Source organism: Luteimonas mephitis DSM 12574 (assembly GCF_000422305.1).
In the GTDB taxonomy this organism is placed as follows: Bacteria; Pseudomonadota; Gammaproteobacteria; order Xanthomonadales; family Xanthomonadaceae; genus Luteimonas; species Luteimonas mephitis.
This window is the reverse complement of sequence record NZ_KE383816.1, coordinates 626053-683723: the sequence shown is the minus strand read 5'-3', so window position 1 is coordinate 683723 and position 57671 is coordinate 626053. Positions and strand designations below refer to the sequence as shown.

The window sequence follows — 57671 nt, the reverse complement described above, 5'->3', positions numbered from 1 at the left end:
TTGTGCGCGCGCCTGCTCACCGCCGGTGCCAACGTGCAGGCTGCCGACGCGCAGGGCCTGACGCCGCTGCATTGCGCCGCGCTCTACGGCTTCACCAGCCGCGACCGCGCGCGCCTGCTGGCCCTGTTCGACACCCTGCTGCTGGCCGGCGCCGACGCCGACACCCAGGCGGCCAGCGGCGTGACCCCGCTGCTGCTGCTGCTCGGTGCGCGCGCCGAGCCGGGCACCGCCTGCGACGAGGACGTGGTGATGGCCGGGCTCGACCACCTGCTCGACGAAGACGTCGGCCTCGACGCCCAGGACCCGCGCGGCTTCGGTCCGCTGCACCTGACCGCACTGCACGGCCAGCTGCGCATGACCCAGCGCCTGCTGCGCGCCGGCTGCGACCCGGACCTGCGCGACGCCCTCAACCGCACCCCGCGCGAGATCGCGGTGATGCGCGGCTTCGTCGACGTCGCCGCCGAATTCGCGCCGCTGCAGTCGGGCGTGTCGATGGCAAGGTTCCTGCGCGACCGCGGCTAGCACATGTCCTTGTAGGAGCGGCGGAAGCCGCGGGCCCCTGATCTTGCGGGTGCTCGCGGGGTAAGCTCGCGGCTGAAACCGCTCCTGCAGGTACGACATGCCGTCGGCGTGTCAGCCGACCGGCTTCGGCGGCTCCGGCAGCGGCACCTGCGCCGGGTCGTCCGAGCCGCTGGAATCGGCCGCGAACAGCTGCATCAACTCCGCGCGCGATTCGCGCGAGGTCTGTCGCAGTGCCACGTCGTCGTCGTACACCAGGTGCTGCGCGGCCAGCAGCTTGTTGTCGTGCTCGCGGAAGCGCCTGGCGTGGTCGGCGGCCATGTCCGGGGACATCCCCAGCGCCACCAGCACCTCCTCGCCCATCGTCAGGCTGGAGCCGAACAACTCCCGGAACACCTTCGCGCCCATGTCCATCAGCCGCCAGGCGTGCTGGCGGTCGCGTGCGCGCACGAACACCTTGGCATCCGGGTACATGCGCCGTACCAGCCGCACCGCCCTGGTGTTGGTGTCGGGGTTGTCCATCGCCATCACGAACACCTTGATCCGCTCGCCGCCGGCGGCGCGCAACAGGTCGGGGCGGGTCGGATCTCCGTAGTACAGCTCGTTGCCGAGCCGGCGCAGGCCTTCGACGGTATCGAGGTTGCTCTCCAGCGCGACGAAGGGGATGCGCTGCGCCACCAGCAGGCGCGCGACGATCTGGCCGAAGCGGCCCATGCCCGCGACCAGCACCTTGGGACGATGGTCCTCGATGTCGTCGAAGTCGGGACCGGGCCCGGCGCCGGGGGCGACCGGGATCTGCCGCAGCAGCCGGCTGATGCCGATCAGCAGCAGCGGCGTCAGCGCCATCGAGATGCCGACCATCGCCACCAGCCGGTCGTGCACCACGGAGTCGATCAGGCGCACGCGCGTGGCTTCGTTGAACACCACGAAGGCGAACTCGCCGCCCAGCCACAGCACGCCGCCCAGCGCCAGCGCCTCGCGCGGCGGCAGCCGCCCGGGCCACATCCGCCCGACCGCGAACAGGATCGAGAACTTCACCAGCAGCAGCGCCAGCACCCCGCCGGCGATCAGCAGCGGCTCGGCGGCCACGCGGTCCAGGTCGATGCCCATGCCCACGGCGATGAAGAACAGGCCCAGCAGCAGGCCCTCGAACGGCTGGATCTGCGATTCGAGCTCGTGGCGGAATTCCGAATCGGCCAGCAGCACGCCGGCGATGAATGCGCCAAGGCCCGCGCTCAGGCCCGCCTCCTGCATGAACCACGCCGACCCCAGCACCGCGAACAGCGCGGTGGCGGTGAACACCTCCGGCATCTTGGTGCGCGCCACCACCCGGAACACGTAGCGCAGCAGGTAGCGACCGCCAATCACGACCAGCGCCACCGCGCCCACCGCCTGCATCGCGACCGTCCAGGTCAGGGTCTGCTCCTTGGCGCCCCCGAGCAGCGGGATCGCGGCCAGCAGCGGGATCGCGACCAGGTCCTGGAACAGCAGGATCGCGAACGCCATGCGGCCGTAGTCGGTGTTGAGTTCCTTGCGCTCGCCCAGCAGCTGCAGGCCGACCGCGGTGGAGGACAGCGCCAGGCCCAGGCCGACCACGATCGCGCTCTTCCAGTGCAGGTGCGCGGCGTACGCGATCGCGCCCAGCGCCAGCGCGCTGAGCAGCACCTGCAGCCCGCCGGACACGAACACCGGCCGGCGCATCACCCGCAGCCGCGCCGGCGACAGTTCCAGCCCGATCACGAACAGCAGCATCACCACGCCGATCTCGGCGGCGTTGAGGATCCGGTCGGTGTCGCGGACCAGCCCGAACCCGTCCGGCCCCAGCACCACGCCCGCCGCCAGGTACGCCAGCACCGCGCCGAGGCCGAGCTTCTTGAACACCGGCACCGCGATCACCGCGGCCAGCAGGAACACCAGCGCCAGTTCGAGACCACTTCCGTGCATGCGCACCTCCCCGCCGATTATGCCCGCTCACGTTGTCGCGACGCGTGAGATGGCGCCATGTCGATTTACCCGGTTGGTGAAGAGACATGGATCTCAAGAGCGGCTATCCGTGGTGGGCGATCCGCAACGGGCTGCTGCGCGCGTTCCCGCCGCTGCAGCGTGACCTGCGCTGCGACGTCGCGATCCTTGGCGGCGGCATCACCGGCGCGCTGGTCGCCGACGAGTTCGCGCGCCACGGCCACGATGTGGCAGTGCTCGAACAGCGCGACATCGCCTGGGGCAGCACCGCGGCGAGCACGGCGCTGCTGCAATACGAGATCGACACGCCGATGGTCGAGCTGGCGAAACGTCATGGCGAGGCGGCGGCCGTGCTGGCCTATCGTGCGTGCGCCGAGGCGATCCCGATGCTCGGGCAATTGGCAGGCCAGCTGCGCGGCACGGGATTCGCACGGATGGGCAGCCTGTACTTCGCCAGTCGACGCCGCGATGTCGGTGACCTGCAGGAGGAGTTCGCGCTGCGCCTGCGCCACGGGCTGGACGTCGAATGGCTGCCGGCCGACGCGGTGCAGGCGCGCTACGGCTTCGAAGCGCCTGCGGCCATCCTCAGCCGCCTGGCGGCCACCGTCGATCCCTACCGGATGGCCCATGGCCTGTTCGCGCGATTGGTGAAGCAGGGCGCGGGCGTGTTCGACCGCACCCGCGTCGAAGCCATCGAAGCCGCGCCGCGCGGCGTGCGGCTGCGGACCACCGAAGGCCATGTCCTGCGCGCGAAGCACCTGGTGCTCGCTGCCGGCTATGCCAACCAGCAATGGCTGCGCAAGCCGGTGGCGCGCAACCGCAGCAGCTACGCGTTCGTCACCGATCCGATCGACGCGGGCGTGCTCGGGCCGCTGCGCGAGACGATGCTCTGGGAAACCGCGCGTCCCTATCTCTACATGCGCGCCACCGATGACGGCCGTCTGCTGGTCGGCGGCGAGGACGACGCGATCGACATCCCGGCGCGCCGTGATGCGCGGGTGGACCGCAAGGCCCACGCGCTGATGAAGAAAGTGCAGAAGATGTTTCCGGAGCTGCCGCTGCAGCCGACGTTCGCCTGGGCCGGCACCTTCGCCGAAACCGCGGACGGCCTGCCGTTCTTTGGCCCGCACCCGCAGCACGGCCCGCGGGTGCAGTTCGCGATGGCCTACGGTGGTAACGGCATCACCTACAGCATGCTCGGTGCGGGGCTGCTGCGGGCGCTGGTCGAGCGCCGCCGGCATCCGCTGGCGGAACTGTTCTCGTTCGACCGGATCGCGTGACGCCCGCGGCGATTGCCCCACGCGCTTTGCTAGAGTGCGGGCCGGCGGCGTCGCGCCCGCGAGATGGCGCGGGATGCCGCCGCGAATGACCAGGAACATTGTGCCGGGCAAGCCGGCAGGGAGAGGGGACCGATGAACCGACATTGTTTCCGCGCTTCGACCCGCGCAGCGTTGGCCGGCCTCGGCCTGGCGCTGCTGGTGGCCGGGCTCGCCGTCGCCGCCACGCCCAAGCAGGTGCGCCAGCAGACCGAGGCCAGCATGCTGCTGACCGGCTCGATCGAGATCGAGGCCGACGGCACGGTCAGTGGCTACGGCATCGACCACAAGGACAAGGTCCCGGACTACGTGCTGGCGAACATCGACAAATGGGTGCCGACGTGGCGCTTCAGCCCGGTGCTGGTGGACGGCAAGGCGACGCCTGCGCGGGCGAAGATGAGCCTGCGCATGGCGGCCGAGCCCACCGGCGACGACAAGTTCGCGATCTACATCGCCGGCGCGAACTTCGGCGATGACAGCGAGTCGGGATCGACCGATTCGGTCGCCAGCCGGAAACTGAAGCCGCCGGTGTTTCCGCGCGACGTCATCAACATGGGCGGCAAGGGCACGGTCTACCTGGTGCTGAAAGTCGGCCGGCAGGGGACGGTCGAGGACGTGGCCGTCGAACAGGTCAACCTCACCGTCTATTCAAGCGAGCAGGAAATGAAGCGCATCCGTCGCCGCCTGGCCGCGGCCTCGGTCCAGCGGGCCTGGGAATGGACGTTCAGCGCCCCGAGTACGGGCGTGCTGGCCGGCGAGGAGTTCTGGTCGGTCCGGGTGCCGGTCGATTTCGCGTATGTCGGCGACAGGTCCGTCGCCTACGGCCAGTGGGAGGGTTATCTGCCGGGGCCGCACACGCGCGCCCCGTGGCTGGCCGATGAGGCCGCCGACAAGAACAGCGACGCACTCGTGAGCGGCGCCGTGCACATGGTCGGGACCGGCCCGAGGCTGCTGACGCCGCTGCAGGAGGGTTGAGCCGGCGCGAAAAAAAAGCCCCGCGATCGCGGGGCTCTTTCTGGCGGATCGTTGCGGCGGACGCGGCGTCAGCGTTTCATCGAAGCGAAGAATTCGTCGTTGGATTTCGTGCTCTTCATCTTGTCGAGCAGGAACTCCATCGCCGCGATCTCGTCCATCGGGTGCAGCAGCTTGCGCAGGATCCAGATCTTCTGCAGCAGCTCCGGCTCGATCAGCAAATCCTCGCGGCGGGTGCCGGACTGGTTGACGTTGATCGCCGGGTAGACGCGCTTCTCGGTGATCCGGCGGTCGAGGTGGATTTCCGAGTTGCCGGTGCCCTTGAACTCCTCGTAGATCACCTTGTCCATCGCACTGCCGGTGTCGACCAGCGCAGTGGCGATGATGGTCAGCGAGCCGCCTTCCTCGACGTTGCGCGCCGCGCCGAAGAAGCGCTTCGGGCGGTGCATCGCGTTGGCGTCGACGCCGCCGGTCAGTACCTTGCCGGAGCTGGGGACGACGTTGTTGTAGGCGCGGGCGAGGCGGGTGATCGAGTCGAGCAGGATGACCACGTCGCGCTTGTGCTCGACCAGGCGCTTGGCGCGCTCGATCACCATTTCGGCGACCTGCACGTGGCGCGCGGCCGGCTCGTCGAACGTGGACGAGATCACCTCGCCGCGCACGGTGCGCTGCATCTCGGTGACTTCCTCGGGCCGCTCGTCGATGAGCAGCACGATCATGTGCACGTCGGGATGGTTGGTGGTGATGGCGGTCGCGATCTGCTGCATCATGATCGTCTTGCCGGCCTTGGGCGGCGACACGATCAGCGCGCGCTGGCCCTTGCCCTGCGGCGCCATCAAATCAAGGATGCGGCCGGCGATGTCCTCGGACGAGCCGTCGCCGCGCTCGAGCTTGAAGCGCTTGCGCGGGAACAGCGGCGTCAGGTTCTCGAACAGTACCTTGTTCTTCGACGCTTCCAGCGGCTCGCCGTTGATGGTGTCGACCACGTTCAGCGCGAAGTAGCGCTCGCCGTCCTTGGGCCAGCGGATGCGGCCACTGAGATGGTCGCCGGTGCGCAGGTTGAAGCGACGGATCTGGCTGGGCGAGATGTAGGTGTCGTCCGGGCCGGCGAGGTAGCTGGCTTCGGCCGCGCGCAGGAAGCCGAAGCCGTCGGGCAGGATTTCCAGCACGCCGTCGGCCTGCACGCCTTCGCCGGTGCGGGTAAGCACCTTGAGCAGGGCGAAGATCACGTCCTGCTTGCGGGCGCGGGCGACGCCGTCGGAAATGTTGAGCTGTTCGGCGATGTCGAGCAGCTTCTGCGCCGGCATCCGCTTCAGGTCGCCGAGCGAGTACTGCGGGAAGCCCTCGGGGATGTTGGGCGGCGGCAGGCGCTGGCCCTGGTCGCCGTTGTCGTCGCGCGGCAGGCCGTCGTCGCGGTGGCGGCCACCGCCGCCGCCGCGCTCGCGGTCGCGGCGGTTGCGGAAGCGGTCGCGGCGGTTGTTGTTCTGGCCGCCGCCCTGGTTGTGCGGCTGGCCCTGCTGCTGGCGCGGCTCGCCGCCGTCGTGCGACTGGTGGCCGCCGGTTTCGGCGGATGCGGAAGGCGACGCAGCTGCGGCAGGCGTGGATGCCGGCGGCGGCGTGCGTTCGGCGGCGGGCGCAGGCGCGGGAGGCGGTGGCGGGCTGGAAGGCGGCGGAGTCGGCGCGGCAGGCGCAGCCGGTGCATCGGCGGCCTTGGCGGCCTTGGTGGCGCGCGGCTTGCGCACGCGCTTCTCGGCGACGTCGCCGGAATCGGGGGTGTTGTCGGACAAGTGCGAATTCCTCGCTAGCTGCGAGCGCCCACGGACTGCGGGCGGGATGGGTAAGAGGGAGTCTTCAGAAGGGTGCGGCGGGCCTGAAGCAGGCAAACAAACACGCCGGGTGGAGGGAAAGCTAGCACTGTGGAGCCGGTCACGGCAAGCGGGGCGTTCGTGCCGTGGCTTGCCGGTCAGCTTCGGCGGAGCGCCGGGGAGTCGGGAGCGGTGCCGGGGCATGGCGCCCGGTTCCGGGCCGCGAGCCTCGAGGCCTCCCCGCGGGGAGGCAGGGAAATCAGAGTGCCTTGTCGATCATCTGGGCCAGCTGCGCCTTGCCCACGGCGCCGATCTGGGTCGCCTGGACCTGGCCGTCCTTGAACAGCAGCAGCATCGGGATCGAGCGCACGTGGTACTTCATCGCCGTGCTGCGGTTGTGGTCGACGTTCACCTTCGCGATCTTGACCTTGCCGTCGTAGGTCTCGGCCAACTCGTCCAGCGCAGGGGCGATCATCTTGCAGGGGCCGCACCATTCGGCCCAGAAATCGACCAGCACGGGTTCGGACGACTGCAGGACGGTGCTGTCGAAATCGGCGTCGGTGGCATGGATGACCTTTTCGCTCACGGGAATCTCCTGATGGACCTGATATGCGGGCCTGAATGCCCGGCGGCGCCGTGATGGCGCCGGTTAGCTGATAAACTGGGGCGATTCGCGGTCGATTCAAGGACACGCCCATGGCCCGCACGGGGACCGTTCGGGGCCGCGACCGCACTCCCTTCCGGTGCCGGCAGTCTGCTCGGCCACCGCATCCCACGCAAGCGCGCATTGCCGCGCGGACCCTATCTGACGCATGAGCGACAAGCCCCTTACCGACATCACCTTCTCCTCGTTCGAGCTGCATCCGGCGCTGCAGGCCGGCCTCGAATCCGCAGGATTCACCCGCTGCACGCCGATCCAGGCGCTGACCCTGCCGATCACCCTGGCCGGGCGCGACGTCGCCGGCCAGGCGCAGACCGGCACCGGCAAGACGCTGGCGTTCCTGGTCACGGTGGTCAACCGGCTGCTGACCAGCCCGGCGCTGGCCGACCGCAAGCCCGAGGACCCGCGCGCGCTGATCCTGGCGCCGACCCGGGAGCTCGCGATCCAGATCCACAAGGACGCGGTGAAGCTCGGCTCCGAGCTGGGCCTGAAGTTCGCCCTGGTCTACGGCGGCGTCGACTACGACAAACAGCGCCAGATCCTGCAGGAAGGCGCCGACGTCATCATCGCAACGCCCGGTCGCCTGATCGACTACGTCAAGCAGCACAAGGTCGTGTCGCTGCACGCCTGCGAGGTGTGCGTTCTGGACGAGGCCGACCGCATGTTCGACCTGGGCTTCATCAAGGACATCCGCTTCCTGCTGCGGCGCATGCCCGCGCGCACCGCGCGCCAGACGATGCTGTTCTCGGCCACCCTCAGCCACCGCGTGCTGGAACTGGCCTACGAGCACATGAACGAACCGGAGAAGATCGTCGTCGAGTCCGAGACGATCACCGCCGCGCGCGTGCGACAGAAGCTCTACTACCCGTCCGACGAGGAGAAGCTGCCGCTGCTGCTCGGCCTGCTGTCGCGCAGCGAAGGCGCGCGGACGATGATCTTCGTCAACACCAAGGTCTTCGTCGAGCGCGTTGCGCGCGCGCTGGAGCGGGCCGGCTACCGCGTCGGCGTGCTCAGCGGTGACGTGCCGCAGAAGAAGCGCGAGTCGCTGCTGAAGAAGTTCCAGGCCGGGCAGCTCGAGATCCTGGTCGCCACCGACGTGGCCGCGCGCGGCCTGCACATCGACGGCGTGGCGTACGTCTACAACTATGACCTGCCGTTCGACGCCGAGGACTACGTGCACCGCATCGGCCGCACCGCGCGGCTGGGCGCCGAGGGCGACGCGATCAGCTTCGCCTGCGAGCGCTACGCGATGGGGCTGCCGGACATCGAGGCCTACATCGAGCAGAAGATCCCGTCCGAGCCGGTCACCGAAGACCTGCTGGTCGCGCTGCCGCGCAAGCCGCGCGAAGGCGTCGAGGCCCAGGCCGCCGAGGGCGAGAGCGTCGGCGAGATCTTCCGCGAGGCGCGCGAGCAGCGCGCGGCCGAGGACGCGCGCCGCGGGATCAAGCCGCGCGGCCGCAGCAGTGGCCGCAGCGGCGCCGGCGAAGGCCAGCGCGAACGCGGTCCGCGGCCGCCGCGCCGCGCCGAGGCCGGCCAGGGTGCCGCGAGCGAACCGGCAGCCGACGCGCCAGCGGTTGTGCGGAGCGGCAGCGCGCCGGCTGCGTCCAATAGCGCTGCCGATCCCGCGCAGGCGCCGCGCAAGCGTCGTCGCCGTCGCGGCGGCCGCCGTGTCGAGGGTGGCGAGGCGACCCAGCCTGCGAGCAACGGCAACCAGGCCTCCACGCCCGCAGCGCCGGCCGGCCCGCGCCAGGTCAAGGCCACGCCTGCGCGTACGCCGGGCAAACCCGCGCAGCCGTCGCCCGACGCAAGGGATGCGCAACCGTCGTCGCTGATCTCGCGCATTGGCCGCGGCCTGCGCAAGCTGGTCACGCGGACGCCGCACACGCAGCAGTGAAGCGCCGGGATCCGGGGATTCGAGAGCACGGGGCGCGCATGCCGGCGTTCCTTGCCGGATAGGGTGATAGTGCATGTTGGCCGGGTCATAATCGGCCGGGGAGTCACTGCACTTCCGAATCCCCGTTCCCCGACCCCCATTCCCGGCTTCCCATGAGCGTCCTGCGCTTCGACAACGTCAGCAAGCAGTATCCGGGCGGCCACGCCGCGCTTTCGGACGTGAGTTTCGAGGTTGCCGACGGCGAGATGCTGTTCGTCACCGGCCATTCGGGCGCCGGCAAGAGCACGCTGCTCAAGCTGATCCACCTGTCCGAGCGGCCCAGCCGCGGCGCGGTGCTGCTCGCCGAGCGCAACCTGGCGAAGGTGCGCGGCCGTCGTGTCGCGCTGCACCGGCGCGATGTCGGCGTGGTGTTCCAGGACCATCGCCTGCTCACCGACCGCAGCGTGTTCGACAACATCGCGCTGCCGCTGATCCTGCGCGGGATGAAGCGCGGCGAGATCGGCCGGCGCGTGCGCTCGATGCTCGAGCGGCTCGGCCTGGGCGAACGCGAGCGCGCGCTGCCCACGCAGCTGTCCGCCGGCGAACAGCAGCGCGTCGGCATCGCCCGCGCGGTGGTGTCGGAGCCGCGCCTGCTGGTGGCCGACGAGCCGACCGGCAACCTCGACCCGACGCTGTCGGCGGAGATCATGGCGCTGTTCGCCTCGCTGCCCGAGCGCGGCACCAGCGTGCTGGTCGCCAGCCACGACCTTGGCCTGGTCAAGCGCATGAAGAAGCGCGTGTTGGTGCTCGACCACGGCGTGCTCGCCGACGACATCCCGCCGGAGGACCTGGCCGATGAATGAGCGCGCCGAAATCGCCAGCGCGCGGCCGCAGCCGCAGTCGCGTCGGTCCGGGCTGGGCACGTGGTTCGACCACCACGTCTACAGCTTCGTCGCCAGCCTCGGCCGGGTGCTGCGCAAGCCGTGGGCGACCGCGCTCACCGTCGGGGTGATGGCGGTGGCGCTGGCGCTGCCGCTGGGCCTGTGGCTGGTGCTGGGCAACGTCGAGCGCTTCTCCGGCAGCGTGCAGCAGTCGCGCGAGATCAGCGTATTCCTGGAGCAGGATGTCGACGCCGCGCGCGCCAATGCGCTGGTCGAATTGCTGCGCGCGCGTCGCAATGTCGGCAAGGTGGAACTGCGCACGCCGGAGCAGGGCCTGCAGTCGCTGCGCGACAAGGGCGTGCCGGCAGCCGCGCTCGACGCCGCCGGCGGCAATCCGCTGCCCTACGTGCTGGTGGTGACTCCCGCGGGCGACGAAGCCCTGCTCGTCGCGGGCCTGGAGCAGTTGCCGGAGGCCGAACTGGTGCAGCACGACAACCAGTGGCGCGAGCGCCTCGACGGCTGGCTGCGCTTCGGCGGCCGCGTGGCCTGGGTGCTCGCGTTCCTGCTCGGCCTCGGCGCACTGCTGGTGGTGGGCAACACGGTGCGGCTCGACATCCAGTCGCGGCGCGAGGAGATCGGCGTGCTGCAGCTGCTCGGTGCCACCGACGGCTTCATCCGCCGGCCATTCCTGTATCTCGGCGCGTGGTACGGCATCGCCGCCGGTGCGATCGCGCTGGGGCTGCTGGCCGCCGCAGCACATGCGCTGCGCGCACCGCTCGCGGAACTGGCCGCCAGCTACGGCAGCCACTTCGAACTCAGCGGTTTCACGCCGCCGCTCGCGCTGGCGGTCCTGGCCGGCGCCACGGTGCTCGGCTGGCTCGGCGCCGGCGTCGTCACCGGCCACTACCTGCGGCAGACGCGGCCGACCGAGACATGAGCGGACCCGGCGACAACGTGCCGCGGGAGAAAAAGAGCCACGACCTGCGCCATGTCGCCAGCGCCGCGCCGCGGGTGATGGTGGTCGACGGTTCGAAGCTGGTGCGCAGGCTGATCGGCGACGTGCTGCACAAGGAACTGGCCGACGTCGAGGTCGTCGGCTGCAGCGGGCTCGAAGAGGCGCGCGCCGCGCTGGATGCCGCGCCGGTGGACCTGGTGACCACTGCACTGGTGCTGCCAGACGGCGATGGCCTGCAGCTGGCGCAATCGGTGCGCCAGGCCACCGGCCAGCGCTACGTGCCGGTGATCGTGGTGTCGGGCGACGCGCAGGCGCACCTGGAAGCGCGCCGCTTCACCGAGGACGTCACCGATTATTTCGACAAGGCACACGGCCACCAGGCGCTGGCCGCGTTCATCCGTGGATACGTGCAGCCCGAATCCATTCCCGGAGCGCACGTCCTGTACGTCGAGGACAGCCGCACCGTGGCGATCGCCACCACGCGCATGCTGCAGGCCCAGCAGCTGCGGGTGACGCACGTGCCCAGCGTGGAGGACGCGCTGGAGTTCCTGCATGCGCACGCCGCCACGGACGATGCGCCGGGTGCCGACCTGGTGCTGACCGACGTCTACCTGAAGGGCGAGCTGAGCGGGCATGACCTGCTGGCCGCGATCCGCAATGAATTCGGGTACGGCAAGCGCCGTTTGCCGGTGCTGGTGATGACCGGCGACTTCAACCGCGTCAACCAGTCCACCCTGCTGCGCGAGGGCGCCAACGACCTGGTGCTCAAGCCGATCGAAGAGCGGCTGCTGGTGACCAAGACGCTGTTCCAGCTGCGGTTGGCGGGACTGCATGACGGAAATCGGGAAGCGGGAAGCGGGAGCCGCTAGGGCGCCGCGACTTCGTTGCCGCCACGCGGCCGGCCGCTTCCACCGGGCCTTCGACCACGCGAAGCGGAGGCGGGAGCCAACGGGTCGCCGCAGTCGCCGTGCAAAAGGTGGCAGGCGCATTGCCGTGGGCCTGCCTCCCCACAGTCGGGAGAAGAACCGCAAGCGTTCCGCGCCGCGCCGGGGATGACATGAAAGAGCAGGGGCCGCATGCTCTTCCCGATTCCCGATTCCCGATTCCCGATTCCCGATTCCCGATTCCCATGCCCGACGACCACATCAAGCTCGAAGCCTCCTGGAAGGCGCGCGTCGGCGAGTACCTGCAGCGCGACGACATGCAGGCGCTGTCGCGGTTCCTGCGCGAGCGGCATGCCGCCGGCGCGCGGATCTTCCCGCCGGCGCGGCAGATCTTCGCCGCGTTCGATGCCACGCCGTTCGACGCAGTGGATGTCGTGATCCTCGGCCAGGACCCTTACCACGGCGCCGGCCAGGCGCACGGGCTGTGCTTCTCGGTGCTGCCCGGCGTGCCGGTGCCGCCGTCGCTGGACAACATGTTCAAGGAAATCCAGCGCGACCTTGGCATTGCCCGCCCCGACCACGGCTACCTGGTGCCCTGGGCGCGGCGCGGCGTGCTGCTGCTCAACTCGGTGCTCACGGTCGAGGAAGGCCGCGCCGGTTCGCACCAGGGCAAGGGCTGGGAAGGATTCACCGACCACGTCGTCGACAGCCTCAACCGCGAACGCGAAGGCCTGGTGTTCCTGCTCTGGGGCGCCTACGCTCAGGCCAAGGGCAAGGTGATCGACACGCGTCGCCATCGTGTGCTCAGGACCACGCATCCCTCGCCGCTGTCGGCGCATCGCGGCTTCCTCGGCAGCGGGCATTTTTCCGCCGCCAACGACTACCTGTCGCGCAACGGCAAGACGCCGATCGACTGGTCGCTGCCGCCGCGCGCGCAGCTGGATGCCGCATGAGGACGGTCGCTGCCACCCGCTACGTCACCCCGCTGCGCGAGGGCGGCTCGCTGCCGGCGGTGGTGGAGGCCGACGACGACGGCATGTACGTGATGAAGTTCCGTGGTGCCGGGCAGGGCGCGAAGGCGCTGGTCGCGGAAGTGATCGCCGGGGAACTCGCGCGCCTGCTCGGCCTGCCGATCCCGGAAATCGTGCTGCTCGATCTCGACCCCGACCTCGCCCGCACCGAGCCCGACCCCGAGATCCAGGACCTGATCCGCGCCAGCGGCGGGCTCAACGTCGGCCTCGACTACCTGCCCGGTGCGATCAACTTCGATCCGCTGGTCGAGCAGCCCGATGCGCTGCTCGCCTCGTCGATCGTGTGGTTCGACGCCTTCACCAGCAACGTCGACCGCACCGCGCGCAACACCAACCTGCTGATGTGGCACCGCAAGCTGCACCTGATCGACCACGGCGCCGCGCTGTACTTCCACCACGACTGGGCCAGCGCCGCGCAGGCGGCCGCGTCGCCGTTCACCCACATCGCCCAGCACGTGCTGCTGCCGCTGGCCAGCCGCCTGCGCGAGGCCGATGCCGCGCTGTCGACGCGCATCGGCGACGACGACATCGAACGCATCGTCGCGCTGGTGCCCGACGCATGGCTGGCCGGCGAGCCCGCGTTCGCCGACGCCGGTGCGCATCGCCGCGCCTACGTCGAACACTTCTGCGCGCGGCTGCGGCAGCGCGAGGCATTCCTCGGGGAGGCGCTGCGTGCCCACGGCCATCTATGACTATGCGGTGATCCGCGTGGTGCCGCGGGTCGAGCGCGAGGAGTTCGTCAACGTCGGCGTGGTGGTGTCGTGCCAGACGACCGGCCTGCTCGAAGCCGGGATCGAACTGGACGCCGCACGGGTGCGCGCACTCGACCCGCGCATCGACCTCGACACCCTGCGCGCCCACCTCGAAGCGATCGCCATCATCTGCCGCGGCGGCCCCGGCAGCGGCCCGATCGGCGCGCTGCCGCCGCGCGCGCGCTTCCACTGGCTCACTGCACGGCGCAGTTCGATCATCCAGATGTCGCCCGTGCACACCGGGCGCAGCGCCGATCCGGCGGCGGTCCTCGACGGGCTGCTCGATCGAATGGTGCGGGTGGCCGGAAACGGAACAGGAAACCCCTGAGCAACGCCGGCCCGTGAGGCCGGACACCGCGGCGCACGCCGGCATGGCCGGCTGCATGGAACAGTCAGTTCCGCCGTCGGGAAGAGCGCATCGCCGTGCTCGAAACGAGCGCTGTCCCGGCTGTTCCCGGCCGGTGTGCGCGAACACCGGCGAATCCCGCCGCCCGCGCGACGGACGGAACCCCGGGCAGGCCGATTCCACGCCCGGCGCCGGCTCCTGCATGATGTCCGGCCCATGCGCGCGCTGGCCAGATCCCGCATCCTGATCCCATGACGAACGTGCGTTATCGCTTCGGCCGCCACGTGCTGGACCTGGCCAAGCGCGAGTTGCTGCACGACGATGCCGCGGTGGCGCTGCCGGCGCGGGTGTTCGAGTGCCTGGTGCACCTGATCGAGCACCGCGAGCGCGCCGTCGATCGCGACGAGCTCGCCGGCGCGGTGTTCTCGCGCAGCGATGTGTCCGATGCGCAGCTCGCCCAGATCATCCTGCGCAGCCGGCGCGCGATCGGCGACGACGGCCACGAACAGCGGATGATCCGCACGGTGCCGCGCTTCGGCTTCCGCTGGGTCGCGCAGACCACGGTCGAGCACGCGCCGGCAGTGCCCGCCGCGCCGGAGGCGGATTCCCCGTCGGTCCCCACGATGCCGGTCGTCGATGCCGCCGCGATCCAGGGGCAACCCGCGGCGCCGGCAACGCCGATGCCGTCGTCCACGTCGCCGCTGGCCGCTGCGCCGCAGGGCGCGCACGTCGCGCCGGCCGCTTCCTTCGCCGCGCCCGCGCCGCGCCTGGCCCGCCACCGGTCGTTCGCGATGCTGGCCGTCGCGGCGCTGGTGCTAACGGCCGTGGTCGCGACGTTCGCCTGGCAGCGGCGCACGCTGCCCGCGCCCGCCCCGGCGGTGGCCGGCGCGACGGCGCAGCGCGCGATCATGGTGTTGCCCACGCGCGTCGAAGGGCCGGGCAACGTGGCCTGGGCGCGGCTCGGGCTGATGGACTACCTCGCCGACCGGATCCGCCGTGGCGGCCTGCCGGCGCTGTCGAGCGACACCACGCTCAGCCTCCTGCGCGACGCCGGTGACGCCGCGCAGGCGCCCGACGTGCAGCAGCTGCGCCGCGCCGCGCGCGTGGACTGGATCGTCGAAAGCCGGGCCAGCGGCGACGACGGCCGCTGGACCGTGCGCCTGCTCGCGACCGATCGCCACGGCCTGGTGCAGCGCGGCCAGGCGCAGGCCGGCGACCTGCTCGAAGCCACCCGCGTTGCCGGTGACCGGCTGCTGGCGGCGCTCGGCGGCGATGCGGTCGTCGCCGCGGGTGAGCCCGAACCCGGCCTGGACGAACGCCTGCAGCGCGCCCAGTCGGCGATGCTGGCCAACGAACTCGACACCGCGCGCAGGATCCTCAACGACGCGCCGGAACTGCAGCGCGCGCGCCCGCAGCTGCGTTACCGGCTGGCGCAGGTGGACTTCCGCGCTGGCGAGTACCAGCGCGGGCTGGCCACTTTGGACGAACTGCTCGGCAGCCAGGCCGCGCGTGCCGACCCGATGTTCCGCGCGCGCCTGCTCAGTTCGCACGGCGCGATGCTGATCCGCCTCGACCGCTACGCCGAGGCCGAGCGCAGCTACGACCAAGCGATCGCCCTGCTCGAACGCGCCGCCGCGCCGGCCGAACTGGGCCGCGCGCTCAACGGCCGCGGAGTGACGCGTTCCTCGCAGGGGCGCTTCGAGCAGGCGCTGGCCGACCTCGGCCGCGCGCGGGTGCAACTGCTGCGCGCGGGTGATGCGCTCGCGGTGGCGCGGGTGGACGCCAATCTCGGCAACCTGGAAATGGACCGCGAGCGCCCGGTGCAGGCGGTGGGCTACTTCGAGAAGGCCGCGCGCGATTTCGAATCGATGGGCGCGGTCAACGAGCTGGCCGGGATCAGCGGCATGCTGCTCACCGCGCGGCTGCAGCTGCTCAAGCCCGAGGCCGCGCTGGCCGAAAGCGACCGCGCCTGGGCGCTGCTGCCGCGGGTCCGCGACCCGGCCCAGCGCGCCAACATCCTGCTCGGCCGCGCCGAGGCGCTGCTGGCCGTCGGCCGGCTGGCCGAGGCCGGCAAGCTGCTGGCGATGCCCGAGGCCGCGCGCGTGGTCCCCGGCGACTACAAGCGCCGCGACTACCTGCGCATGGAGCTGGCGCGCCAGGCCGGCGACCCGCGCGCGGTGGTGCGGATCGCCGATGCCGCGCTCGCCGACTGGCCGCCGGCCCGCCGCCCGCACCTGCGCGCCTGGATGCAACTGCGGCGCGCGCAGTCCGCGCAGGCGCTCGACCTGCGACTCGTCGACGCGATGCCCGCCGACGCGCTGCCGGCCGATGCCGCGCGGGCCGGCGCCGTCGTTCCGCTGCGGCTGCTGCGCGCGCTGCAGGCCGGCGCTGCCGGCGAACCGGACTATCGGGCCGCGCTCGCACTGGCCGAGCAGCGCGCAATCCCGGTGGAGATCGCCGCGGCCGTCGAGGCGTACGCCCGCTGGCGGCTGGCACGCGGCCAGATCGCGGAGGCCGGCGGCCTCGCCGGACGCGCCACGCCCTGGGCCGAGCAGGACTTCGGGCTGGCGCTGCTGCAGGTGGCGCTGTACGCCCAACTCGGCCAGCACGGGCAGTGGGAGGCGGCCGTGGCGCGTGCACGGACGCTGGCCGGCGAGCGGCCGATCCCGCCCGAACTGCTCGCGCCGCTGCCGCCCGACCCGGCCGCTGCCCTGTAAGCAGCTGATCGAGCTGAGGAAATCTCCCGGAAACAGGATCGTCAAACAACTGGAATGACAGCGCGCCAGGCGCCGCCCAGCCTCCGCTGGCTGTCATGCATTTCCAGCCCGCCTGCCCCCGCAGGCCCCTGACGTTCCACTTCGAGGGAAGACACGATGATCCGTACGCCGCTGTACGCCGCACTGCTGTTGGTCCTGTCGCAGCCTGTCCTGGCCCAATCCCCCGCGTCGCAGGCAACCCGCGCGACACCGCCTTCGCTGCCCGCTGCGCCCGCGCCCGCCGAAGACGCCTGCCGCGCGGCGCAAGCCGACAACCGCCAGGAGATTCGCCGGGACGCCAGCCAGCCGGCCCGCGACGACTGCGCCACGGCGACGATCGAACCGCTCCCGGATCGCGGCAGCAAGCTGCCGCCGCGCCGTGCCGCCGGCGATGCCGACCATTTCTTCGCAGCCAACGTCGATGACGTCATCGGCGAGGACGCGCAGGCGACCGCCGGCGGCGCCGTGGCGATCGGCTCGGACAGCGTCGCCGCCGGTTCGCGCGCGCTCGCCGCCGGCGTGCAGGCCGCCGCGAGCGGCGAGTGGGGCGTCGCGATCGGCCAGCAGAGCATCGCCTCGGACTTCGCCGCGGTCGCGGTGGGCGGCATGGCCGAAGCCACCGGCAGCAGCAGCGTTGCCATCGGCGGCGCCTACAACGGGTTCGCGCGGTTCGAAAAGACCGTCGCCTCCGGGACCCAGGCCGTTGCGGTCGGCGCCGGCGCCAAGGGCAGCGGCGAGTTCGCCACCGCGGTCGGCCCCACCGCACGCGCCACCGCCTCCGATGCCACCGCGATCGGCAATCTGTCGCTGGCCTCCGGCAGCGGCGGCACCGCGCTCGGAACCAGCGCCGCTGCCGTCGGCACCAACACACTGGCCGGCGGGATCGGCGCCACCGCCAGCGGCGAATTGGCGGTCGCGCTGGGCTTCATCAGCGAAGCGGCCGGCATCGAGAGCGTCGCCATCGGCGACCAGTCGGCGGCACTTGCCGATTACGCCATCGCGATCGGCACCAATGCCGGCGCGGCCGCGCGGGGAGCCACTGCGCTGGGTGCGGGCAGCCAGGTCAACGGTGCCAACGGCACCGCGCTCGGCGGCGCCTACTTCCTAGACCCGGCGACAAACGAACTGGTCAGGACCGTGGCGGACGGCGAGGGCGCCACCGCCGTGGGTGCCGGCACGCAGGCCAACGGCGAGCACGCCACCGCCAGCGGCGCGCTGAGCGTCGCCGACGGCGCGGGCAGCACCGCCAGCGGCTTCCAGAGCGCGGCCCTGGGCGAGGACAGCACGTCGCTGGGCTCGGACGCGCTCGCCGAAGGCGACTACACCACCGCCATCGGCGCCAGCAGCAGCGCGCTGGGCATGGGCGCCTCGGCGCTGGGCAGCGGCGCGGTCGCGGTTGGCGAATTCGCCACCGCCAGCGGCTACGGCGCCGTGGCCAGTGGCGTCGATGCGTCCGCCTACGGCAGCAGTGCCGAGGCCAGCGGCGAATCGAGCGTGGCCCTGGGGGGCACGCGCAGCGCCGACGACGGGAACGGCAACGTCGTCGAAAGCCGCACGCTCGCTTCCGGCGAGGACGCCACCGCCGTGGGCGCCGGCGCCAGCGCGACCGGCACCTGGACCATCGCCGCCGGCGCAGGCGCGTCGGCGAGCGGCGAGTACGCCAGCGCGTTCGGCGTCGAATCCGCCGCTACCGGCGTGCAAGCCACGGCGGCGGGCTACCGCAGCAGCGCCGGCGACCTGGGCACCGCCAGCGGCGGCTATGCGCAGGCCGCGGGCGTGGGTTCATCCGCCTACGGCTACGGCAGCAACACCAGCGGCGACTATTCGGTCGCAGTCGGCAGTCCCGGCGACATCGTGCTGTTCCAGAGCGGCGGCGCATTCCCGAGCGGTTATCTCACCGGCACCACGGCGGCGGGCCTGGGCGCGAGCGCCTTCGGCCCGGCTGCCTACGCCAACGGCGCGCTGACCACCGCGCTGGGCGCGGGCGCGGCCGTGGAAGGCCACATGGCGATGGCGCTGGGGGCGATCAGCGTGGTTGGCGCGGACTACGCAACCGCGATCGGCAGCCGCAGCGTGGTCGACGGCGACTACGGCGTTGCGCTCGGCTACGCGACCAGCGTGACCGCCACTCACGGCGTCGCCATCGGCACCGGTTCGGCCGTCGTCGGCAACAGCGGAGTCGCGCTCGGCGTGGGCAGCCGGGTGGAAGCCGAAGACAGCATCGCCCTCGGCGCGGGCTCCCTGGCTGATCGCGCCAATAGCGTCTCGATTGGCGGTGCAGGCCGCGAACGCCAGATCACCCACGTCGCGGCGGGCACCGAGGACACCGACGCGGTGAACCTCGCGCAGCTGCAGGAGGTCGCGAAGACGGCGGACAACACCGATCACTTCTTCAAGGCCAGCGACGACCCGGACAGCGACGGCGCGGGCGCCTATGTCGAAGGAATCAACGCCACCGCGGCCGGCGAGGCGGCCAGCGCGATCGGCAGCGGCGCCTCGGCGCTGGGCAGCAGCGCCATGGCACTTGCCGACATGGCGACCGCCGGCGGCTACGGCAGCCTCGCCAGCGCGCAGTGGGCCACGGCCTACGGCGTCGGCAGCCAGGCCACCGGCCAGAGTGCGACCGCGATCGGCGGGCAGATGATCGTGTACGACGGCCAGACCGGTGAAGAGCAGGTCTGGTCGACCGAAGCCTCGGGGCAGGAGTCGACTGCGATCGGCGTGGCCGCGCGCGCGACCAGCTATGGCTCGGTCGCGGTGGGCGCGGTGTCCGAGGCCAGCGGCGAAAGCTCGGTGGCGATCGGTGCGGCCAGCACCGCGCGCGGCGACTGGAGCGTGGCGATCGGCCAGCAGGCGCGGGCACGCGGTGTGTTCAGCACCGTGATCGGCACCTGGGCCGAGGCCGACGGCGCGCGCAGCGTCTCGGTGGGTGGCATCGCCTACGGCGACGAGAACACCGCGGTCGGGCAGATGTCCGGCACCGCCGGCTGGGGCGCGAGCGCGTTCGGCCGCCAGGCGCGCGCCCGCGTCGACTACGCCACCGGCCTTGGCTACGAGAGCGACGCGCTCGCCGAGAACAGCGTCGCGCTCGGCGCCTGGTCGGTGGCCGACCGCGCCAACACGGTCTCGGTCGGCAGCTCGGTCGTCGACCCGACCAGCGGCGTGGCGCCGTTCGACCGCCAGATCACCAACGTCGCCGCCGGCACCGAGGACACCGACGCGGTGAACCTCGCGCAGCTGCAGGAGGTGGCCAAGACCGCGGACAATACCGACTACTTCTTCAAGGCCAGCGACGACCCGGACGCCGACAGCGTCGGAGCGTATGTCGAAGGCGCCAACGCCACGGCGGCCGGCGAAGCGGCCAGCGCGATCGGCTACGGCGCGTCGGCCTTCGGCAGCGGTGCCAACGCACTCGCCGAGTACACCACGGCGACCGGCCTGGACAGCCTCGCGAGCGCCGCCGACGCAACCGCGTACGGTGCCGGCAGCCAGGCGACGGGCGCGGGCTCGACCGCGCTGGGCGGCTACGCCTACGTGTGGAACGGCAATACCGGCGAGCTGGAGCGGTTCGCCACCATCGCCGCCGGGCAGGAGAGCACTGCGATCGGCAACGGCGCCAACGCGCTCGAATACGCCTCGGTGGCGGTGGGCAGCAGCGCCTACGCCGGTGGCGAGATGGCGGTGTCGGTGGGCGGCAATGCCCTTGGCGACAGCGCCACCGCGGTCGGCCGCAACACCTTCGCCGGCAGTTACGGCACCGCGATCGGCAAGGGCGCGGAGGCGTCCGGGCAGACCGCGACCGCGATCGGCGCCGGCGCCAAGGCGCAGGGTGCCTACGCGATCGCGGTCGGCGGTGGCTTCGCGATCGGCGACCACGCGGTCGCGCTCGGCACGCTGAGCTTCGCCACCGGCGCATCGAGCCTGGCGCTCGGGCCGGAAGCGTCCGCGGCGGCGGACAATTCGGTCGCGCTGGGCGCGCTGTCCGACGCCACCCGCGCCAACGCGGTGTCGGTGGGATCGGCGCAACGCGGCCTCACGCGCCAGATCACCAACGTCGCCGCGGGCACCGAGGGCACGGATGCCGTGAACCTGGACCAGCTCAACGCGGTGGCCGAAGCGGCCGGCGCGACCGCGCAGTCGTTCAAGGCCAGCGGTTCGGGCGCGGCCACGGTCGGTGATCTCCGGGCGGTGGCGGCCGGCGCGGGCGCAACGGCCAGCGGGGCCAATGCGGTCGCGCTCGGCGCGGGCAGTCTGGCCAGCGGCGTATCGGGGACGGCGACCGGCTACAGCGCCCAAGCCACCGGCACCCGTGGCACGGCAACCGGCGCCAAGAGCGTGGCCAGCGGTGACTACGCAACTGCGGCCGGCTTCAGCAGCCGGGCCTCCGGCGCGGCATCCACCGCGATCGGCTACGGCGCCTACGCCTCGGCCGGGAACAGCATCGCCATCGGTGCACAGTCGTTGGCCGACCGGGACAACAGCGTCTCGGTGGGCGCGGCGGGGGCCGAGCGCCAGATCGTCAACGTGGCGGCTGGCACGCAGGCGACCGATGTGGCGAACATGGGCCAGCTCGGCGCCGCGGCCTCCGCGCTCGGCGGCGGGGCCGGTTTCTCTGGTGGCGTGTTCACCGCACCGACCTACGTCATCCAGGGCGGCAGCTATGGCGACGTCGGCTCGGCGCTCAGCGCGCTGGACGCCAAAGTGACCGAGATCGATGGCCGTGTCGGGTCGCTGGAAGGCGATGCGGGAACGGGGTCGGCCCCGGCCACCGCCTCCAGCGGCAGCGCCCGGCAGGTCGACGACCGCGTTGCAGGCAATGACGCCGGCAATGACGCACATACCGGCCCGGCCGGCGACGCCGAACCCACCGGCACCCCGTCGCGGTCCACCGGCGGTCCGTCCACCGGCGGCCAGGCGGCGCCCGTGGCCCAGGCGCCCAACCCGGCGGCGCTTGACCAGGAGACGCTCGATTCGGCCAACGCCTACACCGACACCACCGCGACCAGGACGCTGGCGTCGGCCAATGCCTACACCGACAGCAAGTTCACCGCGCTGGACGACCAGTTCCAGCAGCTCAGCGACAACCTGGGCAACCGGCTGAACCAGCAGGACAAGCGGATCGACCGGATGGGGGCGATGAGCTCGGCGATGATGAACATGGCGATGAACGCCGCCGGTGGCCGCAGCGAACGCGGCCGGGTGGCGGTGGGCGCTGGCTGGCAGAACGGCGAGAGCGCGCTGTCGGTGGGGTACTCGAAGCAGATCGGCGAACGCGCGTCGTTCTCGATCGGCGGTGCATTCAGCAGCGATGACACCTCGGCCGGCATCGGCTTCGGCATCGACCTGTAGCGCCTGCGTGGCCCGCGTCGCCTTCCGGCGGCGCGACGCACGCTGCCGGTCCGGCCAGCCCTCTCCCGGCATGGCCACCGGCGACGCGGGCCACGTTCCGTTTTCCTTCGCCCCGGGTCCGCCCGGGGTTCTTTTTGCCGGCGGGGCGGGGAACCTTGTGCCCGGCTGCAGGTCGAATGCGGCTTCGGAGCGGACCTCTCGGGCCCTGCGCTCACAGGTCCGGGACGCTCGTTCTGGCAGATTCCCGTCCCGAAGCGGCCTGAATCCGCGTTTCACCGATCCAGAACCACGGCAACCCGCGTTCGTGTTCCATGAATGGAATGCTGGGAACTTCCCCGCGAGTTAGCAGTCACATATGGACACTGCTAAAATGACGACCATGACCGCAACCACACTCAACCAGGCCCTCGTCCCCAACAATCTGCCCGTGCCCAGCGCGATCGGCTCGCTGGATGCCTATATCGGCGCGGTGCACCAGATCCCGGTGCTCTCCGTCGAGGACGAACAGGCGTTGGCGCACCGCTTCCGCAACGAAGACGATCTCGACGCGGCCCGCGAACTGGTGCACTCGCACTTGCGCTTCGTCGTGCACGTCGCGCGCGGCTACAACGGCTACGGCCTGCCGCTCGGCGACCTGATCCAGGAAGGCAACATCGGCTTGATGAAGGCGGTGAAGCGCTTCGACCCCGAAGTGGGCGTGCGCCTGGTGAGCTTTGCCGTGCACTGGATCCGCGCCGAGATGCACGAGTACATCCTCAAGAACTGGCGCATCGTCAAGGTCGCCACCACCAAGGCGCAGCGTAAGCTGTTCTTCAACCTGCGCAAGAGCAAGACCCGCCTGGGCTGGTTGAACGCCGCCGAAGTCACCGCCGTGGCCAACGACCTCAATGTTTCCGAGCGTGAAGTGCTGGAGATGGAGTCGCGCCTGTCCGGCCGCGACATCGGTTTCGACGCTCCCGCCGACGAGGACGACGACCACGCCCCGCCGTCGCCGGCCGCGTACCTGATGACCAGCGAGGAAGACCCCTCGCAGGCCTACGAGCGCATGGACAGCGAAGACCACCAGCTACAGCTGCTGCGCGAAGGGCTGGGCCAGCTGGACGAACGCTCGCGCGACATCATCAAGCGCCGCTGGCTGGACGACGAGAACAAGATCACCCTGCAGGAACTGGCCGACGAGTACGGCGTGTCCGCCGAACGCATCCGCCAGGTCGAGGCCAACGCGCTGAAGAAGATGAAGGCGCTGTTTGCCGCCTGAGTGCACTGGCTGGTGACTGCTGATTCGAAACGGCCCGGGCAACCGGGCCGCTTCTTTTGTAATCGATCCTGCCCAGGCGCGCTGTCCCGCAGGAGCGGCCCATGGCCGCGTGCTCCTGGTGTTCGTCGCGAAAGCACGCGGCCATGGGCCGCTCCTACGGGATCGATGTATCCCTCAATCCGCGTCGCGGCCCAGGATGATCCGCGCCGCGCGCTGGTAGCTCCAGTACGCCCAGGTCCAGTTGAGCATCACCACCAGCCGGTTGCGGAATCCGATCAGGAAGAAGATGTGCGCGGTGAGCCAGAACCACCACGCCAGCGCGCCGGAAATTTTCAGTTTTCCCAGATGCACCACCGCGGCCATGCGGCCGATGGTGGCGAGGTTGCCGTAGTCGCGATAGCGGAACGGCGGTGCCGGCTTGCCTTCGATGCGCGCGCGGATCGCGGCGGCGACGTGGCGGCCCATCTGCTTGGCCGCGGGCGCAACGCCGGGCACCGGCTTGCCGCCTTGTTGCACCGAAGCGAGGTCGCCGGCGACGAACACGTCCGGCAGGCCCGGCACGGACAGATCCGCTTCCACCGGCACGCGGCCGGCGCGGTCGAGCGGTACGCCGAGCGCGCGCGCCAGCGGCGATGCGGCCACGCCCGCGGCCCACAGCACGGTGCGCGCGGCGATGCGCTCGTCGCCGAGCAGCACGCCATCGGCATCGATCGCGTTCACGGGTACGCCGGTGCGGACTTCCACGCCAAGCTGCTGCAGTTGCCGGCGCGCCTTCTCCGACAGTGATTCGGGGAACGTCGACAGCACCCGCGGCCCGGCTTCGAGCAGCATCACGCGCGCGTCGCGCGGTTCGATGTTGCGGAACTCGCGCTTCAGCGTGTGCCGCGCGATCTCCGCGAGCGTGCCGGCCAGCTCCACGCCGGTCGGTCCGCCGCCGACGATGGCGAAGGTCAGCAGCGCGCGCTTCGCCGCCGGGTCGGTTTCCGCTTCCGCGCGCTCGAACGCCGACAGGATGCGGCGACGGATGTGCAGCGCGTCGTCGAGCGTCTTCAGTCCCGGCGCGTGCGCGGCCCACTCGTCGTGGCCGAAATAGGCGTGGGTGGCGCCGCTGGCCAGCAGCAGGATGTCATAGCGCAGCGGTTCGCCGCGTTCGAGCCGCACCTCGCGCGCACCGGTGTCGATGCCGGCCACCGTTTCCATCAGTACGGTGACGTTGCGCTGCCACTGCAGGATGTGGCGCAGCGGCGCGGCGATGTCCGGCGCCGACAGCCCGGCGGTGGCGACCTGGTACAGCAGCGGCTGGAACAGGTGGTGGTTGCCGCGGTCGACCAGGGTGATGCGCACCGGCGCCTTCGCCAGCGCGCGGGTGGCCCACAGGCCGGCGAAGCCGCCGCCGATGACGACGACGTGCGGGCGCGCGTCGCCGCCCGGGCTCCGGGAACTGTCCATGTGGCCTCGTGGTCGCGGGAAACATGCGAATGATGACGCTTCGTGCGTCACGGTGCATGCAGTGGCGGCGGCGCGCGCGTTCCGCCCGCCGCGAGCGGGCGCCGTCGATCACCTGCCATGCCGTCGACGCCTGTGCGGCATCTTCGCGATACCGCAGGGCCGGTTGCGCTAGGCTTTGGCGCATCGCCGCCCGCTGGAACCAGGCCATGCCCGACAACGAGAAACGCATCGCGCTGCTGATCGACGCCGACAACGCGCCGGCGTCGAAGATCGACGTCATCCTCGCCGAAGTCGCGCGCCACGGCGTGGCCAACGTGCGCCGCGCCTACGGCAACTGGAAGAGCCAGCACTTGAACGGCTGGGAGAAGGTGCTGCACACCTACGCGATCCGGCCGATCCAGCAGTTCGCGTACTCCACCGGCAAGAACGCGTCGGACATGGCGATGGTGATCGACGCGATGGACCTGCTGTACGCGCGCAACCTGGACGGTTTCGCGATCGTCTCCAGCGACGCCGACTTCACCCCGCTGGTGATGCGCCTGCGCAACGACGGCGTGGCCGTCTACGGTTTCGGCGAGGAAAAGACGCCCGAGCCCTTCGTCAAGGCGTGCTCGGTGTTCCTGTACCTGGAGAAACTCGGCGCGCCGGAAGGAACGCGCGATGCCAGCGCCGCCAATCCACGCGCGCGCAGCACGCGCGAGCTGCAAGGCGACGCCGCATTGGCGCGCATCCTGCGCAACGCGGTCGACGCCGCGCAGGGCGACGACGGCTGGTCGCACCTGGGCGCGGTCGGCAGCCACATCAGCAACCAGGGCTCGTTCGATTCGCGCAACTACGGCTACCGCAAGCTCAGCGACCTGATCGAGGCGACCGGGCTGTTCGAGGTGCAGAAGAACGGGCAGTCGCTGTCGGTGCGGGCGAAGAAGACGGCGCCACCGCGCAAGCGGGCGGGCAAGAAGGCGGCCGGCTGAAGGAAACGCAGCGTTCGCGGCTAATACAGATCCACCGGATCCACGTCCAGCGACCAGCGCACCTTGCGTGCGTCGGGCAGGGCGTGCAGCGCAGGCACCACCGCATCGAGCGCGCCATGCAGCGCGCGACGGTTCGCGGCCGACACCAGCAGCTGCGCGCGATGCATGCCTGCGCGCCGCGGCATTGGTGCGGACAGCGGGCCGTGCAGTTCCAGCAACGTCTCCCTGCTGTTGTCGGGTGAGGGCTGCGCGTCGTCCGGTGCCGCGCGGGAGGCAAGCCTTTCCCGTGCTGCCGCAAAAGGCAGCAGCAGGTTCTTCGCCGCTTGCAGGAACTGCATCGGCGCGTCGGCGTGCTTGGCCTCCGCGCGCAGCAGCGCCAGGTGCGCGAACGGCGGAAAGCCTGCGGCCTCGCGCTGGGCGAGCTCTTCTTCCGCAAACGCGTGGTAGCCGCCGGCGATCAGCGTCTGCAGCAGCGGATGCCCGGGGTGGTGGGTCTGCAGCAGGACCTCGCCGGGTTTGTCGGCGCGGCCGGCGCGACCGGCGACCTGGATCAGCAGCTGCGCGAGTTTCTCGCCGGCGCGGAAATCAGCCGAGAACAGGCCTTCGTCGATCCCCACCACGCACACCAGCGTGAGGTTCGGCAGGTCGTGGCCCTTGGCCAGCATCTGGGTGCCGATCAGCACGCCGGCGCGTGCGCCGAAGGCGTCGAGGTGCTTGCCCAGCGCGTCCTTGCCGCGCGTGCTGCCGCGGTCGATGCGCAGCACCGGCACCGCATTGAAGCGCTGCGCCAGCAGTTCCTCGATGCGCTCAGTGCCGATGCCCTGCGGCTGCAGCGCCAGGCTCGCGCAGTCGGGGCAGGCCAGCGGCACCGGTTGGCGCGCACCGCAGTGGTGGCACTGCAGGCGGCGGCCGCCGGCATGCACCGTCATCGGCGTGCCCTGCAGCGGCGTGCTGCAGCGCCTGCACTGCGCGCTCCAGCCGCAGTCGTGGCACAGCAGCACCGGCGCGTAGCCGCGGCGGTTCTTGAACACCAGCACCTGGCCGCCGGCATCGAGCGCCTTGCCGGCCGCGTCGAGCAGTTCCGCCGATAGGCCGGCGTCGAGCGGTCGCTTGCGCACGTCCAGCACCCGCACCCGCGGCGGCTTCGCCTCGCCCGCGCGGCGGCTCAGGCGCAGGTGCGCGTAGCGGCCGGCGCGTGCGTTGTGCAGCGATTCGAGCGACGGCGTGGCGCTGCCCAGCAGCACCGGCACGCCCAGCGCCTTGCCGCGCACCAGGGCGAAGTCGCGCGCGTGGTAGCGGATGCCGTCCTGCTGCTTGTAGCTGCCGTCGTGTTCTTCGTCGATCACGATCAGGCCGGCCTCGGGCAGCGGCGTGAACACCGCCGAGCGCGTGCCGACCACCACCCGCGCCTCGCCGCGCAGCGCCGCGGCCCAAGTGCGCGCGCGTTCGCCGTCGTTCAAGCCCGAGTGCGTTGCGTGCACCGGTACGCCCAGGCGCGCGCGGAAGCGTGACAGCAGCTGGGGGGTCAGGCCGATCTCAGGCACCAGCACCAGCGCCTGCCTGCCGCGCGCCAGGCAATCGGCGATGGCCTGCAGGTAGACCTCGGTCTTGCCGCTGCCGGTGACGCCGTCGAGCAGCAACGCGGCGAAGCCCTCGGTATCGCGGAGCGTCGCGATGGCTTCGGCCTGTTCGTCGTTGGGCTCGGGGCCGGGCTGCGGCGCGGGTGCCAGCTGCGAGGCGGGGATGGCGATGCGTTCGGCCAGCGCGCGCTTGGCCAGCGCGCGCGCCGCGGCGCGCCAGTCGTCCATCAGGCCGTCGAGCGCATCTTCGTCGCGCGCGGCTTCGTGCAGCAGCTCGGCCAGCCGCCGCGGCCGGCTGCCGGCGCGCAGGCCAGGCAGGCTGGTGGCGCCGGCTTCGGTCAGCCGCCACGCCCAGGCGTGGGTGTCGGGCAGCGGCTCGCCTCGGCGCAGGGAGGCGGGCAGGGCAGTGGCCAGCACTTCGCCCAGCGGCGCATGGGTGTAGCGCGCCAGCCAGCGCAGTGAATCGAACAGTTCGCCGCGCAGCAGCGGCTCGGCGTCGAGGCAGGCGAGCGCCTCGCGCAGTTCAGGCATGCCACCGGCGGCCCCGTCACCGGCCGGCGCGGCCACGCCGGCCACCACGCCGACCAGCTCGCGCGGCCCGAACGGCACCCGCACGCGGCATCCGGCCAGCGCCGGCGTGGCCGCCACCCCCTCTGGCGAGCGGTAGTCGAACAGGCGCGGCAGCGGCAGCGGCAGGGCGACCTGCAGGGCGGAAACATCGGCGGGCATCGTGGAAGTCTAGCGGTCGCCGCTGCCCGCCACTTCCCGATGCGCGTTTGCGTGCGATAGCTCGGTTCGTTCCCACCAATGCCCTGCAAGTTGCCGCGGGACATAGGGTTTTCCCCTTATCCACATCGCGTGTGGATAAGTCTGTGCATCGCGTTCCGGTTGGGGGCAAACGGCACGGTAAAACAAGCCGGATCGGCGACTTGGTCAAAAAAGTGCCAAACCGAAGTCCTTTAGTAAAATCAATGACTTGCCCGTGAAACAACCGATGCATGCGGGAACGGGTTGCGGCGCCGTCAAGCTTTGTGACGAGTCCATGACCGCTGTGCACAACCGATTTCGCCGATAGCCGTGCCCTTGGCGATTTTTCCCGTTTCGTCAAGGGGCAGGTGCGCCGGCGCGGCGGCTATGATGCGGGGCGATCACACCGAGCCCATGATGCCGCGCACTGTCCACGAAGCCGCTTCGGCACCGGCCGCCCTGACGGCTTTCCTGCGTGGCGTCGAGCGCCGCGGCGCGGTCTTCGCCCAGCTCCAGGTCGGCGACGCCGCGACCGGCGACCGCGCCCTGGTCGCCGCGATGCGGGCGTTCCGGCTGCCCGCGGCGAGGATCCCGCTGTCGGACTGGCCGCGCCAGTTCTGGACCCTGCTGCTGGCCACGCCGGAGCTGCGCGAACAGCCGGCGGCACCCGCCTGGGGCAGCGGTTTCGGCCATCTCGCCGGGATCGGCCGCGGCCCGCGCGCCGCGCTGCTGCTGCGGCTGGTGGCCGGCCTGCCCGAGGCCGAGGCCGCGACGGTGCTCGGCGTGGCCCGGCCGACGTACCGGCTGGCACTGCAGCGCGCGCTCCCGCACGGCGACGACGGCCAGCCCGACATGCCGGGCTGGCGGATGCTGGGCGAAGCGGCGCGGCACGCGGTGCGCGACCTGTCGGCCGAACGCATGGCACAGCTGGCGCGGATGCGCGAGGCCGCGGCGCACGGCCGCCGCCTCGACCTGCCGGCGGCCGCCGCACGCAAGCGCGATCCCGACGCACCCGCGCCGTGGCGGGGGCCGGCGATGGTCGCGGCTGCCGCGGCCTGCCTGCTGGCGTTCGCGGCCACCTTCCTGCCGATGTTCGACGGCCAGGCCGATGGCTCACCGACGTCGCGGATCGAGATCGTCCCGCTGCCGCCCGCGCAGGCGCCCGAATCCACCTTCGACGCCCGTGCCGCCCTGCTCACCCATCCGGATTTCGACCTGCTCGCCGATGCGACCGACGAAGCGGCCGCACGCGATCCCGGCTTCTACGCATGGCTTGCCGCGGGCGCCAAGGGGCCCACGGCGACGGAAGGCGCCGACTACGACGCGACCCCGGCGCCGGACGCGCCGGTGGACGCCGAGGCACCCACGGAAACCGAAGATGTGTTCTGACTTCCTCCGCAGCGCATGCCTTGCGCTGGCACTGGTGTTGGCGCCCGGCGCGGTCGCCCAGTCGTTGCCGCCGGCCCTGCTTGAAAAAGCACAGGCGCTGCCGGCGCCGACCGGCGATGAACTCAGGCGGCATGCCGCGGTGCTGGCGGCGATGACGCCGGCGCAGCGCGCGGCGTTCGAACAGCGGGTCGCGCAGTGGGACGCCCAGGTTCCGGCCGCGCAGCGCGAGCGGCGGGAAGCCTGGCAGGCGTGGCGCGCGCTGCCCGAGGCCGAACGCCAGCAGTTGCGCGCCGCCGCGGCGGCATTTTCGGCGATGCCGCCGGACCAGCAGCAGACGCTGCGGACGCAGTACGACGCGCTGGACGGCAGCGAGCGCCGCGGCTGGCTGCTCGGGCCGGTCCTGGGAACCATCTACCCGAAGCTGCACGCGCTGGTCGCGCAGGTACCGCCCGCGCAGCGCGAGGCGCTGCTCGAAGCGCTGCGCGCGCTGTCGCCGGAAGGTCGCGCGGACCTGGCGGTGCTGGCGCAGCGCACGCCGCCGCAGGCGCGCGACGCCCTGCGCACGGAGCTTCTGGCGCAGCCTGCGCCGCAGCGCGATGCCTGGCTGCGCGCCCGCTTGCGCCAGTAGGTCGGCGCCTGCGGTTACCCGGAGCGCAGGCCCGGTTGCGCCGCGCGCGCACTGCATCGTCCATGCCGCCGCAGGCGCGGTCTCGGCCGCGAGCTTGTCCCGGGATGCCGCCCGCGTCGCCGGGAGAACGCGCGGGCGAAGCTGCGCACGCGATGACGCCTGCGCGTCAAGCGCAGGGCATTGCCGCGGCTACCCGTAGACCACGGCGAACATCGCGGTGAACGCGGCGCCGAAGCCCAGCAGCATCACGTAGCAGAAGCCGAGCACCGAGTATTTCAGCAGCGTCATCGTCCAGCCCTGTCCGTAGATTCGCTTCTGCATCAGCAGCAGGTACAGCGGCATCCACGCCCACAGCAAGCCTTCGATCCAGCTGAACAGGCCGTGCAGTACGCCCGGATCCGGTGCCAGCCAGCGCTGCAGTGCCATCGTCGCGAAGATCAGCAGCACCGCCAGGCACATGAAGGCGTGGCTGTGCAGCGCCACCAGCAGGTGTTCCATGTACAGCCGTCGCTTGAACACGTAGGCGACCTTCAGCATCAGCGCGAACAGCGGCAGCAGGATGAACAGCGTCGACGGCACCGCGCCGAGGAAGCTGTCCTTGAGGAACTCCTGGTCGGTGCGCAGGCGGATGATGTTGGTCCTCGCGCGCCCGACCTGGGCATTGAGCCAGTCGTTGGCGAAGTCCGGCCACCAGGACACGGTGAGCGGGTTGGTCTTCGGGTCCCACTCCCTGCCGTTGAAGGACAGGGTGGTTTCGTTGTCGGCGCCAGCCCCGGTGTTTGCACCGGCGCCAGCATCTGCACCCGCGGCTGGGGCCGAGGCGGCATCGGCGGCGGCGGGAGGCGGCGTCGAGGCGTCGTCGCGCTGCGCCGATCCGCTGGCCGCTGCGGCCGCATCCGGCGACGGGGAAACCGGCGAGGTGGAGGCCGGCGCCTGCGTCGCCGCTTTCCGCGCGGCCTTCTCGGCTGCCTTCGCCGCGCGGCGTTCGAGCTTGCGGATGCGCGCCTCGGCGCTGTTGCGGATCGCCTTCTCGGCGATCCCGAATCCGACATCGACCCCCGGAACGCCTTCGGCATCCGGGTTGCGCGCCTGCGCCAGTTCGGCAAGCGCCTTGTCGCGCTGGCGGATGACTTCGTCGACCGTCTGCACCTGCGAGAAGCTTGCGTCGGTCGGGCCCTTGTCATCGTCCAGGTTGATGTCGCCGAAGCTCAGCATCAGCTGCGCGACGAAGAAGGTGACGATCGCCAGGGTCACGAACAGCCGCACCGGACTGACATAGCGCACCCGGCGGCCGGAGAAGTACTCGCGGGTGAGGAAGGCCGGCCGCAGCAGCAGCGGCCCCAGCGTGCGCGGCAGCCGCGCATCCCAGTTGAGCACGGTGTCGGCGAAATCGCCGGCGATGCTGGAGAAGTGGCGCACCAGGCCCTTGATCGGCTGGCCGCAGGCATAGCAGTACTCGCCCAGCAGCGGCGAGCCGCAATTGCCGCAGTTGCCGCGTCCCTGCGAAGCGGGCAGCGGCGGTGGTGCCGGCGTCGACGTCGGCGTCGGCGTCGCAGCGCCGGGCGTGTGGTCGTTCTCGTGCATGTGATGATCCTTTGGCGCTGCCATCGCGGCGCGCAGGTCTTCCCCCGAAGCCCGGTAACATAGCCGCCTGCCGCAACCCGGCGCCAGCGTCCGACAGCTGATCGGCGCGCGGCCGCAGTCGCGCGACACGCACGTTTCCCCCATGTCCCTGCTCATCGACAGTCCCGCGCGCTTCCGTGGCGAGGTGCGCACCACCGCGGTGCTCGCCGCGCCGCTGGTCGTCGGCCACGTCTCCACCGGCCTGATCGGGTTCGTCGACGCCGTGCTCGCCGGCCACCACGGCACCACCACGCTGGCCGCGGTGTCGGTCGGCACGGCGCTGTTCTGGCTGCCGATGATGATCCCGATGGGCACGCTGATGGCGCTGCCGCCATCGGTGTCGCAGCTCGCCGGCGCCGGGCGACATGGCGAGATCGGGCCGCTGTTCCGGCAGTCGCTGTGGCTGGGCGCCGGGCTGGGCCTGCTGCTGTTCGCGTTCATGAGCCTGGCGGTGTTCGCGCTGGAGCCGATGGGCATCGCGCCCGAGATCCGCCCCGGCGCCGCCGACTTCCTGCGCGGCATCCGCTGGGGCGTGCCGGCGCTGACCCTGTACTACTGCATGCGCTACCTCAGCGACGGCATGCACTGGACGCTGCCGACGATGGTGCTCGGCTTCGGCGGGCTGCTGGTGCTGCTGCCGCTGGGCTGGGTACTGACGTTCGGCGAGTTCGGGTTTCCCGAGATGGGCGCCGGCGGCCTCGGCATCGCCTCGGCGATCATGCTGTGGGCACAGATGCTGGCGTTCGCCGCGTATCTCGCGCGGTCGAAGCGTTTCGCGTCGCTGGGGTTGTTCGTGCGCTTCTTCACCCTGTCCAACCGGCCGCGCTGGGCGCCGATCCGCGGCCTGCTCGCCACCGGCCTGCCGATCGGGGTGACGGTGCTGATGGAAGGCGGGTTGTTCATCGTCACCGCGCTGCTGATCGGCCGACTGGGCGACGTGCCCGCGGCCGCGCACCAGATCGCGATCAACGTCGCCAGCCTGTGCTTCATGGTCCCGTTCGGCCTGGCCGAGGCGACCACGGTGCGGGTCGGGCATGCGGTGGGGCAGGGCCGCGGCAGCCACGGCGTGCGCCAGGCGGCGTTCGCCGGCGGCGTGCTGGTCCTGGCCACCCAGCTCACCGGCGGCACGATCCTGCTGCTCGGCCACGACCACATCGTCGCGCTGTACACCCGCGACGCGGTGGTGGCGGCGCTGGCGTCGTCGCTGCTGCTGTACGCCGCGGCGTTCCAGTTTCCCGACGGCATCCAGGTGCTGTCGGCCGGCGCGCTGCGCGGGCTCAAGGACACGCGGGTGCCGATGCTGCTGGCGGCCTGCGCCTACTGGGGCGTCGGCATGCCGCTGGGCGCCGGGCTCGGACTGGGCCTGGGCTGGGGGCCGCGCGGGATGTGGATCGGCCTGATCGCCGGGCTTGTCGTTGCCTCGATCCTGCTGGGCACGCGGTTCCTGCGGTCGTCGCGCGATACGCACGTGGTCACGGTGACCGATGGCGCATGAAACCGTGATCGCCGGCAGGCTATCCTGCCGCATCGGCCGGCATTCCACCCGGTAGGAGCGCCCCATGGGCGCGATGGCATGACCGGGAAAGCCATCGCGCCCATGGGGCGCTCCTGCGGGAACATCGGCCTTCGGAACCACCTGGAGTCTTGAGCATGAACCAGCCCCCCCAGGGCAACCGCCACGGCCCCGTCGCCGCGTTCTTCGTCTTCGTCTGGGACGCGATGAACTTCGTCCGGCGGCTGGCGTTCAACATCCTCTTCTTCGGCCTGCTGCTGGTGCTGCTGTTCGCGATGGCGGCGGCCGGGCGTATCGCGCCGCTGCAGGACAAGACCACCCTGGTGATCGCGCCGGAAGGCGCGCTGGTCGAGCAGTACAGCATCGATCCGGGCATGCGCGCGTTCAACGCGATCAGCGGCAACGGCGCGCGCGAGGTGCAGCTGCGCGACCTGCTGCGCGCGATCGACGCGGCGCGCACCGACAAGCACATCGAGCGCGTGCTGCTGCGGGTGGACCGCCTGGCGTTCTCCGGCTACGCCTCGATCCGCGAGGTCGCCGCGGCGCTGGCGAAGTTGCGCGCGTCGGGCAAGCAGGTGGTCGCGTTCGGCGAGAACCTCGACCAGATGCAGTACCTGCTGGCCGCGCAGGCCGACGAGGTGTACCTCGACCCGATGGGCGGGCTGCTGCTCGAAGGCCTCGGCCGCTACCACCAGTTTTATCGCGAGGGCCTGCAGGACAAGCTCGGCGTCGACGTGCACGTGTTCAAGGTGGGCGAATACAAGTCGGCGGTCGAGCCGTACATCCTCGACGCCGCGTCGCCGGAGGCCAAGGAAGCCGACCTGTACTGGATGAACGACGTCTGGCAGCGCTACCTGGGCGACATCGCCAAGGCGCGCAAGCTCACGCCCGCGCAGCTGGCGGCCGACATCGACAGCCTGCCGGCCCGGATCGAGGGCGTCGGTGGCGACCTGGCGAAGTACGCGCTGCAGCAGAAGCTGGTCGACGGCCTAAAGACGCGCGAGGAAGTGGAAGATCTGCTGGTCGAGCGCGGCGTCGCCGACGCCGATGCCGACGGTGGCTTCCGCCAGGTCTCGCTCGATGGCTACCTGCAGCACCTGGACCGCACCCTGTCGCCGGTGGACGAACGCCCGCAGGTGGCGGTGGTGGTCGCCGAGGGCGCGATTGCCGGCGGCGAGCAGCCCGCGGGCAGCATCGGTGGCGAGTCCACCGCCGCGCTGCTGCGCGGCGCGCGCGACGACGATGACGTCAAGGCGGTGGTCCTGCGCGTCGACTCGCCCGGCGGCGAGGTCTACGCCTCGGAGCAGATCCGCCGCGAAGTGGTGGCGCTGCAGAAGGCCGGCAAGCCCGTGGTGGTGTCGATGGGCGACCTGGCCGCGTCCGGCGGCTACTGGATCAGCATGAACGCCGACCGCATCTACGCCGACCCGTCGACGATCACCGGCTCGATCGGCATCTTCGGCATGATCCCGACCATCCCGCGCACGCTGGAGAAGATCGGCGTGCATACCGATGGCGTCGGCACCACCAGGTTCGCCGGGGCGTTCGACATCACCCGGCCGCTGGATCCGGAAGTCGGGCGGGTGGTGCAGTCGGTGATCGACAAGGGTTATCGCGATTTCACCGGCCGCGTCGCACAGGCGCGCAAGCGCACGGTGGAACAGGTCGACGAGGTGGCGCGCGGCCGCGTGTGGAGCGGGGCGCAGGCGAAGGAGCGCGGCCTGGTCGATGCCTTCGGCGGCCTGCGCGACGCGATCGACGATGCCGCCGCGCGCGCCAAGCTCGGCAAGGAAGGCGATTACCGCGTGCGCTACATCGAAAAGATGGCCACACCCTTCCAGCGCTTGTTCAGCGGCTTCGCCGGCAGTCGCATCGGCGGCGCATGGCTGCGGCATTCGGAGTTCGCGCGCGAGATGGCCGGCGTGGCGGTGCTCGCCAACGCGGTGCCGCAGGCGCGGCGCGACCTGCAGTTCCTCGACGCGGCGATCGCCCGTCCCGGGCAGCCGGTCAAGGCGCTGGCGTATTGCCTCTGCGGGTTCTGAGGTCACGCCTGCGCTCACGGCTTGAAGCCCTCCCCTCCAAGGGGAGGGTTGGGTGGGCATGGGTTTCCCCGCCGCCGCCGCGCATCGATCCTTCACGCTTGATGGGTCGCGGGGTGCCGGGGGCGTTGCCCCGACCTACGTGATCTGGATGGCGAACAACGCCCCGACTCCGCGCCTCAGCCGCCGGCGGCCGCGTCGATCGCCGCCTTCTGCGTGTCCGCCGCGTCCTGCACCGCGCCCTCGACCGCCTTCGCTTTCTCGATCGGCGCCTGGATCGCGTTGCGCAGCCGCGTGTCCGCCTGCGGTTCGGGCCGCTTTTCCGGCGGCGGTGGCGGCGGCCGCGTGCACGCCGCGCACGACAGCGCCAGCAGCAGCGCGCACGCGAGCGTCGTGCCGGGTGCGGATGGAATCGACATGGCGGCTTCCTCGAGGGGCCCGGCGCTATGCTACCCCCACCCCATCCCGGAACGCGTACATGGATCCGCATCGCTGGCGACTCGACGGGCAACTGGCGCTGGTAACCGGCGGCAGCGCCGGCATCGGCCGCGCGATCGCGCGCGAGCTGCTCGGCTTCGGCGCCAGCGTGCTGATGACCGCGCGCAACGGCGACCTGCTCGAAACCGCGCGCGACGAACTGGCCGACGAATTCCCCGACGGCGACGTGCGCGCGCTGATCGCCGACGTCGCCGACGACGAGCAGCGCCGCGAGCTGCTCGACTGGGTCGAGGACCAGGGCAACGGCCTCAACATCCTGGTCAACAACGCCGGCGGCAACCTCAGCAAGGGCGCGGTGGACTACACCGAGGACGAGTGGCGCGAGATCTTCGAGATCAACCTGTTCAGCGCCTTCGAACTGACCCGTTACGCCTATCCGCTGCTGACCAGGCATGCCGTGTCGAGCGTGGTGAATGTCGGCAGCGTCTCCGGCGAGACCCACGTGCGCAGCGGCGCGCCCTACGGCATGACCAAGGCGGCGATGCACCAGATGACCCGCAACCTCGCGGTCGAATGGGCCGAGGACGGCGTGCGCGTCAACGCCGTCGCGCCGTGGTACATCCGCACCCGCCGCACCTCGGAAAAACTCTCCGACCCGGACTATCTCGACGAAGTCCTGCTGCGCACGCCGATGGGCCGCGTCGGCGAACCCGAGGAAGTCGCCGCGGCGGTGGCGTTCCTGTGCCTGCCCGCGGCCGCCTACATCACCGGTGAATGCATCGCGGTGGACGGCGGGTTCCTGCGTTACGGATTCTGAGCGCCCCGCACATGGCATGAGCGATCGGACCCGCCACGCACCCGAACTGCTGCGCCGCCTGCTGCGCGCGAAAGACCGGATGGACGCCGCTTCGCACGAGGCCTGGCCTGTGCAGCGGCTGGCGCGCGTGAGCCACGTGTCCCCGGCCCACTTCGCGCGCGCGTTCAAGGATGCCTTCGGCATGCCGCCGCACCGCTACCTGCTCACGCGCCGGATCGAACGCGCCAGCGCGCTGCTGCGCGACACCGACCAGCCGATCCTCGACATCGCCCTGCAGACCGGATGGAACAGCCTGGGCACGTTCGGCCGCACCTTTCGCGACGTCACCGGCGAGAGCCCGCGCGAACTGCGCGCGCGCGCGCAATCCGCCGCGCATGCACTCGACCAGGTCCCCGGCTGCTTCGTCAGTGCCGCGCAACGGCCCGGCCTCACCATCGCAGTTTCGGAGAAGCGGCGGCGGGAGGCGGGCGATACGGTGGTCGCCCCCAACAAGAAGGAAAGCCCATGAACCACAGCGCACTGGCAAACGACATCGCGGTCACCGGCCTGGTCATCGGCCTGTACGTGCACGACCAGGATGAAGCCCACGACTTCTACGTCGGCAAGCTCGGCTTCCGCGTCCATACGGACGCCCGCAACGGCGACTACCGCTGGCTGACCGTGCAGCACCCGGACCAGCCCGCGTTCCAGCTCGGCCTGTTTGCCCCGCAGCCGCCGACCGTGGACGAGTACACCGCCAAAACCCTGCGCGAAGCCGTCGCCAAGGGCGCGATGCCGCCGCTGGTCCTGGTCGTCGACGACTGCCGGGCCGCGTATGAGCGCCTGCGCGCGCGGGGGGTGGAATTCACCCAGGAGCCGACCGAACGCTACGGCAGCGTGGATGCGAATTTCCGCGATCCCTCTGGCAACGGGTGGAAAATGATCGAGGCGCGGAAAGCGTCCGCCTGAGCTGCGGGTGCCAGTCCCGGCGCGGTGCGGTGGCCTGCAGTGTCGTCGCACTTCGCGGAAGTTCGCCGCGCCGCGGTTGCGCGCGGAGCATCGCGGGAAGAGCCGTTCGTAAAGCCGCCGGCGTTCGTCGCGGGCGGCCGCCGCTTGCCATGCGGCCGGGAGGGTATTCTGGCCGCGCGTGGGGCACGGCGCGGCAGGACCCGTGTTTCCCACGCCCTCGGAATCTCCCGGCGGCCGCCCACTTCCCCAGGAAACCGCGATGCACAAGACACTTCCTTCGTCCGAATATCTCGTACTCTCGCGAGGCCAGTGGGACGAACACCTGTCGCCTGAGGAGATCCAGGCTGCGATCGACGCGTTCTACGCCTGGCACGGGCGGCTCGTGGACGAAGGCCGGATGCGGGCCGGGCAGCGGCTGGCGCGCGAGGGCCGGCGGGTGTCGAGGCAAGCGGTGACCGACGGGCCGTTCGGCGAGAGCAAGGAGCTCATCGGCGGCTACTGGCACGTCCTCGCCCGCAGCCTAGACGAGGCCGCGGCGCTCATGGCGCAGAATCCGACGCTGGCCTGCGGGCTGTCGTTCGAAGTCCGGCCGATCGATCCGGAGCGCGCCAGCGCCTGGGTGGCGAGCAACGAGACGCCGCCGGCGCGCAGCTGATCGAATTCAACCGCAAGACCCGGATATCGGCCGCGCGCCGGCATCCCCAGACTGGCTTCCTGCACACGAACGGGAGCGCACAATGCACGCCATCATGGACAAGACCGGTTTCGCCAGCGACACCGAGCGCGACCCGCGCTGGGCCGCGGTGCTGGCCCGTGACTCGCGCGCCGACGGCCGCTTCTGGTACTCGGTGGCGTCCACCGGCGTGTACTGCCGCCCGTCCTGCGCGTCGCGCCGCGCGCGGCCGGAGAACGTGCGCTTCCACGCCAGTTGCGCCGACGCCGAGCGCGCCGGCTTCCGGCCCTGCAAGCGCTGTCGCCCGGACCAGCCCGGCCTGCACGCGCGGCAGGCGGCGATGGTGGCCGACGCCTGCCGCCTGATCGAGAGCGCCGAACAGGCGCCCGGCCTGGCCACGCTGGCGGCGCTCGCGGGACTGAGTCAGTTCCACTTCCATCGCGTCTTCAAGGCGGTCACCGGCGTGACGCCGAAGGCCTATGCGTCCGCACATCGCGCCCGTCGCGTCCGCAGTGAACTGGCGCGCAGCGATTCGGTGACCGCCGCGGTGTACGACGCCGGCTACAACGCCAGCGGCCGCTTCTACGCGCAGGCCGGCGCGATGCTGGGCATGCGCCCGGGCGAGTTTCGCGCTGGCGGGGCCAACACCGCGATCCGCTTCGCGATCGGGGAATGCTCGCTGGGCGCGATCCTGGTCGCGGCCAGCGGGCGCGGCATCTGCGCGATCACGATCGGCGACGACCCGGATGCGCTTGCGCGCGAGCTGCAGGACCAGTTCGGCGAGGCCGAACTGATCGGCGGCGACGCGGGCTTCGAACGGCTGGTCGCGCAGGTGGTGGGGTTCGTCGAGGCGCCGCGGATCGGCCTCGACCTGCCGCTGGACGTGCGCGGCACCGCGTTCCAGCAGCGCGTGTGGCAGGCACTGCGCGCGATCCCGGCCGGTGCAACGGCGAGTTACAGCGAGATCGCGCGCGCGATCGGCGCGCCGAAGGCCACCCGCGCGGTGGCCGGTGCCTGTGCATCGAACCCGATCGCGGTGGCGATCCCCTGCCACCGCGTGGTGCGCAACGACGGCGGCCTGTCGGGTTATCGCTGGGGCGTGGAACGCAAGCGCGCGCTGCTCGAACGCGAGGCGCGCAAGTGAACGCGCGGACCGCGGGGAAAGTGGTGTCCGCGCATCCCGCGCAGCCCGGGGACAGCTGCGGACGCATCGCCGGACGCGTCGAGGGGTTCGACTGGAGCGACATCGCGACGCAACTCGATGCCCATGGCAACGCGCGCCTGCCGGGCCTGCTGTCGCGCGACCAGTGCGACGCGCTGGCCGCGCTGTACGACGACGAGGCGCGGCACCGCAGCCGCGTGGTGATGGCGCGGCACGGGTTCGGCCGCGGCGAGTACCGGTACTTCCGCTACCCGCTGCCTGCGCCCGTGCAGGCGCTGCGCGAATCGCTGTACCCGTGCCTGGTGCCGGTGGCCAACCGCTGGAACCTGGCGATGAAGGTCCACGTGGCGTATCCCGGCGCGCACGCGGATTTCATCGACCGCTGCCACGCCGCGGGCCAGTCGCGACCGACGCCGCTGCTGCTCAGGTATGGCGAGGGCGACTACAACTGCCTGCACCAGGACCTGTACGGCGAACACGTGTTCCCGCTGCAGGTCGCGGTGCTGCTGTCGCAGCCGGGGCGCGAATGCGACGGCGGCGATTTCGAAGGCGGCGAGTTCGTGCTCACCGAGCAGCGGCCGCGGATGCAGTCGCGCACGGAAGTGGTGCCGCTGCAGCAGGGCGACGCGGTGGTGTTCGCCGTCCGCCAGCGGCCGTTGCCGGGCGCGCGCGGCAACTACCGGGTGAACATGCGCCATGGCGTCAGCCGGCTGCGGCGCGGGCGACGGCACGCGCTCGGCGTGATCTTCCACGACGCGGCCTGAGGCCGCCGGCACCGACATGCACGCGCCGATGCACGACCTGTTCGACGCCGCCGGAGCGGATGCGGGCAGCGCGACGCAGTTCGCCGAAGATGCGTGGCTGCTGCGCGGCTTCGCCCTGGATCGCGCGGCGGCGCTGCTGGAGGCGATCGATGCGATCACCGCGCAGGCGCCGTTCCGGCACATGGAAACGCGGCGCGGGCTGCGCATGTCGGTGGCGATGAGCAACTGCGGTGCGCTCGGCTGGGTCAGCGACCGTCGCGGCTATCGCTATGCGGCCCGTGACCCGCTCGATGGGCAACCGTGGCCGCCGATGCCGGCGGTGTTCGCGCGACTGGCGGCACAGGCCGCGCGTGCGGCGGGATTCGACGGCTTCAAGCCGGATGCGTGCCTGGTCAACCGTTACGAACCCGGCACGCGGCTGTCGCTGCACCAGGATCGCGACGAACGCGATTTCGCGGCGCCGATCGTGTCGGTGTCGCTGGGCCTGCCGGCGACGTTCGTGTTCGGCGGCGCGGCGCGTGGCGACCGCGTGCAGCGGCTGTCATTGCGCCACGGCGACGTGGTGGCCTGGGGCGGCGCATCGCGCCTGTTCCACCACGGCGTGCTGCCGCTGGCCGAAGGCAGCCATCCGCTGCTCGGTGCGCGGCGGATCAACCTGACGTTCCGGCGCGCGGGTTGACGCCGGTTTCACGCAGGAGCGCCCCATGGGCGCGATCGGCATTCCCGCTGAAGTCCGAGCGCGCCCGTGGGGCGCTCCTGCGGGCGCGGACATCAACGCGTCAGGGTGCGCCGCAGGTGGTGTCGTTGAGGATCTTCGTGACCCGTGCGAACTCGTCCTGCAGCCGCGGCTTGTCGGCGCCGGGCGCGTAGCGCCAGGTCGATTCGATCTCGCGCTGGCGCTGTTTCCAGCCCTCGCACGCCGCGCCGTCCGGCACGCGCGCGCACAGGTCGTATTTCATCTCGCAGGCCTGGCCGCCGGCGCGGTTCGGATCGCCGGCCAGGCCGGTGGTCTGCAGCGCCACGCAGCGCGGCTTGGGTTCCGGGTCTTCGCTGAGGTACCGGTCGTTGTCCCAAGTGCTGCACTGGTACAGCGGTGGCGGCGGCAGGCGTTGCGCATCGGCCAGTTTGGCCGGCGGCGGCGCCTGCGGGCGCTCGGGTTCCGCGGGCGCGGGCACCGGCTCGGGTTCCGGGGCCGCGGTGACGACCGGCGGCGGCGCCTCGAAGCGCGGGATCACCATCGGGGATTCGACCACCTGCACTTCCTGCCTGCTGCCCTTCGGGCACGGCGTACCGTTCTGGATGGTCAGTGCGCCGAGCGCATCGGTGCAGCGGTAAATGGTGTCCTGGCGTGTTTCCTGCGCAGGAGCCAGCGTGGCCGCTGCCAGCAGCACGGCCGAAAACACCACACGACGCATCAGGTTCCTCCGCAATCTTCCGACAGGCGCGCGTTGATGCCGCGCTCTTCTTCGGCCAGTGTCGCACGCTCGTTGGCCTGGGCATTGAACCTGCGCGTGCGGATGGTTTCGCGCCGGTCGCGCAGGCGGGCGCAGGTTTCGGCCTGCGGCAAGGCATGGCAGGTATCGCGCACCCAGCGGCCGCCGCCGTAGCCGATGCCATGGCCGTGGTGGTGGCCGTGGCCATGCCCATGCCCATGCCCGTGGTCGGGCGGAGGCGGCGGAGGTGGAGGAGCCGTGGAATCGGTGGTGCGGAAGCGCGGCCTTGGCTGCCCGTCGCCGCCGCTCTGGGGGCCGCTCGCGCTGGCAAGCCATATCGGCCGGGCCGGCGCGGCCTGTCCGCGGCTGGGGACAATGCCCGGTGCGAGCAGCGGCGCGGCGTCGTGGTACGACCAGTCATCGTAGGGAATCCAGCGCGGGTTGCCCTCGTCGTCGTCGCTGGTGTAGCGGCTGCCGTCGTCGCGCACGCATTCGTACATCACCCGCGGCGCGTGCCGCGCGACCACCGCTGGCGTCGACGGTTCCGGCGCGGGCTGCAGAACCGCCGGCGCGGCGGATCCCGCGCGCGGCGGCGGGTCGGCGGGCTGGATCATCTTCCGCACCCGCTGCGACTGGTCGCGTGCGCACGGCGAATCCTGCACGGTCAGGTGGCCGCCGGCATCGGTGCAGCGATAGATGGTGATGTCGCCGTCCTGCGCGATCGCGCTGGCGGCGAACAACGGCGCCGACAGCAGCACCAGCAGGCAGGGCAGGCGAGTGGCCATCGCCCGATAGTGCGCGCAGATCCTGCGCAGGGAAAGGGCAGGCGTCGCCGATCCCGGCTCCCGCGCGGGCGGGTTCATGCCGCGCTCATCCACGCGGCATGCGCTGGTGGCGCGATCCACTTCTCGTTCGCGTATTCGATCCGCATGGCGCGGATTGCCCTGCCGTCGCGTGATTCGAACGTCTCCGTCGCGCGGTGGTCGGCATCGACGACGCGCAGGGTTTCACGGCCGGGTATCCGCGCGCCGCTGGCCGTCGGGTCGGCCGTCTCCGCCGGTGATGGTGCAAGCCTTCGTCGCCGGGGCGTAGGCGCCGTCGAGACTGGACCCGTCCGCGGGGCGGCACATGTCGCGACGCGGCAGCGATTCAGGCGCGGATTTCGGCGCCGCTGCGGGCGTCGCGGATCGGGGTCGGGCGGGCCAGGTCGCCGGTGTCGCCGGACACGCAGCCGTCGATGGCGGCGAGCAGGGCGGGGTCGATCGACGCGCGCGTGCGCGGCGGCGCGGCGCCGGCCGGATTGGCGCTGGTGGAGACCAGCACGCCGCCGAAGGCTTCGCACAGCGCAACCACGACAGGATGCGCGCTGACCCGCATCGCGACGCCGGCATGGGCGCCGGTGATCCAGCGCGGCACGCGCGCGGTGGCCGGCATGATCCACGTGTGCGGGCCGGGCCATGACGCAAGCACTTCGTCGCGGCGTTCGCGCGGCAGGGCGTCCCAGTCGACCAGGCCGTCGAGCTGCGCGGTCGATGCGGCGATCAGGATCAGGCCCTTGTCGACCGGACGCTGCTTGATCGCCAGCAGGCGCAGCACGGCGGCCTCGTCGAAGGGATCGCAGCCCAGGCCCCACACCGCTTCGGTGGGATAGGCGATGACGCCGCTCGTGCGCAGGGCGGCGGCGGCTTCGGCGGCGGACAGCTGGGACATGGCGTGATTGTAGGCCGTAGGTCGGGGCTACGCCCCCGACCTGCGACAGGGTGTGTCAGAACGGAGCGTCGTCGTCCGTGATCGCGGAGGCCTTCTTCGCCACGGTTTTCTTCGTTGCCTTCTTCGTTGCAGCTTTCTTGGCCGGTGCCTTCTTCGCTGCCGCCTTCTTCGTCGCGGCTTTCTTCGTTGCGGCTTTCTTGGCCGGTGCCTTCTTCGTTGCCGCCTTCTTCGCGGGGGCCTTCTTTGCCGGCGCCTTCTTCGCCGCCGCCTTCTTGCCGAAGCGGCCACGCATCGGCTTGCCGGTTTCCTCCATCAGCTGCACCACTTCGGCCAGCGTCAGCGATGCCGGTTCGCGGTCCTTGGGGATGCGGCCGTTGAGCTTGCCATCGCTGATGTACGGGCCGTAGCGACCGTTCAACACCTGGATGTCGCTGCCGTCGAACTCCTTGATGATCCGGTTGCGGGCGATCTCTTCCTTTTCCTCGATCAGGAACACCGCGCGCGCCAGGTCGATGGTGTATGGATCGTCCTCCTTCTTCAGCGACGCGTACACGCTCCCTCTTTTGGCAAAGGGACCGAAGCGGCCGATGCCGACGCTGACTTCCTCGCCGTTGCTCTCGCCCAGCTTGCGCGGCAGCCGGAACAGGTCGATAGCCTCTTCCAGCGAGATCGTGTGCATGCTCTGGCCGGGGCGCAGCGAGGCGAAGCGCGGCTTTTCCTCCTCGTCTTCGGCGGTGCTGCCGATCGCCGCGTACGGCCCGTAGCGGCCGAGCCGCACGCTGACCGGCTTGCCGGATTTCGGATCGATGCCCAGCTCGCGCGCGCCGGTGGCCTGGCTGCGGTCGACGCTCTCGGTCTTCTCGTCCACCAGTTCCTTGAACGGGCCCCAGAACTTCTCCATCAGCGGCACCCACTCTTCCTCGCCGCGCGACACCGCGTCGAGTTCGTCCTCGAGTCTCGCGGTGAAGTCGTAGTCGACGTACTGGGTGAAGTGCCCGGACAGGAAGTTGGACACCGCGCGGCCGACGTCGCTCGGGCGGAACGCGCGGCCTTCCATCTCCACGTACTTGCGGAACAGCAGCGTCTGGATGATCGAGGCGTAGGTGGACGGGCGGCCGATGCCGTATTCCTCCAGCGTCTTGACCAGCGAGGCTTCGGTGAAGCGCGGCGGCGGCTGGGTGAAGTGCTGGTCGGCGTGGATGCGGTCGAGCGGCACGCGGTCGCCGGTCTTCATCGCCGGCAGCTTGCGGCCTTCGTCCTCGTCGTCCTTGCCCTTGGCGTCCTTGCCTTCCTCGTAGACGGCGAGGAAGCCCGGGTCGACCACGGTGGTGCCGCTGGCGCGGAAGCTGTGCTCGCTGCCGGCGGCGAGGTCGACGGACACGGTGTTGAGCGTGGCCGGCACCATCTGCGAAGCGACGGCGCGCTTCCAGATCAGCTCGTACAGGCGGCGCTCGTCGTCGGACAGGAAGCGCGCCACCTGCGCCGGCGTGCGCAGGGCGGAGGTCGGGCGCACCGCCTCGTGCGCTTCCTGCGCGTTCTTGCTCTTGGTGGTGTAGAAGTTCGGCTTGTCGGGCAGCGCGCCGGTGCCGTAGTCGCGCGCGATCACGTCGCGGATCTCGCCAAGCGCTTCGGCCGACAGGTTCACCGAGTCGGTACGCATGTAACTGATCAGGCCGACCGTGCCTTCCTCGCCGATCGCCACGCCCTCGTACAGCTTCTGCGCGACCTGCATGGTGCGGCGGGTGGTGAAGCCGAGCTTGCGCGAGGCCTCCTGCTGCAGGGTCGAGGTGGTGAACGGCGCCGCCGGGCGGCGCTTGCGCTCCTTGCTGGCGACGTCGGTGACGTGCAGCGCGCCGCTGGCGGCCGACACGATGCGCCGGCGCGCCTCTTCGGCGGTGTCGCCGTCAGTGACGGTGAACTGCTCGAACTTCTTCCCGTCGAGCCGGGTGAGCTTGGCGGTGAAGGCCTGCGCGGGATGCGCGCACTCGGCCTCGATGGTCCAGTACTCGCGCGCGACGAAGGCCTCGATCTCCTCCTCGCGCTCGACGATCATGCGCAGCGCCGGCGACTGCACGCGCCCGGCCGACAGCCCGCGCTGCACCTTGCGCCACAGCACCGGCGAGAGGTTGAAGCCGACCAGGTAGTCCAGCGCGCGCCGCGCCTGCTGGGCGTCGACGAGGTCCGAGGCGATGTCGCGCGGATTGGCCATGGCCTCGCGGATCGCGCGCGGGGTGATCTCGGTGAACACCACCCGCTGCACCGTCTTGTCCTTGAGCAGGCCGCGTTCGCGCAGGATCTCGGCGATGTGCCAGCTGATCGCCTCGCCCTCGCGGTCCGGGTCGGTGGCCAGGTAGATGCCGTCGGCGGCCTTGGCGGCCTTGGCGATGGCGGCGACGTGCTTCTCGTTCTTTTCGATCAGGTCGTAGCGCATCCGGAAGCCGTGCTCCGGATCCACCGCGCCCTCCTTCGGTACCAGGTCGCGCACATGGCCGTACGAGGCCAGGACGGTGAAGTCCTTGCCCAGGTACTTGTTGATCGTCTTGGCCTTGGCAGGCGATTCGACGATGAGGAGGTTCTTGGCCATGGGTGGTGGAGCCTGTCCTTGCGGTGCGTGGCGTGGGGCCGCGGCAATATAGGGGTTTGGAGAAGACGACGCCCGCAGCCTTGGCCACGGGCGTTCAGGTTTGCACCTATTTATAGTGGAATCACGCCATGGCAGGCGTTGTCAAGCGCCCGGGCCTGCCCGGCGGGTCAACGGCCGGCCCCGGCCATTGCGGCCAGGCCCGCCACCACCATGATCAGCCCCACGAACAGCAACCCGCCGAGCACCAGCACCACCACGGCCAGGGTGCCCAGTTCCTCGCGCTGCTGGTCCGGATAGGCGGTGAACGCCCATTTGTCGACCACCACGGTATCGCAGATCATGTCGTGCAGGCACTGCTTGCGGGCGGTGAAGGCCGCCATCAGGAAGCCGATGCCGAGGACCAGGCCGCTCAGGATCATGGCGAAATAGCGCGCGAAACCGCGCCAGAAACCGCAGCCCTCGCCGTCGCCGCGGACCACCTTGATGCCGATCGCCATCTTGCCCGGGGTGGCCTGCTGCACGGAGGCGTAGAACCAGCCGTAATAGCAGGCGGTCAGCACCAGCGAGACCAGCTGCACGACGCCCTGGATGGCGAGCGCGCCGCCGTTGTCGAGGCCGCCGCCCAGGCCAAAGGCCGCGCCCATCAGGCCACCGATCGCGGCGCCGACCACCATCGCGATCACGCCGATGATCACGCTGTCGATCAGGTAGGCCGCGACCCGTTTCCAGAACCCCGCATAGACCACCTGGCCGTCCAGGTACACGTCTTCCACGCGCTGCACCGGCGCCCGCGGCGGGGCGTAGGGCGAGCGTGGTTCGGCCATCGTGTAGGGGCTGGAGAAGGCGTCCTCGGGTGCGTCGGCCGCGGCCGTCGCAAAGCTCGCCCGGGCCGGTGCGGGCGCCGCCGGGGTGGCGGCGACCACTTCGTCGATCATGCTGTGCCACGGCTGCCACTGGGCCAGGCCTTCGCGCCAGACCAGGGTGTCGCCTGCCAGCTGGCCGTTGGCGTGCAGCATCGCCAGGTCGGCGGCGCTCACCGGGCCGTGGCGGTTGCGCTCGTAATCGCTGTAGTACCACTGGGCCATGGCCGGGGTTCCGTGCTTGGGTCGTCGGGAGATCGGGCGCGCGCCGGTCAGCCGGCGCGGCAGTGCTGCGGGCGATAGCGGGCGGGCAGGTCGCCGCCCGTGCAGTCCCAGCCGCCCAGGTCGCCGTCGTCGTGGGCTTCGAACACCCAGGTCTTGCCCTCGATGGCGCTGTTGCCGTGCAGGGTGAACTCGAATGCGCAGTTGCCGCTGGCCAGCGCGCCGAAGCGCAGCGTGGTGGTCTTCTCGATCGCCGAGAACTGCCGCAGCAGCGGCGCGAAGTCGTCGTTGCCGGGGCAGCGGTCGTGGGCGTCGCGAAACTCCTCGACCGCGCGCTGCATCGCCGGGGCAGCGCCGATGAGGCCGGCGGTGGCCTGCGCGCGGATCGTGTAGTCCTGGTAGGCGGGGATCGCGATGGCGGCCAGGATCGCCAGCACCGGCACTGCCAGCACCGCGCCCACGATCGCCACGATCGCGCAGCCCGACAGGCCCCGCTTCGGCGTTGGCATCGCGCCGCGCTGCAACGGCCGTCCCATCGGCGTGCGCGCCGTGGCCGGCGCTGGCTGGACCGGCGATGCCGCGGGCGGCAGCGGCGGCGGCAACGACGCGTCCGGGATGACCGTGTCGAGCTGCAGTTCCTCGGAGAAGCGGTCCAGCGGCTGCCATTCGCGCGCACCGGCGTGCCAGGCGAGGGTGTCGCGCTGGATGCGGCGGTCGACGTAGCGCGCCCGCAGTTGCTCCGCCGACAGCGGGCCGACGCGGCCCTGGGCCGGGTCGTGGTAGTACCAATCGGTCATCTGATCCCCTGTGTCCCCGTCGCGCCCGGCGTGGCCGGATGCCATCCCTGGAACGGTCCGCGCCTCCCCGGCGCGGCCGTCGAAATCAAGTGGTTGCTAGTGCACCGGTTCCGGCTCGTCGACGAACATCTGCGTTTCCATCCACGCATACGCGGCCTCGGAGCCGGGCTGGTTGAACAGCACCATCAGCACGACCCACTTCAGGTCGTCGAGGTCGAGCTCGTCCTGGTCCAACGCCATCGCGCGGTCGAGCACCAGCTCGCGCTGGTCGGCGTCGAGGATGCCGTGCTGCTCGAGGAACAGCAGGAAGCCGCGGCATTCGACGTCGAGCTTGTCGAGCTCCGGGCCGAAGTACACGCGGGTCGGGCCGTCGGTGCGCGGGATCGCCGCGCTCGGGCGCTGTTCGGCCAGGGCATCGAGCCAGTCGAAGGCCTTGCTGATCTCGGCGGGGCTGAATCCGGCCTGGAGCAGGCCTGCCTGGAGGGAGTCGCGGTCGCGGACGAGGTCCGCGTCTTCGGTGAAGTAGTGCTCGAACAGATAGAGCAGGACGTCCAGGATGCTCTCTTTCATTTCCCCCGGCCTGCGCCTGGAGGCGCGGTGTTCGCGGTGTCATGGCGCCTTCGGGCGTAGCGGCCGTGAGCCACGGCGACGCGTCCCTCCAGTTCCATGACAAGCAGCATGGATGACAGTTCGGCGGTCGTCAATCCGGTGCGTTCGACCAGCCGATCCATACCGGTTGGGTCATGCCCGAGGGCCTGCCACAAGCGGTTGTAGTCGGGATCGTCCATCACATCGGCGCGTGTGGCACCGGCGGAAGGCGTCCCGGGCCCTGAGCTGGGGGCGGCCAGGCGCTGGCGCAAGGCGTCGCCGAGTTCGGCCGCCAGCGGCGCGACGGCGGCCGTCACTTCGCTGGCGGCCTCGACCAGTCCGGCGCCGTCGCGGATCAGGCGGTGGCAGCCGCGCGCCATCGGGTTGTGGATCGAACCGGGCACGGCGAACACGTCGCGCCCGGCGTCGCTGGCCAGGCGCGCGGTGATCAGCGCGCCGGAGCGCTCGGCCGCCTCGACCACCAGGACGCCCAGTGCCAGCCCGGCGATGATCCGGTTGCGGGCGGGGAAGAAGCCGCGCTGGGACGGGGTGCCGGGCGGGTATTCGCTGACCACCGCGCCACGCTCGGCGATGCGCGCATGTAGGCCGGCGTTGGCGCGCGGGTAGGGCACGTCGATGCCGCTGCCCAGCACCGCCACGGTGATGCCGCCAACGGCGAGCGCGGCCTCGTGCGCGGCGGTGTCGATGCCGGCGGCCAGGCCGCTGGTGACGCCCAGGCCGGTCGCGGCGATGGCGCGGGCGAAGTCGCGGGCGTTGTCGCGCCCGCCGGCGGTGGGCGAGCGGCTGCCGACGACGGCGACGGCCGGATGCCAGAGCAGCCCCGGGTCGCCGGCCACGAACAGCGCCAGCGGCGGATTGGCGGCGCGGCGCAGCAGCGCGGGATAGTCGGGGTCGTGCCAGCCGAGCAGGTGGTGGCCGGGTTCGGCCAGCCACGCGTGGGCGAGGTCGCGATTCGCCGAAGGCCTGGCGGTGTCGGCGATCGCCCGGACCTGCACCTCGTCGCAGCCGGCTTCGCGCCATGCCCGCGGTCCCGCGGCCAAGACCGCGACCGGGTCGCGGTGGGCGTCGAGCAGGGTGCGGCGCGCAGCGGAACTGCCGCCGGCCTCGATCAGGCGCAGCAGCGCGTCGTGTCTGGTTTCGGTCATTGCGCCAGCGTAATGCGGAAACGACGACGGCGCCCTCGGGCGCCGTCGCGTTGCTGGGTCAGGAAACCCTGATTTCCAGCCCGAACCTCAGTACGGCGCGTCCGGATGCTTGAGGTGGTAGCCGATCGCGGTCGGCTTGACGCCGTCCATGATCAGGCCGTAGCTGACCTTGTCGTAAGTGCGGAACACGATCACGTGGCCGCTGTACTCGTCGGGCAGGCGCACCTTGTCGTTGAAGCTGACCGCGCCGGCCGGATAGTCGGCGCTGTGCTCGACGCGATCGACGACGTTGCTGCCTTCGCGCCAGACCGAGAACACGGTGCCGTTGTCGACGCCGTCCTGGCGGCCGACCGACAGCGCCACCACGTCGCGCGGACCGCCGTAGGACAGGTTGTCGGTGACCGCAAGCACGCGGGCCCGGCCGTATTCCATCTGCTGCTTCGGCGGATGCGGGAAGAACTGCAGGTCGTAAGGCTGCGCGTCGACCGCGATCAGGCGGTCGCCGATGCGCACTTCGCGGCCGGCCTCGTCGAGCAGCACGGTGCTGGCCTCGATGCCGCCGACTTCGCCGCGGGTCACGGTGCCGATGTTCACGCGCATCAGCTCGTAGCCCAGCGTCTCGCCGCCCTTGTCCGGGAACACGACGTGGTTCCAGTACTTGCCGAAGTCGACGTCGCGACGGCCGCGATAGTCGAGGTCGTCCTTCTCGAGCAGGTCGCAGCACATGCCGGCGCGCTCGAGGCGGGTGTAGCGCACGGTCGGGCGCACCACCAGGTAGCGCTGGCCGGGCGTGGCGGCGGACAGCCCGCGCACGTACACCACCTGGTCCTTGCTGCCGCGCAGGCGGTCTTCCTCGAGGCCGACCACGTAGGGCAGCTGCTCGAACTGGTCGACCACGCGCAGGTCCTTGAGGAACGGCTCGATCTCCGACAGCGGGATCGCGTTGATCGGCTGCGCATCGGTCCGCGGGCCCTGCTGCAGGGTGACCCGGTCGAGGTAGGCGAGGCTGATCACGTCGCCCGGATAGATCAGGTGCGGATTGCGGATCTGCGGGTTGGCCTGCCAGATCTCCGGCCACAGCCAGGGATGCTGCAGGAACTTGCCTGCGATGTCCCACAGGGTGTCGCCGCGCACGACGACATAGGTGTCGGGATGATCGCCACGGACGCCCTGCGCCATGGCGTAGCCCGCCACCATCAGCAGTGCGGTTGCAAGACCCGTGCGGAGCCCCTGAGTGAAGCGCTGCTTGAAGCAACGCTGAAGGATGCCGGCCATCTACTTGCTCCCCTTGGAAATTTCCGGAATTTCCCCATTCCAGCCGGGGCACTATAGCCTACAAAACCCGGCCCCACGCAAGCCTGCGAGGGCTACAATTCAAGCTCTGGCTCGCGGTTGTGACCGATGCCACCCTTTGGGCTTCGATGATCGGCGTCGGACTCGTTCCGCCGGTCCCGGACCCGACCGAACCCACCGTACACACCTCCAGAACGCCACCCAATGCCCCTGCTTCCGATCCTCGAACTGCCGCATCCGCGCCTGCGCAACGTCGCCGGCGCCCTGGATGTCGAGCGCATCGCCACTCCCCAGTTCCAGCGCCTGCTCGACGACATGTTCGAGACCATGTACATCGCGCCCGGCATCGGCCTGGCCGCGACCCAGGTCGACGTGCACGAGCGCTTCATGGTCATCGACGTCAGCGAAGGCCGCGACCAGCCGCTGGTGTTCATCAACCCGGTGATCCGCCGCCGCACCGAGCAGCTGCGCGAGCACCAGGAAGGCTGCCTGTCGATCCCCGGCATCTATGCCGACGTGACCCGCGCCGACGGCATCGAGGTCGAGGCGCTGGACCGCCACGGCAAGACGTTCGTGCTCGAAGTCGACGACCTGCTGGCGACCTGCGTGCAGCACGAGGTCGACCATCTCGACGGCAAGCTGTTCATCGACTACCTGTCGCCGCTCAAGCGCGACCGGGCGTTGAAGAAGTACGACAAGCTGCGGAAAAGCCGGGATTAGGAATTAGGGATTGGGGATTCGGAAGAGCGCCCGCGCGATGCGATGCCTGCCGCGCCCGGGAGTGTCGTTTGCGCGGATTGCCCGTTCGAGAACCCCGTTCGTCGCCAGTGACGCCAATGGCGTGAGTCCCACCCGCTTTTCCGAATCCCCAATCCCCAATCCCTGATCCCGACACCCATGAGACTCGTCTTCGCCGGTACGCCCGAATTCGCCGTACCTTCGCTGATCGCCGCCGCCAGCCGCCAGGAAGTGGTGGCCGTCTATACCCAGCCCGACCGCCCCGCCGGCCGCGGCCGGGTGCTGGCGCCGTCGCCGGTCAAGCGCGCCGCAATCGAACGGGGCATCCCGGTGCTGCAACCCGAATCGCTGAAGTCGCAGATCTCCCGCGACGCGCTGGCCGCGCTGCAGCCGGACCTGCTGGTGGTGGTCGCCTACGGTTTGATCCTGCCGCCGAAGATCCTCGCGATCCCGAAGTTCGGCTGCTGGAACGTGCACGCATCCCTGCTGCCGCGCTGGCGCGGCGCGGCGCCGATCCAGCGCGCGATCGAAGCCGGCGATGCGCAGACCGGTGTGTGCCTGATGCAGATGGAAGCCGGCCTGGACACCGGGCCGGTGCTGCTGTCGCAGTCGCTGGCCATCGGCGCCGATGAAAACGGCGGCCAGCTCCATGACCGCCTCGCCGCGCTCGGCGCGCAGACGCTGGCCGACGGCCTCGGCCTGCTGCGCGCGGGCATGCGCCCGGTGCCGCGGCCGCAGCCCGCCGAGGGCGTGACCTATGCGCACAAGCTCGACAAGGCCGAAGCAAAGCTGGACTGGTCGCAGCCGGCAGCAGTGCTGGCGAACAAGGTGCGCGCCTTCAACCCGTGGCCGATGGCCGAGGCGATGGTGGCAGGCGAGCGCCTGCGCATCCATGCCGCGACCGCGCTGGCGCTTGACCACGGCGCCGCGCCCGGGAGCCTGCTGGCCGCCGGCCGCGATGGCCTGGATGTCGCCTGCGGCCAAGGCGCGCTGCGCATCCGCACGCTGCAGCGCGAGGGCGGCAAGGCGATTACCGCCGCGGATTTCCTCAACGCGCGGCGCGACTTGCAGCGGTCCTAGGCCGGCCCGCGCCCGGCCCGAATGCGGGGATGGTGGTGCTGGTTCCTGCAAGCCGCGATTTTCCGCGGATCGCCACGATTGCGACCAAAGCCGGTTGCGGCGTCAGCGCGGCTTGGACGGCAGCGGGAAGGGGGTCACCACGCGCTCGCCGGATTCGGCGTCGCGGATCGCCGACTGCCCTTTCTTCTCGACTTCCTCCACGCGCACGATGCTCTGCAGCGGCAGGTGCAGCACGCGGGTGTTGCCGAACTCGGCCTGCAGCCGCTCCTCGGTAGGGTCGACCACCACGCCGCCGTGCACGTCGAACACCAGCTCGCCGACTTCGGTGAAACCCCAGATCCCGCTCGCGGCCACGTGCCGTGCATACAGCTCGTAGACCTTGCCGTGGTTGTGGAAGACGATTTTGTACAGGGACCTGGACATAGCGGGATTATAAGGCGCCGGTATTCGGGATTCGGGATTCGCAAGAACGGTTCGTCGCACAACTCGGTCCGATTGCGACTTTTCCCAATCCCCAATCCCCAATCCCCAATCCCGACTCTTCCTCAATACCCCTTCAGCTTCCGCAGCCGCCGCGCGATGCCCCTGCGCGCCAGCAGCGCGAACACGATGCCGAACGCGAAGCCGGAGATGTGCGCCGCCCAGGCCACGGCGCCGAAGGCCGGGCCGATGTAGGCGAAGACCACCTGCAGCAGCGCCCAGATCCCGATCAGCAGCGAGGCCGGCGCGCGCACGAACTCGAGGAACAATCCCAGCGGCAGCACCACGCCCAGGCGCGCATTGGGGAACAGCGCCAGGTACGCGCCGATCACCGCCGAGACCGCGCCGCTGGCGCCGATGATCAGGCGATCCGGGCTGCCGATCGCCAGCACCGCGACGAAATTGGCCAGGCAGCCGCCGACCAGGAACAGCAGCAGGAACCGCCACGGCCCCATTACCCGCTCGGCGGGCAGGCCGAAGATCAGCAGGAACACCAGGTTGCCCAGCAGGTGGGCCCAGTCGGCGTGCAGGAACAGGGCCGTGAACAGGCGCAGCCAGTGCTCGCCATCCGCCCACGAGCGCAGGATGTCCGCCGGCAGCTGGCCGCCGCTCAGCGCCCCCCATTCGAGCAGCAGGGCCCGCTGTTGCCCGCCCGGCCGGGTGCTGGCCCACAGGAAGGCCAGCCACAGCATGGCCACCAGGGTCGGCGTGGCCCAGCGCAACTGCTGGCGCTGGCGGGTGGGAATGGAGACGAACATCTGCAGGTTCGGTAGCGGCAGCCGGGGCCAAGATACCCGGTTGGCCGGAGTGCGCCACACTTGACGTGGACGCTTGCGCACGCGTCCACACGCCACGGTATAGTGCCCCCGCGTCGTCGGTCGGGAGGGGGCTTCCGGCAGGGCTGGCCAGGGCGGGGGACATCGCCCATGCCACGCGGCGTACCCGAAACCTGTCTACGGAGAGAGACCCAGCAATGCAGACCCATCCCCGCCTCATCCAGATCACCGCCCTTGCGCTCGGCATTGCCGGCGCCATGGCCTTCACCCAGGCCCACGCCGCCGCCTTCCTGCTGAAGGAAAACAGCGTCAAGGCCCAGGGCCGCTCGATGGCCGGCGCCGCGTCCGCGAAGGGCGATGCCTCGGTGGTCGCCAACAACCCGGCGGTCATGTCGACGTTCGACAAGAACACCTTCCAGGCCGACATGACCGCGATCGACCTGTCGTTCAAGTTCACCGGTGGTGGCCAGGCCGCGGCGGGTTCGCCGCTTGCGCAGCCGCTGACCGGTGGCAACGGCGGCGACGCCGGCGGCCTCAACGCGGTTCCGGCCATGTCGTTCATCATGCCGCTCAGCGGCCAGTTCGAATACGTGACCCTCGGCGCCATGATCAGCGCGCCGTTCGGCCTGAAGACCGAGTACGACGACAACTGGGTCGGCCGCTACCACGCGATCAAGTCGGACGTGAAGATCATCGACCTGACCCTGGCCGCCTCGCTCGACCTGAGCGACCGCTTCTCGGTCGGCGCCGGGCTGATCTACGAGCACTCCGACGTGACCCTGTCCAACGCCATCGACTTCGGCAGCGGCATCTGCGCCAATCCGCAGACCCAGCCGCTGTGCTTCATGCCCAACCCGGTGACCGGCCCGTACGGCCCGCAGAAGCAGGACGGCAAGGTGTCGGTGAACGGTACCGACAACACCTTCGGCTGGATCCTCGGCATGAACTGGCGTCCGACCGACAGCCTGTCGTTCGGCTATTCGCACCGTTCCGAGGTCGACCATGAAGTCCGTGGCACCGCGACCTTCACCGTGCCCGGCACCGCCGCGTTCATCACCGCCGGCGGCGCGTACACCAGCGGACCGGCAGGCGCCAAGCTCACGCTGCCCAGCACCGACACCTTCAGTGCCACCTGGGATGCCACCGACAAGCTGACCCTGATGGCCGAAGCCACCTTGGCCGGCTGGGATTCGCTGAAGGAAATCCGCATCGAGTTCGACAACCCGGTGCAGCCCGACGCGGCCGAGGACTACAGCTGGAAGGACAGCTGGTTCTACTCGGTCGGCGCCGAGTACAAGTTGAACGAGCGCTGGACCGTGCGCGGCGGCGTCGCCCGCGACGACTCGCCGGTCAGCCTGCCGCACCGCACCCCGCGCATGCCCGACCAGGACCGCATGTGGTACTCGCTGGGCGCAACCTGGGCGGTGAGCGACAGCTTGGACATCACCGCCAGCTACTCGCGGATCCAGCTGGCCGATACCCCGGTCATCGGCATCGCCTCGTCGAGCGGCTCGTACATCAGCGGCAAGTACGACGGCGGCGCGGACAACTACGGCATCTCGGCGCAGTACCGCTTCTGATCCGCGCTTCACGCAACAACAAAAAGCCCCGCTTCGGCGGGGTTTTTTTGTGGCTTGCCGCAGGTCGGGGCTACGCCCCCGACGGCTTTACGCCATATGGGGCCAAGGCGTCGGGGGCGTAGCCCCGACCTGCGCCGTCGCCATCGGGATCAAACCCGCCCCGCGGTAGGAGCGCCCATGGGCGCGATCGCTTTTCGGAACATCTGTCGCGCCCATGGGGCGCTCCTGCGGGCCCGCTGCAGCGTGGCGGGCGTCCGTCCGCATGCGACGACGTGATGCGTCGCGAGCCGCTTACTCGCCGAGCGTGAGCAGCGAGGCGTTGCCGCCGGCGGCGGTGGTGTTGACCGACACGGTCTTCTCGGTGGCGAAGCGCGGCAGGTAGTGCGGGCCGCCGGCCTTGGGGCCGGTGCCGGACAGCTTCTGGCCGCCGAACGGCTGCACCCCGACCACCGCGCCGATCTGGTTGCGGTTGACGTAGACGTTGCCGACGTTGGCGCGCGCGACGATGCGTTCGATGGTCTCGTCGATGCGCGAGTGGATGCCCAGGGTCAGCCCGTAGCCGGTGGCGTTGATCGCATCGACGACCTGGTCGATCTCGTCGGCCTTCCAGCGGATCACGTGCAGCGCCGGGCCGAAGTTCTCGCGGGTCAGCTGCGACAGCGACTGCAGCTCCCATGCGCGCGGGGCGAAGAAGGTGCCGTGGGCGACGGCGTCGCCGCTGCCGTCACCGGGCATGGCCGCGGTCGCGATCGGCCTGGCGACGCCTTCCATCTTCGCCGCGTGCGCCTCGAGCAGCTTGAGTGCGTCGGTGTCGATCACCGGGCCGACGTCGGTCGACAGCAGGCCGGGATCGCCGACGGTCAGTTCGGCCATCGCGCCGGCGAGCATGCCGATCACCTTGTCGGCGATGTCGTCCTGCACGAACAGCACGCGCGCGGCGGAGCAGCGCTGGCCGGCGGAGGTGAAGGCCGAGGCCAGCGCATCCTTGACCAGCTGTTCCGGCAGCGCCGAGGAGTCGGCGATCAGCGCGTTCTGGCCGCCGGTTTCGGCGATCAGCACGCCGATCGCGGCGTCGCGCGCGGCCAGCGCGCGGTTGATCGCGCGCGCGGTGTCGGTGGAGCCGGTGAAGGCGACGCCGGCCACGCGCGGGTCGGCGGTCAGCGCGGCGCCGACGGTGGCGCCGTCGCCGGGGACGAACTGCAGCACGGCTTCCGGCACGCCGGCCTCGTGCAGCAGCTTCACCGCGTAATAGCCGACGAGGTTGGTCTGCTCGGCCGGCTTGGCGACCACCGCGTTGCCGGCGGCGAGCGCGGCGGCGATCTGGCCGCTGAAGATCGCCAGCGGGAAGTTCCACGGGCTGATGCAGACGAACACGCCGCGCCCGGCGAGCTGCAGGGTGTTGGATTCGCCGGTCGGGCCCGGCAGCGCGTCGACCGTGAACTGCTGGCGCGCCTGCCCGGCGTAGTAGCGCAGGAAGTCGACCGCCTCGCGCACCTCGGCGACGCCGTCGGGAATGGTCTTGCCGGCTTCCTTCGTGCACAGCGCGATGTACTGCGGCATGCGCTGTTCCATGAGGTCGGCGGCGTGTTCGAGGATCGCCGCGCGCGAGGCCGCGGGCGTGCGGTCCCAGGCCGGCTGCGCGGCGACCGCGTTGGCCAGCGCCTTCTCCACGGTGGCCGCGTCGGCGGCCTGCCACTGGCCGACGGTCTGGCGACGGTCGGCAGGATTGGTCACCGCGATGTCGGGTCCGGACACGCTGGCGCCGGGCACCAGCGGCGTGGCGCGCCACGCGGTGGCGGCGGCGGCGTTGACCTGCTCGGCCAGCGCGCGCAGTTGATCGTCGTTGGCAAGGTTGGCGCCCATGGAATTGGTCCTTTCGAAGCCTGCGCTGCGGTACAGCTCGGCCGGCAGCGGAATGCGGGGGTGCGGGATTTCGTCGAACGCGGCCACGGTCTCGACCGGGTCGCGGATCAGGTCGTCGATGGCGACGTCCTCGTCGGTGATGCGGTTGACGAAGCTGGAGTTGGCGCCGTTCTCCAGCAGGCGCCGGACCAGGTACGGCAACAGGTCCTCGTGCGAGCCGACCGGTGCGTAGACCCGGCAGGGCACGTCGAGGCGGTCGGCCGGGATGACCTCGGCATACAGGTCGTCGCCCATGCCGTGCAGCTTCTGGAACTCGTAGCGGAAGCCGTCGCCGTCGCGCGCGCCGCCGAGCATCACCCGCGCCAGGCGGTGGATCGCGGCGATGGTCTGCGCGTTGTGGGTGGCGAACATCGGGTAGATCGCGTCGGTGGCCGCGAGCA

Annotated in this window: 47 protein-coding genes (2 of these 47 only partly in view); 28 read left to right on the top strand and 19 right to left on the bottom strand. The window is 70.9% G+C overall.

Annotation, left to right across the window (positions count from 1 at the left end; translation table 11 throughout):
• On the top strand, window positions 1-522 hold the end of the coding sequence (locus H570_RS0113150; RefSeq protein WP_051176389.1) for an ankyrin repeat domain-containing protein. 2754 nt of this gene lie to the left of the window's left edge; only the last 522 of its 3276 coding nucleotides appear in the window; its start codon lies beyond the left edge, outside the window; it ends in the stop codon at window positions 520-522.
• Between the two features lie 111 nt (window positions 523-633).
• Here H570_RS0113150 and H570_RS0113145 read toward each other — a convergent pair whose 3' ends face one another.
• Window positions 634-2463, bottom strand: coding sequence for a monovalent cation:proton antiporter-2 (CPA2) family protein (locus H570_RS0113145; RefSeq protein WP_027081141.1), 1830 nt, complete (start codon window positions 2461-2463; stop codon window positions 634-636).
• An 86-nt stretch (window positions 2464-2549) separates the two neighbouring features.
• Here H570_RS0113145 and H570_RS0113140 point away from each other — a divergent pair, with 86 nt between their 5' ends.
• Entirely contained in the window at window positions 2550-3761 is a 1212-nt protein-coding gene (locus H570_RS0113140; RefSeq protein WP_027081140.1) for an NAD(P)/FAD-dependent oxidoreductase, read from the top strand.
• A 132-nt stretch (window positions 3762-3893) separates the two neighbouring features.
• Window positions 3894-4772, top strand: a complete 879-nt coding sequence (locus H570_RS0113135) for an energy transducer TonB (protein ID WP_036136105.1) — start codon at window positions 3894-3896, stop codon at window positions 4770-4772.
• 68 nt (window positions 4773-4840) lie between these two features.
• On the opposite strand, the gene rho is transcribed toward H570_RS0113135, so the two are convergent.
• Entirely contained in the window at window positions 4841-6556 is a 1716-nt protein-coding gene (gene rho / locus H570_RS0113130; protein WP_027081138.1) for a transcription termination factor Rho, read from the bottom strand.
• Between the two features lie 277 nt (window positions 6557-6833).
• Window positions 6834-7160, bottom strand: coding sequence for a thioredoxin TrxA (trxA, locus tag H570_RS0113125; RefSeq protein ID WP_027081137.1), 327 nt, complete (start codon window positions 7158-7160; stop codon window positions 6834-6836).
• 226 nt (window positions 7161-7386) lie between these two features.
• Here trxA and rhlB point away from each other — a divergent pair, with 226 nt between their 5' ends.
• From rhlB to rpoH, 10 genes are all read left to right on the top strand, one after another.
• A complete protein-coding gene (gene rhlB, locus H570_RS0113120) occupies window positions 7387-9129 on the top strand; it encodes an ATP-dependent RNA helicase RhlB (protein ID WP_027081136.1) in 1743 nt (580 codons plus the stop codon).
• A 152-nt stretch (window positions 9130-9281) separates the two neighbouring features.
• On the top strand, window positions 9282-9971 hold the full coding sequence (ftsE, locus tag H570_RS0113115) for a cell division ATP-binding protein FtsE (RefSeq protein WP_027081135.1): 690 nt from the start codon (window positions 9282-9284) through the stop codon (window positions 9969-9971).
• On the top strand, window positions 9964-10926 hold the full coding sequence (gene ftsX / locus H570_RS0113110) for a permease-like cell division protein FtsX (RefSeq protein WP_027081134.1): 963 nt from the start codon (window positions 9964-9966) through the stop codon (window positions 10924-10926). The genes ftsE and ftsX overlap by 8 nt, the downstream gene beginning before the upstream one ends.
• The gene (locus tag H570_RS0113105) at window positions 10923-11813 is read left to right on the top strand and encodes a response regulator (protein WP_051176388.1); all 891 of its coding nucleotides are present in this window, start codon (window positions 10923-10925) and stop codon (window positions 11811-11813) included. The genes ftsX and H570_RS0113105 overlap by 4 nt, the downstream gene beginning before the upstream one ends.
• A 260-nt stretch (window positions 11814-12073) precedes the next feature.
• Entirely contained in the window at window positions 12074-12781 is a 708-nt protein-coding gene (gene ung, locus H570_RS0113100; protein ID WP_036136103.1) for a uracil-DNA glycosylase, read from the top strand.
• Window positions 12778-13551 carry a HipA family kinase gene (locus H570_RS19260; RefSeq protein WP_027081131.1) on the top strand — a complete coding sequence of 258 codons (774 nt, stop codon included), beginning with the start codon at window positions 12778-12780 and terminating at the stop codon, window positions 13549-13551. The genes ung and H570_RS19260 overlap by 4 nt, the downstream gene beginning before the upstream one ends.
• A complete protein-coding gene (locus H570_RS0113090; protein WP_027081130.1) occupies window positions 13532-13939 on the top strand; it encodes a DUF3037 domain-containing protein in 408 nt (135 codons plus the stop codon). Before H570_RS19260 ends, H570_RS0113090 begins: the two co-directional genes overlap by 20 nt.
• A 269-nt stretch (window positions 13940-14208) precedes the next feature.
• Window positions 14209-16674: a winged helix-turn-helix domain-containing protein gene (locus H570_RS17585; RefSeq protein WP_036136100.1), complete on the top strand. Its 2466-nt coding sequence runs from the start codon at window positions 14209-14211 to the stop codon at window positions 16672-16674.
• A 156-nt stretch (window positions 16675-16830) separates the two neighbouring features.
• Window positions 16831-22062, top strand: a complete 5232-nt coding sequence (locus tag H570_RS19520) for a YadA-like family protein (RefSeq protein ID WP_051176387.1) — start codon at window positions 16831-16833, stop codon at window positions 22060-22062.
• Between the two features lie 370 nt (window positions 22063-22432).
• Window positions 22433-23320, top strand: coding sequence for an RNA polymerase sigma factor RpoH (gene rpoH, locus H570_RS0113075; RefSeq protein ID WP_156899976.1), 888 nt, complete (start codon window positions 22433-22435; stop codon window positions 23318-23320).
• A gap of 174 nt (window positions 23321-23494) precedes the next feature.
• On the opposite strand, the gene H570_RS0113070 is transcribed toward rpoH, so the two are convergent.
• The gene (locus H570_RS0113070) at window positions 23495-24769 is read right to left on the bottom strand and encodes an NAD(P)/FAD-dependent oxidoreductase (protein ID WP_027081128.1); all 1275 of its coding nucleotides are present in this window, start codon (window positions 24767-24769) and stop codon (window positions 23495-23497) included.
• Between the two features lie 206 nt (window positions 24770-24975).
• Between H570_RS0113070 and H570_RS0113065 the strand changes: the two genes are divergently transcribed.
• The gene (locus H570_RS0113065; RefSeq protein ID WP_027081127.1) at window positions 24976-25740 is read left to right on the top strand and encodes an NYN domain-containing protein; all 765 of its coding nucleotides are present in this window, start codon (window positions 24976-24978) and stop codon (window positions 25738-25740) included.
• Window positions 25741-25760: 20 nt separating this feature from the next.
• Here the strand turns inward: H570_RS0113065 and H570_RS0113060 are convergent, their stop codons facing one another.
• Entirely contained in the window at window positions 25761-28049 is a 2289-nt protein-coding gene (locus H570_RS0113060) for a primosomal protein N' (protein ID WP_027081126.1), read from the bottom strand.
• Between the two features lie 432 nt (window positions 28050-28481).
• Between H570_RS0113060 and H570_RS18340 the strand changes: the two genes are divergently transcribed.
• Window positions 28482-29456 (top strand): hypothetical protein, encoded by a 975-nt coding sequence (locus H570_RS18340; RefSeq protein WP_156899975.1) that lies wholly within the window; start codon window positions 28482-28484, stop codon window positions 29454-29456.
• Window positions 29446-30084 (top strand): DUF3106 domain-containing protein, encoded by a 639-nt coding sequence (locus H570_RS0113050; protein WP_051176385.1) that lies wholly within the window; start codon window positions 29446-29448, stop codon window positions 30082-30084. The genes H570_RS18340 and H570_RS0113050 overlap by 11 nt, the downstream gene beginning before the upstream one ends.
• A gap of 189 nt (window positions 30085-30273) precedes the next feature.
• Here the strand turns inward: H570_RS0113050 and H570_RS0113045 are convergent, their stop codons facing one another.
• Window positions 30274-31668 (bottom strand): DUF3667 domain-containing protein, encoded by a 1395-nt coding sequence (locus H570_RS0113045; protein WP_027081124.1) that lies wholly within the window; start codon window positions 31666-31668, stop codon window positions 30274-30276.
• A gap of 142 nt (window positions 31669-31810) precedes the next feature.
• On the opposite strand from H570_RS0113045, the gene H570_RS17570 reads away from it, so the two are divergent.
• Window positions 31811-33202 (top strand): MATE family efflux transporter, encoded by a 1392-nt coding sequence (locus tag H570_RS17570; RefSeq protein WP_051176384.1) that lies wholly within the window; start codon window positions 31811-31813, stop codon window positions 33200-33202.
• A gap of 155 nt (window positions 33203-33357) precedes the next feature.
• Window positions 33358-35262 (top strand): signal peptide peptidase SppA, encoded by a 1905-nt coding sequence (sppA, locus tag H570_RS0113035; protein WP_027081123.1) that lies wholly within the window; start codon window positions 33358-33360, stop codon window positions 35260-35262.
• A gap of 176 nt (window positions 35263-35438) precedes the next feature.
• Here the strand turns inward: sppA and H570_RS0113030 are convergent, their stop codons facing one another.
• Window positions 35439-35678, bottom strand: coding sequence for a hypothetical protein (locus H570_RS0113030; RefSeq protein WP_051176383.1), 240 nt, complete (start codon window positions 35676-35678; stop codon window positions 35439-35441).
• A gap of 59 nt (window positions 35679-35737) precedes the next feature.
• Here H570_RS0113030 and H570_RS0113025 point away from each other — a divergent pair, with 59 nt between their 5' ends.
• The 7 genes from H570_RS0113025 to alkB all read left to right on the top strand — a co-directional run bounded on the left by H570_RS0113025 (window position 35738) and on the right by alkB (window position 40740).
• On the top strand, window positions 35738-36514 hold the full coding sequence (locus H570_RS0113025) for an SDR family oxidoreductase (RefSeq protein ID WP_027081121.1): 777 nt from the start codon (window positions 35738-35740) through the stop codon (window positions 36512-36514).
• A 16-nt stretch (window positions 36515-36530) separates the two neighbouring features.
• Entirely contained in the window at window positions 36531-37022 is a 492-nt protein-coding gene (locus tag H570_RS0113020) for a helix-turn-helix transcriptional regulator (protein ID WP_027081120.1), read from the top strand.
• The gene (locus H570_RS0113015; RefSeq protein ID WP_051176382.1) at window positions 37019-37462 is read left to right on the top strand and encodes a VOC family protein; all 444 of its coding nucleotides are present in this window, start codon (window positions 37019-37021) and stop codon (window positions 37460-37462) included. Before H570_RS0113020 ends, H570_RS0113015 begins: the two co-directional genes overlap by 4 nt.
• 259 nt (window positions 37463-37721) lie before the next feature.
• Complete coding sequence (locus tag H570_RS0113010; RefSeq protein ID WP_027081118.1) at window positions 37722-38117, top strand: YciI family protein; 396 nt, start codon at window positions 37722-37724, stop codon at window positions 38115-38117.
• A gap of 82 nt (window positions 38118-38199) precedes the next feature.
• Entirely contained in the window at window positions 38200-39279 is a 1080-nt protein-coding gene (ada, locus tag H570_RS0113005; protein ID WP_027081117.1) for a bifunctional DNA-binding transcriptional regulator/O6-methylguanine-DNA methyltransferase Ada, read from the top strand.
• A 23-nt stretch (window positions 39280-39302) separates the two neighbouring features.
• Window positions 39303-40061, top strand: coding sequence for a 2OG-Fe(II) oxygenase (locus H570_RS0113000; RefSeq protein ID WP_027081116.1), 759 nt, complete (start codon window positions 39303-39305; stop codon window positions 40059-40061).
• A gap of 16 nt (window positions 40062-40077) precedes the next feature.
• Complete coding sequence (gene alkB / locus H570_RS0112995; RefSeq protein WP_027081115.1) at window positions 40078-40740, top strand: DNA oxidative demethylase AlkB; 663 nt, start codon at window positions 40078-40080, stop codon at window positions 40738-40740.
• Between the two features lie 100 nt (window positions 40741-40840).
• Here alkB and H570_RS0112990 read toward each other — a convergent pair whose 3' ends face one another.
• The 9 genes from H570_RS0112990 to H570_RS0112950 all read right to left on the bottom strand — a co-directional run bounded on the left by H570_RS0112990 (window position 40841) and on the right by H570_RS0112950 (window position 50696).
• Window positions 40841-41476, bottom strand: a complete 636-nt coding sequence (locus H570_RS0112990; protein ID WP_027081114.1) for a hypothetical protein — start codon at window positions 41474-41476, stop codon at window positions 40841-40843.
• Complete coding sequence (locus tag H570_RS0112985) at window positions 41476-42279, bottom strand: DUF4124 domain-containing protein (RefSeq protein WP_027081113.1); 804 nt, start codon at window positions 42277-42279, stop codon at window positions 41476-41478. The genes H570_RS0112990 and H570_RS0112985 overlap by 1 nt, the downstream gene beginning before the upstream one ends.
• A gap of 364 nt (window positions 42280-42643) precedes the next feature.
• Window positions 42644-43204 (bottom strand): L-threonylcarbamoyladenylate synthase type 1 TsaC, encoded by a 561-nt coding sequence (tsaC, locus tag H570_RS0112980; protein ID WP_027081112.1) that lies wholly within the window; start codon window positions 43202-43204, stop codon window positions 42644-42646.
• Between the two features lie 55 nt (window positions 43205-43259).
• On the bottom strand, window positions 43260-45788 hold the full coding sequence (locus tag H570_RS0112975) for a DNA topoisomerase I (RefSeq protein WP_027081111.1): 2529 nt from the start codon (window positions 45786-45788) through the stop codon (window positions 43260-43262).
• A 167-nt stretch (window positions 45789-45955) separates the two neighbouring features.
• Window positions 45956-46873: an RDD family protein gene (locus H570_RS0112970; protein ID WP_027081110.1), complete on the bottom strand. Its 918-nt coding sequence runs from the start codon at window positions 46871-46873 to the stop codon at window positions 45956-45958.
• Between the two features lie 47 nt (window positions 46874-46920).
• Window positions 46921-47667 (bottom strand): GYF domain-containing protein, encoded by a 747-nt coding sequence (locus H570_RS0112965; RefSeq protein WP_027081109.1) that lies wholly within the window; start codon window positions 47665-47667, stop codon window positions 46921-46923.
• A 96-nt stretch (window positions 47668-47763) separates the two neighbouring features.
• Complete coding sequence (locus H570_RS0112960; RefSeq protein WP_027081108.1) at window positions 47764-48237, bottom strand: DUF494 family protein; 474 nt, start codon at window positions 48235-48237, stop codon at window positions 47764-47766.
• The gene (gene dprA / locus H570_RS17565; protein WP_051176380.1) at window positions 48234-49421 is read right to left on the bottom strand and encodes a DNA-processing protein DprA; all 1188 of its coding nucleotides are present in this window, start codon (window positions 49419-49421) and stop codon (window positions 48234-48236) included. The genes H570_RS0112960 and dprA overlap by 4 nt, the downstream gene beginning before the upstream one ends.
• Window positions 49422-49508: 87 nt before the next feature.
• The gene (locus tag H570_RS0112950; RefSeq protein WP_084500186.1) at window positions 49509-50696 is read right to left on the bottom strand and encodes a LysM peptidoglycan-binding domain-containing protein; all 1188 of its coding nucleotides are present in this window, start codon (window positions 50694-50696) and stop codon (window positions 49509-49511) included.
• Between the two features lie 222 nt (window positions 50697-50918).
• On the opposite strand from H570_RS0112950, the gene def reads away from it, so the two are divergent.
• Together def and fmt are read left to right on the top strand one after the other, a co-directional pair.
• Entirely contained in the window at window positions 50919-51434 is a 516-nt protein-coding gene (gene def / locus H570_RS0112945) for a peptide deformylase (protein ID WP_027081106.1), read from the top strand.
• A 177-nt stretch (window positions 51435-51611) separates the two neighbouring features.
• Window positions 51612-52532 (top strand): methionyl-tRNA formyltransferase, encoded by a 921-nt coding sequence (fmt, locus tag H570_RS0112940; RefSeq protein ID WP_027081105.1) that lies wholly within the window; start codon window positions 51612-51614, stop codon window positions 52530-52532.
• 102 nt (window positions 52533-52634) lie between these two features.
• Here the strand turns inward: fmt and H570_RS0112935 are convergent, their stop codons facing one another.
• Together H570_RS0112935 and H570_RS0112930 are read right to left on the bottom strand one after the other, a co-directional pair.
• A complete protein-coding gene (locus H570_RS0112935) occupies window positions 52635-52955 on the bottom strand; it encodes a DUF1820 family protein (protein ID WP_027081104.1) in 321 nt (106 codons plus the stop codon).
• A gap of 122 nt (window positions 52956-53077) precedes the next feature.
• The gene (locus H570_RS0112930) at window positions 53078-53770 is read right to left on the bottom strand and encodes a rhomboid family intramembrane serine protease (RefSeq protein ID WP_027081103.1); all 693 of its coding nucleotides are present in this window, start codon (window positions 53768-53770) and stop codon (window positions 53078-53080) included.
• Window positions 53771-53985: 215 nt separating this feature from the next.
• Between H570_RS0112930 and H570_RS17560 the strand changes: the two genes are divergently transcribed.
• Window positions 53986-55368 carry an OmpP1/FadL family transporter gene (locus H570_RS17560; protein ID WP_051176379.1) on the top strand — a complete coding sequence of 461 codons (1383 nt, stop codon included), beginning with the start codon at window positions 53986-53988 and terminating at the stop codon, window positions 55366-55368.
• A 291-nt stretch (window positions 55369-55659) separates the two neighbouring features.
• On the opposite strand, the gene putA is transcribed toward H570_RS17560, so the two are convergent.
• Window positions 55660-57671: the 3' portion of a bifunctional proline dehydrogenase/L-glutamate gamma-semialdehyde dehydrogenase PutA gene (putA, locus tag H570_RS0112920; protein WP_051176423.1), read on the bottom strand. 1195 nt of this gene lie beyond the right edge of the window; only the last 2012 of its 3207 coding nucleotides appear in the window; the start codon falls outside the window, past its right edge — the gene reads right to left on this strand; it ends in the stop codon at window positions 55660-55662.

Bases quoted from the DNA above. Each gene is read 5' to 3' on its own strand.
- H570_RS0113145 (WP_027081141.1), bottom strand. From the start codon at position 2,463: ATGCACGGAAGTGGTCTCGAACTGGCGCTGGTGTTCCTGCTGGCCGCG.
- H570_RS0113140 (WP_027081140.1), top strand. From the start codon at position 2,550: ATGGATCTCAAGAGCGGCTATCCGTGGTGGGCGATCCGCAACGGGCTG.
- H570_RS0113135 (WP_036136105.1), top strand. From the start codon at position 3,894: ATGAACCGACATTGTTTCCGCGCTTCGACCCGCGCAGCGTTGGCCGGC.
- rhlB (WP_027081136.1), top strand. From the start codon at position 7,387: ATGAGCGACAAGCCCCTTACCGACATCACCTTCTCCTCGTTCGAGCTG.
- ftsE (WP_027081135.1), top strand. From the start codon at position 9,282: ATGAGCGTCCTGCGCTTCGACAACGTCAGCAAGCAGTATCCGGGCGGC.
- ftsX (WP_027081134.1), top strand. From the start codon at position 9,964: ATGAATGAGCGCGCCGAAATCGCCAGCGCGCGGCCGCAGCCGCAGTCG.
- H570_RS0113105 (WP_051176388.1), top strand. From the start codon at position 10,923: ATGAGCGGACCCGGCGACAACGTGCCGCGGGAGAAAAAGAGCCACGAC.
- ung (WP_036136103.1), top strand. From the start codon at position 12,074: ATGCCCGACGACCACATCAAGCTCGAAGCCTCCTGGAAGGCGCGCGTC.
- H570_RS19260 (WP_027081131.1), top strand. From the start codon at position 12,778: ATGAGGACGGTCGCTGCCACCCGCTACGTCACCCCGCTGCGCGAGGGC.
- H570_RS17585 (WP_036136100.1), top strand. From the start codon at position 14,209: ATGACGAACGTGCGTTATCGCTTCGGCCGCCACGTGCTGGACCTGGCC.
- H570_RS19520 (WP_051176387.1), top strand. From the start codon at position 16,831: ATGATCCGTACGCCGCTGTACGCCGCACTGCTGTTGGTCCTGTCGCAG.
- rpoH (WP_156899976.1), top strand. From the start codon at position 22,433: ATGACGACCATGACCGCAACCACACTCAACCAGGCCCTCGTCCCCAAC.
- H570_RS0113070 (WP_027081128.1), bottom strand. From the start codon at position 24,769: ATGGACAGTTCCCGGAGCCCGGGCGGCGACGCGCGCCCGCACGTCGTC.
- H570_RS0113065 (WP_027081127.1), top strand. From the start codon at position 24,976: ATGCCCGACAACGAGAAACGCATCGCGCTGCTGATCGACGCCGACAAC.
- H570_RS0113060 (WP_027081126.1), bottom strand. From the start codon at position 28,049: ATGCCCGCCGATGTTTCCGCCCTGCAGGTCGCCCTGCCGCTGCCGCTG.
- H570_RS18340 (WP_156899975.1), top strand. From the start codon at position 28,482: ATGATGCCGCGCACTGTCCACGAAGCCGCTTCGGCACCGGCCGCCCTG.
- H570_RS0113050 (WP_051176385.1), top strand. From the start codon at position 29,446: ATGTGTTCTGACTTCCTCCGCAGCGCATGCCTTGCGCTGGCACTGGTG.
- H570_RS0113045 (WP_027081124.1), bottom strand. From the start codon at position 31,668: ATGCACGAGAACGACCACACGCCCGGCGCTGCGACGCCGACGCCGACG.
- H570_RS17570 (WP_051176384.1), top strand. From the start codon at position 31,811: ATGTCCCTGCTCATCGACAGTCCCGCGCGCTTCCGTGGCGAGGTGCGC.
- sppA (WP_027081123.1), top strand. From the start codon at position 33,358: ATGAACCAGCCCCCCCAGGGCAACCGCCACGGCCCCGTCGCCGCGTTC.
- H570_RS0113030 (WP_051176383.1), bottom strand. From the start codon at position 35,678: ATGTCGATTCCATCCGCACCCGGCACGACGCTCGCGTGCGCGCTGCTG.
- H570_RS0113025 (WP_027081121.1), top strand. From the start codon at position 35,738: ATGGATCCGCATCGCTGGCGACTCGACGGGCAACTGGCGCTGGTAACC.
- H570_RS0113020 (WP_027081120.1), top strand. From the start codon at position 36,531: ATGAGCGATCGGACCCGCCACGCACCCGAACTGCTGCGCCGCCTGCTG.
- H570_RS0113015 (WP_051176382.1), top strand. From the start codon at position 37,019: ATGAACCACAGCGCACTGGCAAACGACATCGCGGTCACCGGCCTGGTC.
- H570_RS0113010 (WP_027081118.1), top strand. From the start codon at position 37,722: ATGCACAAGACACTTCCTTCGTCCGAATATCTCGTACTCTCGCGAGGC.
- ada (WP_027081117.1), top strand. From the start codon at position 38,200: ATGCACGCCATCATGGACAAGACCGGTTTCGCCAGCGACACCGAGCGC.
- alkB (WP_027081115.1), top strand. From the start codon at position 40,078: ATGCACGCGCCGATGCACGACCTGTTCGACGCCGCCGGAGCGGATGCG.
- H570_RS0112990 (WP_027081114.1), bottom strand. From the start codon at position 41,476: ATGCGTCGTGTGGTGTTTTCGGCCGTGCTGCTGGCAGCGGCCACGCTG.
- H570_RS0112985 (WP_027081113.1), bottom strand. From the start codon at position 42,279: ATGGCCACTCGCCTGCCCTGCCTGCTGGTGCTGCTGTCGGCGCCGTTG.
- tsaC (WP_027081112.1), bottom strand. From the start codon at position 43,204: ATGTCCCAGCTGTCCGCCGCCGAAGCCGCCGCCGCCCTGCGCACGAGC.
- H570_RS0112975 (WP_027081111.1), bottom strand. From the start codon at position 45,788: ATGGCCAAGAACCTCCTCATCGTCGAATCGCCTGCCAAGGCCAAGACG.
- H570_RS0112970 (WP_027081110.1), bottom strand. From the start codon at position 46,873: ATGGCCCAGTGGTACTACAGCGATTACGAGCGCAACCGCCACGGCCCG.
- H570_RS0112965 (WP_027081109.1), bottom strand. From the start codon at position 47,667: ATGACCGATTGGTACTACCACGACCCGGCCCAGGGCCGCGTCGGCCCG.
- H570_RS0112960 (WP_027081108.1), bottom strand. From the start codon at position 48,237: ATGAAAGAGAGCATCCTGGACGTCCTGCTCTATCTGTTCGAGCACTAC.
- dprA (WP_051176380.1), bottom strand. From the start codon at position 49,421: ATGACCGAAACCAGACACGACGCGCTGCTGCGCCTGATCGAGGCCGGC.
- H570_RS0112950 (WP_084500186.1), bottom strand. From the start codon at position 50,696: ATGGCCGGCATCCTTCAGCGTTGCTTCAAGCAGCGCTTCACTCAGGGG.
- def (WP_027081106.1), top strand. From the start codon at position 50,919: ATGCCCCTGCTTCCGATCCTCGAACTGCCGCATCCGCGCCTGCGCAAC.
- fmt (WP_027081105.1), top strand. From the start codon at position 51,612: ATGAGACTCGTCTTCGCCGGTACGCCCGAATTCGCCGTACCTTCGCTG.
- H570_RS0112935 (WP_027081104.1), bottom strand. From the start codon at position 52,955: ATGTCCAGGTCCCTGTACAAAATCGTCTTCCACAACCACGGCAAGGTC.
- H570_RS0112930 (WP_027081103.1), bottom strand. From the start codon at position 53,770: ATGTTCGTCTCCATTCCCACCCGCCAGCGCCAGCAGTTGCGCTGGGCC.
- H570_RS17560 (WP_051176379.1), top strand. From the start codon at position 53,986: ATGCAGACCCATCCCCGCCTCATCCAGATCACCGCCCTTGCGCTCGGC.